Genomic DNA, 57,671 nt, shown 5'->3' on the forward strand with positions numbered 1-57,671 from the left:
TACTCCGTTCAGATGAACGGACAAGCGCTGGTTACAGGTGGTGCTGTGCAAGCAACGGTAGACTCTGCTTTTCTGAACACGGCTTACACTGCGGGTGATCTTACTAATGGTGAAGTCCACGGTATGATTAAGTCCAGAGACACCTTGGTGAGTGATTATCAGAAACAGATGAATGAACTTGCCAACACGCTTGCGAATGGTGATATTGAAATCACGATTCCAGCGGGCTCTGTCTTGCCTGATAACACCGTCCTGGATGGTGTTACATACACAGGTACATCACGTACACTAACTGCGGATCTGAAGGTCACGGTTAAAGGTTTGAACGGTCTTCATCAGCTTGGATACAGCATGGACGGAACCAATTCACCAGGAGTACCGTTCTTTACAGCTGCTGGTGGTGGAACAACGATTACAGCTGGAAATATCTCATTGAATGCCGAAATTTTGGCTGACCCTAACAAGATCGCAACCTCTCTTCGTACTGTTACGGATGCTTCTGGAGCAGAAACTGTGGTTAAAGGGAATAACACCCTAGCACTTTTGCTTGCTAATCTTAAGGATACTCCTATGAAATCCTCGGATGGATTGCGTAATGCAACCATTGGTGCACAATTCAGTGCAATCGTAGGTCAACTGGGGGTTCAGTCTCAAGAAGCTGCACGTCAGACGTCTAACTCTGAGTTTCTTGTGGAGCAAGTAGATACGCGTCGTCAATCTGTAAGTGGTGTATCGTTGGATGAAGAGATGTCAAATATGATCAAGTTCCAGCATGCATATAACGCATCTGCTCGATTTATGACCACATATGATGAATTACTTGATAAGTTGATTAATTCTACTGGGACAGTAGGTAGATAATAGAACGGAGTGACTTAACAGACCATGAGAATAACCAATAATATGCTCAGTTCACAGTTGCTTTTGAACCTGAACCGGAATGCCCAACAGATGAATAACACTCAGACCCAACTAGCGACAGGTCGTAAAATTAACAAGCCTTCTGACGATCCAGTAGGGATAACTTACTCCCTTCGTTATCGCGCAGAGTTGTCATCCAATGAGCAATATCAGAAAAATGTGGATACTGCTATATCCTGGCTTGAATTTAACGACACCGTCATGAACCAAGCTGGGGAAGTCGTTCAGCGTCTACGTGAATTGACGGTGAAGGGTTCAACAGGAACTAACCCTCAGTCAGCACTCGATAGTATTAATGAAGAAGTGAAACAGCTCAAGGAGCAGCTGATTGATATTTCTAACAGTAAGCTCAACGGTAAATATATCTTCAATGGTGAAACCTATGATGTGAAGCCATATGATTTTCCTGCCAATCCAGATGGATCTTTCGATACTTCAAATGCTGCATCCGTTTTAACGGACAAAGGCAAAATCAATTTTATTGTTGGTGAGAGTGTACAACTGCCTATTAACGTCAATGGCAATGAGGTATTTGGCACTGAAACGGAAGAGGATAATTTGTTCGTAACGGTTAACAACATTATGAAGGCTTTAACTGACGGGAACACTGAAGAATTATCGAAGCAATTGGATAACATAGATAGCCGTATGGACAAAATGCTGGCGATCCGTTCCGAACTTGGTGCCAAAACGAATCGTGTTGATCTAATGATGGGGCGTCTCGATGATCTCAATATCAATTTGACAGATTTGCAAGCCAAAGTTGAGGATGCAGACTATGCTGAACTGGCGATGAAATCCAAAATACAGGAAAATATCTATAACGCTTCCTTGTCTGCAGGTGCCAAAATCATTTCTCCATCTTTGGTAGACTTCCTGAGATAAAGAGGAGGAGTAATTAGTGAAGACTCTTCCAGTCGTCCAGATTCGAACAACGCCATCTATCCTCAATATTGATGCTGATCCTGGTCAATACTCTATTCGCCAGCCTAAGGCAGAAGTGCAGCTAAACACCAGACCTGCCAAGCTAACGGTAGAGAGTCATCCGATCACTCTTCATGTAGATCAGAGCAAGGCTTTCTCAGCTTACAATGGCGGGAATATGATTGATATGAACGCGCGAATATATTCGGGAATACAGCAGCAGTTCTTGCAAAACATGGCTGAACGCGTTCAACAGGGTAATCAACTGGCAGCGATTCATAAGCCAGGTAATACGATTGCAAATATAGTAGGTATGAATTGGCAACCACAACCTTTCCCTGAGACGCGCACTCCGGCTTCTTTTGATAATGTTGATACACGTGTTGATACAAGGCCACCGGATATTAACTTTCAACCTGCCGTTTCTGAAATGAACGTCATTGTTAACAAACCGGAGATCGAGTATCAACGGGGTAAGCTTGATATTTATGTGAAGCAATATGCATCAGTTCAATATACTCCACCTGACATAGATGTTGGGTTGTAAGTTATAATGTAGAGCTATAGACGGGTCTCGTATGCAGCCATCTATGGCTCTTTTCGTATAAATTCTTCGCCAAGGAGGCGTTTACCATTCAGATTCAGACAAGTATGTGGGGAGAACTAGAGGTCAAAGAAGAAGATATATATCTATTTCCAAAAGGTTTACCCGGATTTGAAGATGAGACAAAATATGCGTTAATTCCATGGGAGGAGACTCCGTTCAGTTATTTACAGTCGGTACATGAACCAGGTCTATCGTTCTTGTTGGTTAGTCCATTTATGTTTGTACCCAATTATAGTTTTGAATTGGGTGAGGTGGACAAAGAAGAGCTGGGGATTGAAGAGCAGGTTTCGGTTTTCTCTATGGTGACCATTCATTCTGAGACAAATAAATCCACCATGAACTTGTTGGCTCCCGTTGTACTTAATCCAGAGCAACGTCTGGGAAAACAAGTGGTACTCCATCATTCCAGCTATGAGACACGACATCTCATCTGGGCAGAAGACGAAGCAAATTCAGTGAAGGGTGGAGTCTAACATGCTGGTACTCTCACGAAAAAAAGGCGAATCGATTGTGATTCAAGATCATATTGAAGTCACTGTGCTTGCTGTAGAAGGAGATACCGTGCGAATCGGTATTTCTGCACCTAAGCATATTGATATCTTTCGGCAGGAGATCTACGCATCCATTCAGGAAGCGAATCGGGAATCTGCTACACCTCTCGCAGCCAATATTGAAGCGTTTATGGAACGTTTAAGAAAAACAGAAAATAAAAAAGATTAAAAAAATTCCATTTTGCTATAAACAGTTGTTCACCTTCCGTCGATATATAATTTAGACGCTGCTTCGGCAGGGCGGCCGACCTTAATGTCGCGGCGTTTACCACATGGATGTGGAACTAATTTATTTTCAGGGAGGAAATACTCTAATGATTATCAACCATAATATCGCGGCATTGAACACACACCGTCAACTGTCTGCAAACACTGCTAACACTAACAAAAATATCGAAAAATTGTCTTCCGGTCTTCGCATCAACCGTGCTGGTGACGATGCTGCAGGTCTGGCAATTTCCGAAAAAATGCGCGGTCAAATCCGCGGTTTGGACCAAGCTTCCCGTAATGCTCAAGATGGTATCTCTTTGATCCAAACAGCTGAGGGTGCTTTGAACGAAACTCACTCCATCCTGCAACGTCAACGTGAGATTGCTAACCAATCCGCTAACGGAACAAACACAGATTCCGATCGTCAAGCTCTGCAAGACGAAATGAACCAACTGACTTCCGAAATCAACCGTATCGGTAACACTACAGAGTTCAATACTCAAAAATTGTTGCAAGGTGATGGAAAAACTAACCTTACAGGTACTGGCGTTGCTAAAGACGGATTTGTAAGTGGTGGTTCGACTACTCATACACAAGCTACTCAAACGGCAACTATTGCAGCTGATGGCGTTGCTAAAGACAAAACTACAGTTACAATTAATGGGCAAGATATTAGCTATGAACTGACTGCAGATGACGCAGCAGCTATCGCAAAAGCTGAGACTGATGCTGCTGGCGATGGTGTTAAGAAAACGGCTGAACTCGTTTCTGCGGGACTTCAAAAAGCAATTGATGCAAATGCCGCTTTGAAAGGTAACTTTACTGTTACTAGTACTAACGATAAAGTGACAATTTCGGCTGTTGCTGTTACAGATGGCGGAAGCTTGGATGGTTCTTTGGGTAATATGACTGCTTTGCAAATTAACGGAACAGATGCAACTGATGCTGTAGCTTCTGTTGGTACTACAACTTATAAAGCTGCAGAAGGTACACTTGATTTCTCTAAAGTTGACTCTGTAGATAAAGCAAAAGCACTTTTGGGTACTGGCGTTACAGTTAACGGTCAACAAATTGAGTTCTATGATGCAACAAAAGGAGAATACAAGGGAAGCGCACTGGGCGTAAATATCAGTGAGCTTACTAAAACGGGCGCAACAGTTACTGGAAGTGCTGTAGCACAAGCGATCGTAGATACGCTTGCTAACAAAATTGAAGGTGTAACACTTTCCGTAGGAACTGCTACTAACGCTAACAAATTGGTAATCACAGCAAACGCTAAAGGTGAAGCTGGTAACGGAATCACTTTGAAAGATGGCGGAGTTCAAAAGAACTTCGAAACTTCTTTCCAAATTGGTGCTAATACTGGCCAATCGATGAGCCTTTCTATCGGCGACATGCGTTCTTCCGCTCTGGGGATCACTGGTAAAGCAGGCGATGCTGGTTTCACTAAAGAAAACACAGTAACTGATGGAACGAACGATGTTAAAGGTGAAGCTGCCCTGAACATCTCCACTAAAGAAGGCGCAGCTGCTGCAATCGCAGTTCTGGATAAAGCAACTGCGACTGTATCCAGCGAACGTTCTAAACTGGGTGCTGTTCAAAACCGTCTGGAGCACACAATCAACAACTTGGGAACAGCTTCTGAGAACCTGACAGCTGCTGAATCCCGTATCCGTGACGTTGATATGGCGAAAGAAATGATGAGCCAAACGAAAAACAACATCTTGGCTCAAGCAGCTCAAGCAATGTTGGCGCAAGCAAACCAACAGCCACAAGGCGTTCTGCAATTGCTTCGTTAATTTTACCTTGCTTCATCCTAAACCTTGGATCTATGATCCAAGGTTTTTTTATTAGATTTTACATATTTGCTAAAGCTAAATAGTCCATAAGCCGATATATACTATAAATGCGAAATAGTTGGAGGTCGTTCAAGGGTGAACATTCAATTTTCCTTATCTGCTGCCTCATCTGCAAACCCTGCTATAGAATTACAGAACCCGGCAGGCGCTTCTCAAGCGGGAACCGACATAGCAAACATCAGGACAGCGAAAGAAGCCTATAACAAAGAAAAACAGGGTATGAATCTATCTGTGGGAGAAGAACTGCTGATTCGTAACATTGATCGAGCGGTAAAAGCCCTCCAAGGTCCAGAAACGACGCTGGACATCAGCATCCATGAAAAGACACATGATATTATGGTGAAGGTGTTAAATAAAGAAACAGGTGAAGTGCTTCGCGAGATTCCGCCTGAGAAGACACTGGATCTGGTAGCCAAGATGATGGAAATAGCGGGCATCCTGATCGACGAGAAAGTATAAAAGTACAAATTATATTCTAACGAGCGAGGAGTTGAATTTATGCGTATAAATGGGTTCTCCGGTATGGATATTGATAGCATGGTCAAAGAACTAATGACAGCCAAACGAGCTCCGCTGGATAAGTTGAACCAGAAAAAAACATTGCTGGAATGGCAGCGTGATAGTTATCGAGAATTGAACAGCAAGATGTATGAATTCCGAAATACCAAATTACAGCAAACATACAGACAGTCTGCAGCACTTAATACTCAAAAAGCTGTTGTAACTGGTAACACGGATGCCGTTAAAGCAGAAGCGGGTGCAACAGCTAATGGTATTAAGATGGAAGTGTCAATTGAACAATTAGCTACTGCAAAAGCGCAAGAAACTGACGGTAAGGGTCAAGGCTATAGCTCAAGGCAGTCACTTGCCGAACTTGCTAACGGTATAAAATTTGGACAACCAACAACAAGTTTAGGTACTAGTGATTATTCCAAAGAATACAAAATTAAAATTAATGATGTAGAAATGACGTTTACCGGGCAAGATACGGTTTCTTCTATTATTGCGAAAATCAATAGTAAAACGGACTTGAATGTAAAAGCTAGTTTCGATGATCTGACAGGCAAGTTTACCATCGCATCTAAAGATCTAGGTTCTACAGGTAAACTTGACGTTAAGGCACCGGATGCTGGGAATAATTCACTAATGGATGTTTTTGGACAAGGATCGACTGCAGTGGTCACAGACATCGCGGCGAAAGATGCTATTGTTTTAATTAATGGAAAAAAGTTAGATCCTCCACCTACTAGTAATATAATTACCTACAACGGTGTGCAAATGAATCTTTTGGCAGAGACTGTTACAAGAGATTCTAACGGAATTATAACTAGCGACAAGCCTTTTACGATAAATATCCAGAGCGATCCGGACAAAGCACTAGAGACGGTGAAGGCTTTTATAGCGGATTATAATACGATGTTGGACTTATTGAACACCAAGGTTAGTGAAGAAAAGTATCGCAGCTTCCAACCGCTTACCTCAGAACAACGCAGTGCCATGACAGAAAGTGATATTAAGTTATGGGAGGAAAAGGCCAAGAGTGGTCTACTCAAGAACGATGATATTCTCTCAAACCTCTCTTCAACAATGAGAATTATTATGGGCGAGAAAATGGGGGAACTAAGCAACATTGGAATCACGGGTGGTAAGTATTATGAAAATGGGAAAATCTATCTAGATGAAGAGAAGTTCAAAAAAGCTATAATTGGAAATCCACAGCAGGTCTCCGATATATTGCAAGGTACAGGGACAAATACTGATAGCTCCATTTTTGGTAAGTTATACAAAGAGATGGATACAGCAATGACCAAAGTTGCAGAACGTGCGGGTACGACTAAATATAGCGGTGATGTTAACAGCATTTACAAGGAAGAAAGCGTTATGGGTAAAACACTCAAAGGTTACAATACTCAAATCACAGCCTTGGAAAAACGTCTGAGTGATCTTGAAAATCGTTATTATAAGCAATTTACTGCAATGGAAACTGCAATGAATAAATATCAGAGCCAGTCGTCTAGTTTATCCAGCTTCTTTGCTAGTTAAATTTTTACTTGAGAGTGAAAGGGTGTAAATATGATTAAGTCTCCATATGATCAATATCGTCAGTCGTCCGTTCAGACTTCTTCACCGGGTCAGTTGTTGATTATGTTGTATGATGGAGCTATTCGTTTTGTACGGACAGCGATTGATGGATTGGGTGCCAAGGATTATCAGAAGGTTAGTCTAAACCTTGGGAAAGCGCAAACCATTGTAAGTGAACTATCAGTTACTTTGGATCGCTCTGCTGATATTGCAGAGAACCTTAATGCGCTGTACGAATATATTAATTTTCTTCTTATTGATGCCAACACGAAGAAGAATGCTGAACCTGCTGAAGAAGCCTTGGGTTATTTAAAAGAGTTGAAGGAAACCTGGGTCCAGGCAAGTAAAATGGTATCTTCATCTGAACTTGGAGCCGTTCATGGATGATTTGATTACAGAGTTAGAACAATTAACACATGATATTATGCTTACCATTGAAGAAGTGGATTCAGAAACATTGGAGCAATTCGTGGATAAGCGTCAGGTCATTATTGATTCTATGTTACAACAATACTCAGGTGAGGTATCTCTATCTCAACAAGCTCGGCTTAAGAGCATTATGGAGAACGATCATGCAATTCTGATGAAGATGAGTAGCTTAAAGTCTGAAGCCAAAGATTGGCTCGTTCAACGCAAACAGGCTAAGGTACAAAAGAGCGCATATGAGATGTCTTACGCAGTTGACAGCATTATTGTGGATACTAAAAGGTATTAAAATGTGAAAAAAGGATGAAGAAAAGACCCGCCGGGACATTTCTTCATCCTTTTTTCATTTCTAATATTTTCTAATAAATATTCGTAAAATCGATTAAATCGTCCTCTTCCTCATAATTAAACACTAATGTATGTTTCCCCAGTCTGTAGGTCATTTCATAACCGCCGACCGCTTCGTTATAATATTCATTAGAAGGTTTACCCAGCCAGAGCCGCACATTTTGTGGAGCAAGATTTTGTTTCTCGTTGTATAGTTGCAGAATGGCAATGCGTGACTTGGCATTAAGTTCATGCATATATGAATCAAAGCCTAAGCCAAATTGAGGGTAATAATAAAAGGCTCCCCATTCCTCGTTTCCACGAGACTTAGGTTTATTTAGATTGTTTTGCACGGACTTGAGCGTCATTCCAATCTTAATATCAGATCGACCTGGTAACATGCCCTTTGATGCAGCGGCCTTAAGAGTTTCCAGATATGCACGGTCCCCCATTCCGGAGTTTGGCCAAGATGATTGATCCAAATAACGGGTATCGCTGAGACGCAGCTCCAGCTTGTTAACATTTAGCTTGAATGTATCGACTGCATATTTGAACTGCATATTGTTATAATATTTGAATTGTACTCTAGAGCCTGACAAACTGCGGATACCATTATTTCTGGAAGCCCAGTATGTGTCGGAAATCTTTTTGCCTTTATTGTCGGTGAATTTTATTGATTGTAACACACCAGAACGGATTATATAAGTGTGCACCTCATTGAAGTTGGAAGTCCCCCAATCTGTAAGCATTAATAGGTCAGGCGTTCCTGATTCTTTTCCTTGGATTGTATAATTCCAGGTCTGAGGCAAAATAATGGTTTCAATTTGTAACTTAGTCGTTTGAACGGTTCCATACTTAGCTCCTTTTTTTAGAAGCGCTGCACGATACGTTCCAGAATAACTTTTGTCGCCTGTTTTATTGTTTGTCCAGTCATTAGGTTCTGTAAGGGTAGATTTCTTTTCATCGTCCGCGAATAGATAAACGGTATAAGACGTTTGATTTGCATCCCGCAGTGTGAAGGAGAGACGGCTCTTACTTTTGAGTTGTTCGGCAGAGATTTGTTTTTCTTTTGCAGCGGCAGTTGTCGGAAGCATTAGTAATGTGCATAATGTGATACTGGCGAAAATTAGTATTGCTAGTAAGCTCCACTTTCTGTAATACTTTGAATAAATCATCGTTGATTCTCCTCTGGCTATTCTAGTAAAAATATGTAATTTGAAACTTAGTAAATTGTATCATTTTTGCTGTTATCCGCACAGTAGAGGAATTCTAATTAATCTGTAATTAATACATAAAAATAGCCGTATCACTAGTCCAATAACTTGATATATTAACAATCCCCCATCGTTCAACACAATTCCCAATTAATCTACAAAAAATTCCAAGAAAACATTTACTTTACCAATTGACAATGGATAACTTTGGATGGTATTATCTGAGTTGTGGGCAAGGGTCTTTGACACAACCTCACTTCATTTGATGACGAAGGGAATGTTAGTGCATGCAAGGTAAAGTAAAATGGTTCAACGCAGAAAAAGGTTACGGTTTCATTGAAACTGAAGACGGCGGCGACGTATTCGTACATTTCTCCGCAATTCAATCCGAAGGATTCAAAACTTTGGAAGAAGGTCAATCCGTAGAATTCGACATCGTCGAAGGCGCGCGTGGACCGCAAGCAGCTAACGTAATCAAATTATAATCATCCGGACAATCCGACCTACATATATGGTTAGATGGTTACCAATTGAATTATCGCTAGCATCAGACTCCGGTTTTTTCCGGGGTCTTTTTTTGTTTTAATAGATTCGAAATTTTAGAATCAGCCATAAAACATTATTCATATGAATTTGATAGATTCAAGACACAGTTTGTATTCATTTTACATAATAGATTGAAGGAGCTCGGAAACGGTTAATTACATCATCAAGCGCCTAATAAGACCATCCATGTTAATTAACGATTATGCCTCAAAATGGTGAAATATCGCGAAATATGGCGGCAAGCCTATGTTGGCTGATGTGGCCTGAACAGATGTCATTATTCGGTCACAGGGAGTTTTTACATGGCGCTTACATTCGTGTTATAATGAAGTGGCAAAGGAAAAGGAGGAGTGCCCTATGAATTTAAGTATTCGAGGTCAACAAATCGAGGTTACCGATGCTTTGAAGGATTATGTCGACAAAAAGTTGAGTAGACTCGAGAAGTATTTCGATGCACCCCTTAACTCTGACGGTGCTGTTACCCTGAGCACGACGAGAGGCTTGCATACAGTAGAGGTGACGATCCCTTTGAAAGGCATTGTGCTCCGCGCCGAGGATGAGAGCGACGATATGTACGCATCCATTGACTCCGTGGTGGACAAGCTGGAACGTCAGATCCGTAAACACAAAACGAAAATTAACCGTAAGTTCCGCCAGGAAGGCAGCCTGAAAACGCTCTTCGTCGAAGATCCGACAGGTACAGTGGCTACCGCTGAACTGGATGCGGAGACCGAAGATGATGACCTGGAAGTGGTACGGACGAAACGGTTTATGTTGAAACCGATGGACGTGGAAGAGGCTATCCTCCAAATGAACATGGTTGGCCACAATTTCTTCGTATTCTCCAACATTGAGAACGAAGAAGTCAGCGTTGTGTACAAACGGAACGATGGTAAATACGGTTTGATTGAACAAGGTTAACGGATTGAGTGAAACCTAACTTAGTTCTGTAACTGAACCAATGAACTGAAATGAAAAATGATTCCTTAATAATAACGAATGAAGACAGGGATACTTTGGATTCCTGTAATGGATTAAACTAACAAGAGCCTCCATCCTTTATGGGATGGGGCTCTTTTGTGCGTACTGGGGCTGGAAAAAAGTCGCTAAAGTAAGTTTGTGAAACTATTTCCCATGCTACTGCGTCTAATAGTATAGTAGGAATGAGACAAATCTATGCAAAGTGAATGCAAAATTATAAGTACTCACGGAGAAGTCATTAAAACATATTCTTTTTCTCTATATTGATATTTTCATCCAAATTTACCATCAAAATTCGTTAACATGCCTTATCTAACTGGAAAATGAAACGATAGAATCCAGGGCTTCCGCTAACGACTATGATTTTTTGCACTTAAACTCCATCGGAGAGGCTTCAGAAGTTCAAAGAAGTGTGCCGTGGCGTGTTGCGGCGACCCTTACAAACTGTTACAATTTATGCAAGAGAATCATTGTCCTGATGGGGAATTGTCAACGAATGATCGCTAATCATAATCAATGACAGGCACAGCACCATGAACATGATTCATAAGGCTCGGTATTCGGCTTATTTCTAATAACCGGATCCGGTTGAATACCGAATCAGCTTCATGAGGGAACCTTGGCAAGCCTGGAGTTGATTCATTTATATTATTTTTTATATCGTTTGTCACCCCCGGGCAAGTGGATACATATCCATCCGATGGTGTCGCGCGGCGGCAGCAGGGGGTCTATTCTGTTTTGCACGAAAGGGGTATACCATGCTAGGACTTGTCAAAAAGATCTTCGGCGACATGAACGAACGTGATGTTAAACGTCTGATGAAGACAGTCGATGTAATCAATAAACTGGAACCACAATTTCAGGCTCTGTCTGATGAACAACTGAAATCCAAAACGGATGAATTCCGTGCCCGCATTGAAAAGGGAGAAACAACAGATGAACTTCTTCCTGAAGCATTTGCAACCGTACGTGAGGCATCTCGCCGTGTACTGGGCAAACGTCACTATGACGTACAGATGCTCGGAGGCATTGCCCTGCATGAAGGCCGGATTTCAGAGATGAAGACGGGTGAAGGTAAGACACTGGTAGGAACACTCCCGGTATACCTGAATGCATTGACGTCCAAAGGTGTACACGTGGTAACAGTCAATGATTATTTGGCTCAACGGGATAGCCAGGAAATGGGACAAATTTATGAATTCATGGGCATGACGGTAGGGGTTAACCTGAGCGGTATGGACCATGCTTTGAAACAACATGCTTATGCATGTGATATTACGTACGGAACGAATAATGAATTTGGCTTTGACTATCTGCGTGACAACATGGTGTTGTACAAAGAGCAGATGGTACAACGTCCTTTGTTCTTCTGTATCATTGATGAAGTGGACTCCATTCTGGTCGATGAGGCACGTACACCTCTGATCATTTCCGGACAAGCTCAGAAATCGACAGATCTGTACTATGCAGCTGACCGTTTCGTGAAACGTCTGGTTCCAGAAGAAGACTTTACGGTGGACATCAAGGTGAAATCCGTAGCTTTGACTGAAGCTGGTGTGGCGAAGGCGGAGAAAGCATTTGGTATCGAAAACTTGTATGATCATGCCAATGTTACGCTCAACCATCACATCGTACAGGGATTGAAAGCTAACGTAATCATGCGTCGTGACGTTGACTATGTGGTGAGTGATGAAGAAGTACTGATCGTCGATGAGTTCACAGGCCGTCTGATGGCAGGACGTCGTTATAGCGATGGATTGCACCAAGCGATCGAAGCCAAAGAAGGCATTGAAGTACAGAACGAGAGCATGACTCTTGCTACGATTACCTTCCAGAACTATTTCCGGATGTACCGCAAGCTCGCGGGAATGACGGGTACAGCGAAGACCGAGGAAGAAGAGTTCAAAAAAATCTACGGTCTCGAAGTATTGCAGATTCCAACCAACCGTCCAAACAAACGGGATGATATGGCTGATGTGGTGTACAAGAGCATCGATGGCAAGTTCAACGCGGTTGTGGAAGAAATCGTGGCACGTCACAGCAAGAACCAACCGGTTTTGGTTGGTACGGTCTCCATCGAAAACTCCGAGCGTATTTCTGATATGCTGAAACGCCGTGGTGTCCGTCACCAAGTATTGAACGCCAAATATCACGCGGAAGAAGCGGAGATCATCACAGGAGCTGGACAAGCCGGTGCAGTAACGATTGCAACCAACATGGCTGGACGGGGTACAGATATTATCCTGGGCGAAGGTGTAGCTGAAGTGGGCGGCCTTCATATCATCGGTACAGAGCGTCACGAATCTCGCCGGATTGATAACCAGCTGCGTGGACGTGCAGGACGTCAAGGTGACCCAGGTTCTACACAGTTCTACCTGTCACTGGGTGATGAACTGATGAGACGTTTCGGTGCAGACAATGTACTGAACATGATGGAGCGTCTTGGTTTTGAAGAAGACCAACCGATTGAGAGCCGGATGATTACCCGTGCGGTCGAGTCGGCACAAAAACGGGTTGAAGGTAATAACTTTGACGTACGTAAAGTCGTTCTCCAATATGATGATGTTATGAACCAACAACGTGAGATTATATATAAACAACGCCGTGAGGTGCTTGAGTCCGAGAACATCAAACAGATCGTTATGGATATGATCAAACCTTCCATTGAACGTATTGTGGAAGCTCATTGCAGTGATGATATTCCGGAAAACTGGGAACTGCAGGAAGTTGCCGACTACATGAACAGCAAACTGCTGGATGAAGGTTCAGTAACGAAAGATGATCTGTGGGGCAAAGAAGCAGAAGAAATTATCGACTACCTGTTTGAGAAAGTTCAGAACAAGTACAATGCACGTGAAGAGCGAATCGGTGAAGAGATGGTTCGTGAATTCGAGAAAGTGGTTGTGCTCCGTGCAGTAGATAGCAAATGGATGGATCATATTGATGCGATGGATCAATTGCGTCAAGGTATCCACCTTCGTGCCTACGGCGGTACAGATCCACTGCGTGAGTACCAATTCGAAGGCTTCGAAATGTTCCATCAGATGATTGCTTCGATTCAGGAAGAAGTGGCAACCTATGTGATGAGAGCACAAATCGAGAGCAACCAGGAGCGTCAAGCGGTTGTTGACGAAAGTCAGATCTCGACAAGCGGCGAACCTACGGAGAAACGTCCGGTAAAAGTGTCTGACCAAATCGGACGTAACGATGCTTGTCCATGTGGCAGCGGCAAAAAGTTTAAACACTGCCACGGTCAAGAGTAGACTCTCTTTTATTACCCTGTGTATAATTTGGATCTAAATTTTTTACACCATAACGGAGAGTGCGGAAGCAATCTGGAGAAGCTACGCGTTCGCCTTTATCACCGGATTTTTCCCTTGTGAGAGGAAATCGAGAAAATCTGGGGATAAGAGCGATCGGAAGATGCTACTGCAATCGGAGTGGTAAGGTGTAACGAATGTTTGATCAACTTAAATAGAATGACATGAACGGCTCCTTGCAGCCGGGTATTCCAAATGATCAAGTGAAGGATGCATAACCTGTAATTGGTGCATAGTTATAACTATGTGACCATGATCAAGGAGAAGAGGATTGCCGATATAAAGGTAACCTAGACTCCAAGGTGAAGCATCGGATACTTGATCTGGAGGAATGCCCTGGATGCGGGGAGCTTATCTTAATGAAAAGAGGAATTGCACATGATCGATCCAAGCGTGAAGCAGGACCTGCGTGAAATAGGCAAGAAACTAACAAATCTTAGGGGGTCTCTTTGACTTAGATCTTAAGCAAGAGATGATTGAGAACTTCGAGGTGAAGATGTCCGCCCCGGATTTCTGGGATGATAATGACAAGGCACAATCCTTAATCGCCGAGCTGAACGCGGTGAAGGGATCTGTGGATCAATACACCAAGCTGCAGCAGGATTATGATGATGCGGTCATGATGGCAGAACTGGCTGACGAAGAAGGCGATGATGATCTGGCTGTGGAGATCGGCAACAGCGTGACAGCCATCGTGAGCAAGGTAGAAGCGTTCGAGCTACAACTTCTCCTGAATCAGCCGTATGACAAGATGAATGCGATTCTGGAGCTTCACCCGGGTGCTGGTGGTACCGAGTCACAGGACTGGGGACAGATGCTGATGCGAATGTATACACGCTGGGCCGAGAAACGTGGTTTCAAGGTTGAGGTGCTGGATTATCTGGCAGGAGATGAAGCAGGAATCAAGAGTGTCACGCTATCCATCAAGGGGCACAATGCTTATGGGTATCTGAAAGCCGAAAAGGGTGTCCACCGATTGGTACGGATCTCACCTTTTGACTCATCAGGACGCAGACATACTTCCTTCGTATCCTGTGATGTGGTTCCTGAGATTGATGACACCATTGAATTGGACATTCGGACAGAAGATCTCAAGATCGATACGTACCGTGCGAGTGGCGCGGGTGGACAGCATATCAATACCACCGACTCAGCCGTACGGATTACTCACCTTCCAACAGGTGTGGTTGTAACGTGCCAGAATGAACGGTCACAGATCAAGAACCGTGAGCGGGCGATGACGATGCTTCGTTCCAAATTGTATGAGCGTAAAATTGAAGAACAAAAACAACATCTGGACGAAATCCGAGGAGAACAGTCGGATATTGCGTGGGGTAGCCAAATTCGGTCCTATGTGTTCCATCCCTATAGTATGGTAAAGGATCACCGTACGAGCGTGGAGACTGGAAACACAGGAGCAGTAATGGATGGCGACCTCGATGGATTCATCGATGGTTATTTGCGTAGCCAGATTAAAGTAGATACCGATTAATCAAAAGTTCCTGTATAGACCCGATACGTGTAGGCGTATGCTGGGTGTATACAGGGGCTTTTTTTGAGCATATATACAAAAAAGGAGAGCAAGATGACATGCAACAGCAACAGCAGTTACACAATAACCGCAAGAAGAGGCTAACCACGCTCATTCCCCTGAACGGCCCATGGAGAAATGTTGTAGATACCGTATCCATTATTTTAGGTTCGTTTTTGATTGCCGTGGCCTTTAATTTATTTTTACTTCCGAACCAGATTGCTTCAGGTGGGGTATCCGGGTTATCGATATTAGGCAAACATTGGCTGGGACTTGAGCCGGCATACACCCAGTGGGCTATTAATATTCCACTTCTGATCGCGGGTTTTCTCCTGATTGGCAAGCAGTATGGTATACGTTCTGTACTCGGCAGCGTTGTACTGCCACTGTTTGTATATCTTACGAAAGACTGGGCCATTCCAACAACGAATCCACTGCTCGGTTCTCTCTATGGAGGAATTGGGGTTGGTCTCGGGATTGGAATTGTATACCGAGGTAGAGGTTCAACAGGCGGCATGAGTATTCTGGCCAGAATCGTTCAGAAATACAGCGGACTGAGTTACTCTCTTTGCGTTGTGATGATGGATGCTACGGTCATTATTATGGCAGCCTTTGTATTGTCATTGGAGCAGTCACTCTTTGCTCTGATCGGGTTATACGTTACCGGAAAAGTCATTGATGCCGTCGAGATGGGGCTTGGTAACTCCAAGGTAGCTTATATTATTTCCAACCAGACCGAACCGATTACGAAGGTGATTCTGGATGATCTGGATCGCGGACTGACGAAGCTGGAGGCAAAAGGTGGTTACACCGATGATCAGCGAACCGTACTGATGGTGGTCGTTGGACAGAATGAGGTGCCGAGACTAAAAGCTTTAATTCGGTCAGTGGACCCTGGGGCTTTTGTCATTATTAGCAATGCGCATGAAGTACTGGGCGAAGGCTTTAAGCGTGGGGAATTGTAAGGTACAGCGAGTAGGGCACTCTATAAATCAAACTTAACACATTCACATGATAACGGAGAGCACTCTAGAGGACATTCGTTTAACTTATAAGAAAGTAAATATATAATCTAAAAAAGCAGGTACTCCTCCACCAGAAATAGCTGGAAAGGAAGTACCTGCTTTTTGTTTTGTCTTTTGGAACGGAAATCACTGTACTACTTACTGTATCTGCTATAACTACTGTATTTACAGAATCGGAGACAGCAGACGAGAAATCGCTTCTTTAAATTTGATCTTCACACTGCGTTTATTGTATTCATCAAGCGTCATCTCACGGGATACAAGAAGATCATGCTCAAACGTCTGCACAAGAGTAGTCGCAATCGCCTCGTCATACATAAATGCATTTACCTCAAAGTTCAATCGGAAGCTGCGGTAATCAATATTAGCGGTTCCCACAGATGCGACCATACTGTCGATAATGAGCGTTTTGGCATGAATAAAGCCGTTATCGTAGATGAACACGGTTGCTCCCACTTTTAACAACTCACCGATATAAGATAGCGTAGCCCAATATACAAAGGCGTGATCCGGTTTATTTGGAATCATAATGCGAACATCGATTCCTGACAGGCACGCAAGACGAATGGCTTCGAATACACTGGCATCTGGAATAAAATAAGGTGTTTGGATCAGAATCGAATGTTTGGCTCCATTAATCATTTTCAGATAACTGTTCTTAATATGCTCTGTCTCTGCATCCGGTCCGCTGGATACAATCTGCATAGCAGTTGTTCCTGTGCCCTCAATATGAGGGAAATGCGCCGGAACATATGGTGTATCGTGCTGCTTGGACGCTTCATTCCAATCCAGGAGAAAACGAGTCTGAAGAGCATGAACAGCATTACCCTGAATACGCAAATGAGTATCGCGCCAGTAACCGAACTTGGAATTCAACCCGAGATATTCATCCCCTACATTAAACCCGCCTGTATATCCAAGGTTGCCATCAATGATGACGATTTTACGGTGATTTCGGTAGTTCATACGTAGGTTGATCAAACTGAATTTGGATGGGAAAAAGACCTCAACTAAACCGCCTGCTTCGCGTAATTCTTTGAAAAAACGTTTGGATACCCGCCGCGATCCCAGCGCGTCATACAGCAGACGAACTTTGACACCTTCTCGCGCTTTACGAATAAGTGCATCCCGGATTCTTTTACCGAGTCGGTCGCCTCTATAAATGTAATATTGCACGTGAACATGATCTTTTGCTGCCTCGATATCATCGAGCAACCGCTGAAATTTGTCTGTTCCGTCGGTAATAATCTCGACCGCGTTGTCTTCCGTCAACAGAGCATCGTTTTGCTTCAGGTTCATATATATCATGTCCTGACTACTCTCTGTCGCTTGATTACGGAAAGGTGTTCTATTGTCTTGCAGCTGTGCAAGCTGGGCAGCAATACGTTCTTCAAGCCCAAGCTTCTTGCGCTCTTTCCACTGGAAAAGTCGGTAGCGCGTCAGGTTTTGCCCTGTTAATAAGTAGAGTACAAACCCGAACACCGGAATAAAGTTCAAGACGAGCAGCCAAGCCCAGGATGCACTGGCATCCTTTCGTTCGAAGAAAACGACCGCTGCAGCGAAAATAATATTCAGGCCCAGGAGTACAACAAGTAAAATGGATTCGATATGCACTGTAGTCCCCCATGTCTCATAATGACCATCATGAATCCATTCATAAACCCTTTATCGTGTAGATTGATTATGAATTAGATCCTGATTGTAATGTTTCCTATAATACGTATTTTAGCAGAAGTATACGGGTTCGTCCGCAGATGTTGGAAAGATATGTTCGGAAGCGATGAGAATCCATGTAAAATTGATGATAGAGTGTTGTATTTATATAACTAGAGTCGTATAATAATACACAAATATGCATAGAAGCGACGGAATTGCTGTATGAAAGCTCATTGGGAGCAGGAGAACAGTATAAGTAGCGCATACGACAAGATTGGGGGAGCGAGAGTGAATAACAAATTAAAAGTGGCAATCGTCGGTTCCACCGGCTACGGCGGGGTGGAGCTGATTCGTTTTTTCCAGAACCATCCGCAGGTTGAAATTACTTCGGTAATCTCTTCATCCAGCAGTGGTGAGTCCATCGCAGATGGATTCCCGCATTTGACGGACGTGATTCAGAGGCCACTCGACGGCGTAGACCCGGCTGAGATCGCAAGTCGTGCAGATCTGGTGTTCACAGCAACCCCGTCTGGTGTAAGCGCAAAGCTCGTTCCGAGTCTGCTTGAAGCGGGTCTTAAGGTCATTGATCTGTCTGGAGACTTCAGACTCAAGGATGGAACGGTGTATGAAGAGTGGTATAAACATCCGGCACCATCTGCTTCATTGCTGGAACAGGCGGTATACGGCATGGCAGAGGTGTATGGCGACGAAGTGAAGGGCAAAAACTTTATTTCCAACCCAGGCTGTTACCCAACGGCTACGTTACTCGGATTGATTCCAGCTGTTGAAGCAGGATGGATTGATCCTTCCAGTATTATTATTGATGCCAAATCTGGAGTGTCGGGTGCGGGACGGGGAACAAGTTTGACGAATCATTATGCAGAAATGAATGAGAACTTCAAAGCATATAAACTGAACAAACATCAGCATATTCCTGAAATTGAGCAAGTGCTGGGGAATATCACTGGAACTCCAGTCACTGTAACATTCACAACTCAACTGGTACCGATGACGCGTGGAATTATGAGTACGATGTATGCCAATCTAACTGGTGAACACAGTGACCGTGAAATCGTTGATCTGTACCGCAAATATTATGAGAATCGGCCGTTCGTGCGTGTACGTGAGCCGGGGATCTGGCCTTCAACGAAGGAAGTGTACGGATCGAACTATTGTGATATCGGATTTGCAGCTGACCCTCGTACAGGTCGTTTGACGATTATTTCGGTCATCGACAACCTGGTAAAAGGTGCATCCGGGCAAGCCATTCAAAATATGAACCTGATGATGGGATGGGAGGAGAACCTCGGGCTGAACATGACGCCGGTATATCCATAAGGGTTGAATCATTGGGAGAGTGTCTAGACGCAATTCCGAAACCACGTGGGGAAGACGGATCAGGCAAAGCAAGCGGACAATCGGCATGCAGCCGAACGCATAACGGGGGATAACATATGGGAACAAATGTGGAGCAAAAGGCTTTTACTATAGTTGAGAACGGAACGATTGTAACCCCGCACGGGTTCACTGCTGGTGGACTGCACTGCGGATTGAAAAAAACGTCTCGTAACGATATCGGAGCGATCCGCTGTGACGTGCCGGCAACTGCAGCTGCGGTGTATACAACGAACGTGTTCCAGGCTGCACCTTTGAAAGTCACACGTGAGAGCTTGAGCAATGGACGCCTTCAGGCAGTCATCGTGAACAGCGGGAATGCCAATGCGTGTACTGGACAACAAGGTGAAGAGGATGCCTACGCCATGCGTACGGCGGCTGCACGTGAATTGGGAGTAGCAGAAGAGGATGTTGCTGTCGCTTCTACAGGTGTCATTGGTGAATTGCTGAAGATGGACGCTGTACACTCGGGGATTAGCGGACTTCCGGCACGTTTGGGCAAAGAAGCAGAAGAAGCGGAGCATTTTTCCCAAGCTATTCTGACAACCGATTTGGTGAAAAAAGAAGCCTGCGTCTCTGTTGAGGTGAACGGCAAAACGATTACGATTGCTGGTGCTGCCAAGGGATCGGGGATGATTCATCCGAATATGGCGACCATGCTGGCCTTTATGACCTCTGATGCGGTCATTGGTGCAGAAGCGTTGCAGCGGCTGTTACGCCAGGCGACCAATCATACATTTAACATGATTACAGTGGATGGAGATACAAGTACGAACGACATGCTTGTAGCAATGTCCAGCGGTCTGGCAGGGAACGAAGAACTGACCGTGGAACATCCGGATTGGGATGCTTTTGCTGCCGGATTCACTTATGTGTGCGAAGTGCTTGCCAAAGCTATTGCTCGCGATGGCGAAGGAGCAACCAAGCTGGTTGAAGTACAGGTAACGGGTGCGGTAAGTGATGAATCCGCGCAAGCTATTGCAAAGACCGTCATTGGGTCCAGCCTGGTGAAATCCGCGATGTTTGGCGCTGATGCCAACTGGGGACGGATTATTGCAGCCGTAGGGCGCGCTGGACAGCCAGTGAACCCGGAGACGGTGGATATCCGTCTGGGAGACATCTCTGTACTTGAACAATCCCGTCCAGTCGTATTCGACGAAGAAGCGGCGCTGGCCTACTTGCAGACCGATACCGTACGCATTGTGGTCGATCTGCACCACGGCGAGGGAACATCCATCGCTTGGGGCTGTGACCTGACGTATGACTATGTACGAATTAACGCGGCATACCGCACGTAATATTTTGTGGTTAGTTTTAGTTAATCTAGCAGCTTCATTATTGAAAAGCTGCTTTACAAAAATATGTCGAACAACTATAAGGATTAAACTTTTTGAGTTTGATCATTGACGGGGATAGTGAAAAAGTCGGAATCGATTCTGTAGAAGCGAAGCGTGCGCCTTTGTCTCCGGGTTTTCCCGTTAAAAAGGGAATCAAAAAACCTGGAGACAACAGCGATCAAAAGAACGATCCGAATTTGTAACGGCTAGACCCGTCTAATATAGATTTATTAAGTGTTAGGCATTTTAGAATATTTGAGTTGAAAGGAGTGTCCTCATGAATTCAACATTGCAAAATGAGAGTACCGGAACTGAAGCAGGTGCCGAGAAGCAGACGTTTGTAATGAAATGCGGAGGCAGCACGCTGGCGGCGTTGCCTGAATCCTTTTTTGCAGATCTGCGTGACTTGCAGTCCCAGGGAACTCAGCCTGTCATCGTACATGGCGGCGGCCCTGCGATCTCGGATAACTTGGCGAAGCTGGGCATTGAGACCGAGTTTGTGAACGGATTGCGCAAAACAACGGAACCCGTGCTGGACGTCGTGGAGATGGTTCTTGCGGGGAGTATTAACAAACAGATCGTACGTTTAATCCAACGTGTTGGTGGACGTGCGCTGGGATTGTCGGGTGTGGACGGTGGTTTGATTCAAGCGAAACCGGTTAGCAACCACGCAGAGATCGGTTGGGTAGGTGACGTGACGGGCGTTAACGCGGAGATTATTCAAGGTATTGTGGGAATGGGCTATATGCCAGTTATTGCGCCAGTTGGTGTGGATGCATCCGGGCAGCGCTATAACATCAATGCGGATACAGCCGCAGGTGCGGTAGCTTCCCATCTCGGAGTGAGTCGGATGATCGTAGTAACCGATGTCCCTGGCATCATGAAGAATGTAGGCGGCGAGAAAAAAGTACTGCCATCCGTCTCTGTACAGGAAATTGAGGATATGATCCAAACCGGAGAAATCTATGGCGGCATGATTCCAAAGGTACGTGCAGCCATCGCTTGTATTCACGGCAAAGTGCGTGAGGTCATCATCGTAGATGGCAGCGAACCACAGATCCTGAGCCGTGTGCTCGGCGGAGAAACGATCGGAACCCGAATTATCCGTATGCAGTAAGGTGAAGTTGTGATAACCAGAGGAATCAACATTATGTACACGGCATTTTTTATATAAGATGAACTGGACATGACACGAGAACGGAGAGTGCAGTACCAATCTGAAGAAACAAAAACGCGAGAACGGAGAGGACAGAAATAACCTGAAGAAGCGGAGCGTGCGCCTTTATCACTGGATTTCCACCTTTAAACAATTAATCAAAGAAATCTGGGGATAACAGCGATCGGAAGGTTGTTCTGTCATCGAAGTGGGAGTATGCATATGTTCGGAAGGTGGACTGCAATCGGAGTGGCCTTGTGGAAAGCAGGTTTAGCTTATATGGTTTGCCTAGTGTACTCATACCAACAAATAAGGAGTGATAGGTGATGGCAAAAGGCAATGAACAGCCAGGTTCTGGCACAGCAGTAGCGGGCGTAGCAGCGACAGGTGCAACAGCACAGACGGAAAGCTCTCTTTTCCAAACGTATGCGCGCTATCCAATCAGTCTGGTCAAAGGAAAAGGTAGCTGGCTGTGGGATGATCAGGGCAATCGTTATCTTGATTTCATGTGCGGGTTGGCTGTAACGAGTCTGGGCCATGCACCGGAGAAAGTCGGAGCCAAGCTGAAAGCTCAGATTGATGAGCTGTGGCATGTATCCAACCTGTTCCAGATTCCAGGTCAGGAAAAAGCAGCGGCTTTGTTGACAGCAAATACGTGCGCAGACGCCGTATTCTTCTGTAACAGTGGTGCAGAAGCGAATGAAGCGGCAATCAAACTGGCTCGTCGCTATCACCAGAAGGTAAAAGGCACAGGTCGGTACGAAGTCATTACATTTGCCCAATCCTTCCACGGACGGACACTCGCAACTTTGACAGCAACTGGGCAGGATAAGGTGAAAGAAGGATTTTTGCCATTGCCAGCCGGATTCGTAACTGTACCATTGCATGACACAGCGGCTCTCGAAGCGGCAATCGGACCCAATACAGCAGCAATCATGCTGGAGATGGTGCAAGCCGAGGGTGGCGTGCATCCGGTCAAACCAGATTTTGTCCACCACGTTCGCAAACTGTGTGAAGAGCACGGACTGCTGTTGATTGTGGACGAAGTACAGACCGGAATGGGACGTACAGGCAAACTGTTCGCGCATGAGCATTATGGCATTGAGCCGGACATTTTCACGGTAGCCAAAGGTATTGGTAGTGGATTCCCTGTAGGTGCGATGCTAGGTAAAGGTTATCTGAAGGATGCGTTTACTGCAGGCAGTCATGCAACAACATTTGGCGGTACACCGCTTGCTTCCTCCGTTGTCATTGCAACGATTGAAACCATGCTCGAAGATCACCTGCCAGAACGTGCCGCTGAAATGGGTGAATACCTGATGAACTCTCTGCGGGAGCGTTTGGCTGATAATTCGTTTGTAAAAGAAGTTCGGGGTTTGGGTCTGCTTGTTGGAATCGAATGTGCTGAAGCGGTAGGCGACATCGTGCTTGCTGGTCAGAAACGAGGCATTCTCTTTGTTTCCGCAGGACCGAATGTCATTCGTCTGCTTCCAAACTTGTATGTGAGCAAGGAAGAGATCGATGAGGCGGTATCCTTGGTTGCTACGTTGATTGAAGAGCATGTTGCGGCGAAGAACGCTTAATAAGGCTTTATACAACCTTTCTGACTCGGGGCCTTCATGGGCCTCGAAGCGGAACTAAATGATGAATCATGAATCCCTGTAGCCGCGCGGTAAACTAGCGGAAGATGAAAGTGAGTAGTCGGATGGCAAGATATCAACCTTCTACACTTTTCTGCCCATGCGGGTGCAGGGAACCGGAAATAAGGAGGACAACACTAACATGACACAAGCGCAACAGACGGAAAAGGTACAGAAGGTCGATCTTAGAGGCCGAGATTTCATTGAATTTACAGATTATACAGCGGAGGAAATCCGCTATTTGCTGGACCTTGCGATTGAGATTAAAGGCAAACAAAAAAACGGTGTGCCGTATCAGCCACTCCAAGGCAAAACGATCGGACTCATTTTTGAAAAATCATCTACACGTACGCGTGTATCTTTTGAAGTCGGTATGTTCCAACTGGGCGGACACGCGCTCTTCCTGAGCAAAAATGATATCCAACTCGGTCGCGGGGAAACGACACATGATACAGCCAAAGTCCTGTCACGTTACCTGGACGGCATCATGATTCGTACCTTTGGACACCATAATGTGACTGAACTGGCACAACATGCGGATATTCCGGTTATTAATGGACTGAGCGATGCAGCACATCCGTGCCAAGTACTCGCAGACTTCCAAACTGTGCTGGAGCACAAAGGCAAGCTGGAAGGTCTGAAAATGGCTTATGTCGGAGACGGCAATAACATGGCTCATTCCCTTATGCTTGGTGCAGCGAAGATGGGTATGCATGTTGCGGTAGCGACTCCGGAAGGATATGAGCCTGACAGCGCAGTTGTAGAGCAGGCGCGCAGCATTGCACAGGAGAGCGGCTCACAGGTGACTGTAACGTACAGTGCTCAGGAAGCTGTGAAAGATGCGGATATCGTGTATACGGATGTATGGGCGAGCATGGGTTTTGAAGAGGAACAGAAGATTCGTGAACAAGCATTCGCTGCGTATCAGGTCGATGAGGAACTGATGAAAGGCGCGAAGCCGGATTATATGTTCCTGCACTGCCTGCCAGCTCACCGCGGAGAAGAAGTGAGTGCTGGGGTAATTGACGGACCTAACTCCCTGATCTTTGATCAGGCGGAGAACCGACTGCATGCGCAGAAAGCATTGATGGCTGCGTTAATGAGCGAATAGATGCTGTTTGCCTGAATGGGTTGATTTTAGGCGCAGATTTCGCGATGATAGATAAAAGTTTATAGCAACTGATCTTGGGGAGGACCATTGAACATGGCTAAAGAAAAAATTGTACTCGCGTATTCAGGCGGGTTGGACACATCTGTAATTTTGAAATGGTTGAAAGAAACATATGATGCGGAGATTATCGCATTTACGGCGGATATCGGACAAAAGGATGAATTGGACGGCCTTGAGGAAAAAGCTCTCGCTACAGGCGCTTCCAAAGTGTACATCGACGATCTGCGCGACGAGTTCGCCAAAGATTTCATCTATCCAATGTTCCAGGCAGGCGCCCTTTATGAAGGACAGTATCTGCTTGGCACAAGTATCGCACGTCCACTGATCGCTAAACGTATGGTGGATATCGCTCGTGCAGAAGGCGCTACTGCGATTGCTCACGGCGCTACGGGTAAAGGGAATGATCAGGTTCGTTTTGAGTTGAACGCAGCTGCGTTGACACCAGACATCCAAGTCATCGCGCCTTGGCGTCTGGAAGAGTTCCGCAATCAGTTCCCTGGACGTGCCGAGATGATCGCTTACGCAGAAAAACACGGCATTCCGGTAACCGCATCGGCGGCTAAACCATACTCCACAGACCGTAACCTGCTGCATATCAGCTATGAGAGTGGCGTGCTCGAAGATCCTTGGTTCGATCCAAGTGCGGACGAGAACAAAGACATGTTCCTGCTTAGCAGTGCACCTGAAGATGCGCCGGATCAAGCGGAATATGTTGAACTTGAATTCGAACAAGGTGACTGTGTTGCACTGAATGGTGAGCGCCTGAGCCCACTGCAAGTGATGGAGCAACTGAATGAGCTGGGTGGCAAACATGGTATCGGTCGTGTGGACATGGTAGAGAACCGCTTCGTCGGCATGAAGAGCCGTGGTGTATACGAGACACCAGGTGGAACAATTCTGTTCACGGCGCACCGCAAAATGGAATCCATCACGATGGACCGTGAAGTCATGAACCTGCGTGATAGCCTAATCACACGTTACAGCACACTCGTTTACAACGGCTTCTGGTTCGCACCGGAACGTCTGGCACTGCAAGCGCTGGTGACCGAAAGCCAGAAAAATGTAACAGGTACCGTTCGAGTGAAACTGTATAAAGGCAACATCATCGGCGCAGGTGTGAAAAGCCCTGTCAGCCTGTACAACCCTGACATTGCCACGATGGAAGCTGATCCAACACAAGCCTACGATCAAGGAGATGCAACGGGCTTTATCCGCCTGAATGCATTACGTTTGAAAGTAAATTCCGGTGTGGAACAAAACAAAAACTAATTTTTCATTATGCATATAAAGCATCACGATAATAACTGACAAGGCGGGCCGTTCTTGCACATCTGGCAGGAGCGGCTTTGTCCATGAGCGAAAGGGGAGTACTCACTGTGAGCAAGCTGTGGGGAGGACGTTTTACCAAACAAACCAATCACCTGGTTGAGGAATATACAGCGTCAATCAACTTTGATAAAGCGTTGGCCGAGGAAGATATTCAAGGAAGTCTGGCTCATGTCACGATGTTGGGCAAATGTGGAATTCTGCCAGCAGAGGATGTAGAGACGATCAAGGAAGGTTTGATCACTGTTCTGCATAAAATCCGTGCAGGCGAAGTGGAATTCTCCGTATCGGATGAAGACATCCACATGAACATTGAGAAAAACCTGATTGATACCATCGGCCCTGTGGGTGGCAAATTACATACGGGACGCAGCCGGAATGACCAAGTGGCAACGGATATGCACTTGTATTTGCGTGAGCGTGTAGTTGGATTTGTTGGCATGCTGCACTCGTTGCAGGAAGCGCTGATCGGACAAGCCAAAGATAATCTCGATACAATCGTACCGGGGTATACGCATCTTCAACGTGCACAACCGATTCTGTTCGCTCATCACCTGATGGCGTATGTATCGATGTTCCAACGGGATGCAGAGCGTCTTATGGACAGCTACAAACGCATTAACGTGCTGCCGCTGGGTGCAGGTGCGCTTGCAGGCACAACGTTCCCAATTGACCGTCATTTTGTGGCGGAACAACTGGGCTTCGATGGTGTATATGAGAACAGTCTGGACGCGGTCAGTGACCGTGACTTTATCGTAGAGTTCCTGGCAGCCGCTTCGCTGATCATGACTCACTTGTCCCGTTTGAGCGAAGAGTTGGTACTTTGGAGCAGCACGGAGTTTGGTTTTGTTGAACTGGATGATGCATTCTGCACGGGCAGCAGCATTATGCCACAGAAGAAAAATCCAGACGTTCCGGAACTCGTTCGTGGTAAAACAGGACGTGTGTACGGCAACCTGATCGGTTTGCTGACAGTGTTGAAATCTCTGCCGCTTGCTTACAACAAAGACATGCAGGAAGACAAGGAAGGCATGTTTGACACGGTAGCGACGCTGGAAGGTGCACTTCAATTGTTCGCTCCGATGATTGCTACGATGACGGTCAACAAGGGTCGGATGCGTCAAGCAGTCAATCAGGATTTCTCCAACGCTACAGATATTGCGGACTTCCTCGTGGGCGAAGGTTTGCCATTCCGCCAAGCGCATGAAGTTATCGGTAAGACGGTATTGTACTGTATCCAGAACGGCAAGTATCTGCTGGATCTGACCATCGATGAATTCCGCCAGTTCTCCCCGTTGTTCGATGAGCGTATTTACGATGTGCTGCAACCAGAAGCGGTTGTAAATGCTCGTAACGTATACGGCGGAACAGCTTCGAACCAGGTGGCTGAGGCGATTGGACGTAGTGAAAAGGTGCTGGAAATTACAGAGCAATGGATCACCAATCGAGGATAATGACGCTTTTACTACAATGAAATAATATACAACGCAAAAGCAGGCCGAGAATCTCTTCTCAAGGGCCTGCTTTTTTGTGTGTTACAACGATCTAGATATGTTCAACTCCACATTTACACGATAACAGCGATTGGAAGGTTGTTCTGTCATTGGAGTGCCGGTGTTCGCTATTCACGTTCACGCAAAGGTAACCATTTCAGCACATTCTGGATCTTCTCGTCCCAATATCCCCAGTCATGTCCACCGGGTTCTTCCTCGTACGTCAGTTGGAAATCGGTCTGTGCACAAGCTTGACGGAAAGATTGATTCTCTTCATACAGGAAATCTTCTGTCCCACAGCATTGGTAGAGCAAAGGTTTTGGACCCTGAATTGCTTTGCTTTCTTCGAGCAGATGCAGCAAGTCATTCTCCGAACCTTTAATCTCTGCTCCGAAAATCCGCTTGAACTCAGCATCACTTAATGCCTTAACAATTCGGTTATCCATATGCGCTACCATGTCGAGCGCTCCGGATAAACTTGCCGCAGCGGCGTACTGCTCCGGTTTGTGAAGTGCCAGCTTGAATGCCCCGTAGCCACCCATGGATAATCCGGCAACAAAGTTATCCTCACGTTTGTGTGATAACGGGAAGAAGGAACGCGCAAGTGCAGGCAGTTCTTCACTGATGAATGTCCAGTAGCGTCCACCTTCCGCCATATCCGTATAGAAGCTGCGATGGACCTGAGGCATTACAACAGCAATACCAAGGTCCGCAACATATCGTTCGATGGATGTTCGGCGCAGCCAGATGGAGTCATCATCTGATAGCCCGTGCAGCAAATACAGCGTGGGATGTAACCCCTGGCCGGATATGTTCTCCATGCCAATCTGATTGTGGGTCTGTTGTGGAAGAATAACATGCATACTGGTGCTTAGACCAAGCGTGTCAGAGTAAAAGTCACATTTAATAAGTGCCATATATATGAGAAACCCCTTTCATAATTCCATTAACGATGTGTTCTGACCCAATTCAAATAGGATGGGATCTGAATCCATAATGGTTCCATAGTGTCTATAATAAACAGGTTATACGCAAAGTCTTTTCATTGCAATCATAAGAAATTCACCACTAGTTATTCACCTTCTTTACAGCGTAACATTGTTATGTTACACTCGTTTCAACACAAAGGGGGACCATATATGACGGATGATTTGATCTCCAAAAAAGAATTGCTGGACCTGACGGGTATCTCCTACGGCCAGTTGTACCGCTGGAAGCGGAAGAATCTCATTCCGGAGGAATGGTTTATTCGGAAGTCGTCCTATACGGGACAAGAAACTTTTTTTCCAAAACAACAGATTTTACTGCGGATTGACAAGATTCTTAATATGAAAGACGGATTGTCACTGGATGAACTGGCAGACGTGTTTTCACCAACGTTGGGTGAAGTGGAAATGTCCGCTCACCAGCTGTTAGAGCGAAACATTGTTTCGAGTATTTCGCTTGAGCTGTTGAAAGAAGCGGGTCGGGAGCGGTCGCTATATGCTTTGGAGCACATCATGATGCTTTATGTACTCGATAAGCTGCTAATGAGCGGAGATATTACCCGGCAGGAGGGTACGCTGCTGATCGATGTCATGTCCGAGCATTATTATCGTTTCACAGGCAAACCAAGCGAGCTGGTGCTTATTCGCAAGATGGGTGTCCCTTCATTCATGCTGGTAACAGCAGGAACAGAGCTTTATTTTGATAATGGTGTGAAGGTCGTTCTCAGGCAGTCGATGGGGACGTTCATGGAAGAGTTAAAACTCAAATTGGGATAAGGAGAGGATCATATATGGAGGAACGTAATTTGCGCAATGATCTGAACGTAGCGGGCATGAGCCAAACGGCAGGCGGGAATTTTCACCGGGTATCTATCGATGGCATGGCTAAAGTAAACGGTAACCTGGACTGTACCTCCATGAATGTGAATGGAACATTGAAGATGCACGGTGCTTTGAGCTCAGAGAGCACAACGATCAACGGTATGTGCACGCTGAACGGCCCCGTGATCAGTTCTCGTGTTCGTGTGGATGGCTTAACAACCATTAACGGAGACCTCCGAAGCCCTGAGCTCGAAGTCAACGGGAAGTGTACTGTTCGCGGACGGGTTGATGGGGAACGGATTGATATTGGTGGCGTGATCGATATTGAAGGCGACGTACAATGTGAGTCTTTGAATGTACAGGGCAATATTAAAATTAGTGGCTTTCTGAATGCGGGAACGGTAGAGATCAGGCTGCATACATCTTCTTCGGCGAGAGAGATTGGCGGGGAACGCATTGATATTCGGCGTAAGGAACAGACTGGTTTTTGGAAAAGTATTGGCCTTGGCGGTACTCCGTCCTTCAAGTCATCCTTGATTGAGGGGGATGAAATCGTGCTGGAAGATACCGAGGCTGATATTGTTCGTGGTAGCAAGGTTCATATCGGTCGTGGCTGTAACATCAGGTTGGTCGAATATTCGGGTGAACTAGAGGTTGATCCAGATGCCAAGGTGGGCAGCAGTCAGCGGATTTAAATTTTGATATGAAAAGAAAGGGATGTGATGGATTTGAATAACCATTTTGCTGGTTCATTGGCTAAAAAACATGACATTAGCATCATCGGCGACGGCAGTTCTTCTGGCGGTGTGTACGGCAAGGTCAAGGTAGTGGGGGATTCCTCATTTAATGATAATCTGATCTGTGATCAATTCAAATGCACCGGCACATCCGTCATATACGGATCTCTGGAATCAACGGATATCAAAATTACAGGAACCCTTACCCTGAAAGAGCGGGCTGCTGCCGGCGACGAAGATCAGGAAGGCAATTATGCTTCTAACCTGTATGCAAAAGCTGAACATATGAAAGTGGTAGGCGAGCTTCATGTATCAGGCGATTGTCAGGTGGAGAATATGAAGTTGAATGGCCGTTTTACGATAACGGGTATGCTCAGTGCCGAAAGTATGACACTTAAAATTATGGGTCCATCTGAGGTCAAGGAAATGGGCGGTTCCATCATATCAGTAAAGAATTCGCGGGGAAAACTGCTGGAGGGTTTGTTCACTGGTAACAAGTCTATTCTCAAGGCCAATCTAATCGAAGGCGACGAAATTGAACTTGAGAACACGGAGGCCGAGGTTGTACGAGGAGATAAAATAAAAATTGGCCCTGGGTGCCGAATTGGTACTGTGGAATACCGCTCTTCTCTGCAAATTCATCCGCAATCGGAAGTTTTGGTGCAAAGCAATCGGTCCTTGGACTGATTATCCGCCGAAACTTTTCGGATATACTAATTCAGTCATATGAATCGGATGTGAATGGGAGAGATTGAGTAGAATGGCTACACGTAAAAATAATATTGGATTGGTGCTGGCAGGGTTACTGCTAAGCATACTGATGGCTTCGATGGACAATACCATCGTGGCAACAGCTATGGGCGACATTGTCGGGAAGCTGGGTGGGCTCGACAAGTTCGTATGGGTGACCTCCGCTTACATGGTGGCCGAGATGGCGGGTATGCCAATCTTCGGTAAGTTATCCGACATGTACGGACGGAAGAAGTTTTTTGTTTTCGGAATACTGGTATTTATGCTCGGATCCGCGTTATGTGGAACGGCAACATCAATCGTTGAGCTGACGATGTACAGAGCTATTCAGGGTATCGGTGCAGGTGCATTGGTGCCGATTGCCTTTACAATCATGTTTGATGTGGTCGCACCGGAATCACGGGGTAAATTGGGTGGTTTGTTCGGAGCTGTGTTTGGTTTATCCAGCGTATTTGGTCCGCTGCTGGGTGCTTACATCACGCAGTATGCGACATGGGAATGGGTATTTTATATCAACCTGCCGCTTGGTTTGATTGCGTTTGTGTTTATTGCATTTTTCTACAAGGAATCTCATCAGCATCAATCCCAACAGATTGACTGGCTGGGTGCTATCACACTGATTGGTGCGGTAGTCTGTCTCATCTTCGGGCTTGAACTGGGTGGCAAAACGTATGCCTGGGGCTCATGGCAGATCCTTGGTTTGTTTGCCGGATTCGTGGTGCTAGCGCTGCTCTTCCTGTTTGCAGAAACGAGAGCCAAGGAGCCCATTATCTCCTTCGGCATGTTCCGCAATCGGGTGTACTGGTCCAGTAACGTTATTGGCATGTTCAGTGGTGCGGCGTTTATTACCGCATCCGTGTACATTCCCATCTTCATCCAGGGGGTACTCGGTGGCAAAGCGACCAACTCTGGTCTCGTGTTATTGCCCATGATGTTGGGGTCCGTTGTGACGGCTTCCATGGGTGGGGTACTGATGACCAAAATCAAGTATCGCAACATTATGATTCCTACACTGGCCTTGCTTGTGGTTGGTCTTGGATTGCTGACGACACTGGATGAAACTTCATCTCTATGGACGATACGTATATTCATGGTGATGATTGGTCTCGGTGTAGGGGCGTCGTTCTCGGTACTCAGCAATGCAGCCATGAACGCGTTTGAACCGCAACGACGCGGAGCGGCAAGCTCCACACTTAACTTCCTGCGTTCACTTGGGATGACGATGGGCATTACGATCTTTGGTATCGTGCAGAGCCAGGTATTTACGCGCAAAATGAATGATGCCCTCGCCGGATCAGCGGCGGAAGCAGGGGGCGCTGGTGCTCCTGCAGGCGGCGTGCCTCAGGGAGTGGATCTAAGTGATCCACATGCGCTGCTATCGCCAGAGCTGAGAAAAGCGATTCCGCCTCAGGTGCTGGATACCATTACGCATGCGTTGTCTTCATCCATCGTGCAGCTCTTTGCCTGGGCTGCGATCCCGGCTGCACTCGCGTTGATTGCTGCTTTCTTCATGGGTAATGAGAAGATGGTTATCGGTGAGGAGCAGAAAGAGTACACAGGCGGACATTAAAAGGTTTCAGTCTAATCAATACACAATATGTATCTGTAAAACAAACTAAAGACACATCTCTCGAAGGACCCCGAATGGGGAACAGGAGATGTGTCTTTTTCTATTTGTTATTACTTTTGCTAAATTGAGCGTATCTATTTGCAGGCATGTGAAATAAAGATTAAGGCTGCTTCGTGTCGCTGATGCCATCCTCTACAACTGATGGCTCTTTGGGATCAGGCAGGTTAGTATGACCAGAGCGGGCAATCAGGCGATTCTGGGCTTTGTATGTGTCACGTGTAATGGTTTTGGATTCGACAATTTTACCATTTACCTTTTTGGTGCGCAGCGTCTCCACAATATATCCGGGTTGACCGTTTTGGAGCACCTGTTGAGCGCCGTCAGGCAGCACATTGCTCGATACATATTTGACGGGAGCACTTAATGTCTCAATTGTACGGGATTCCAGGGCATAACTGACGTTCTCCGGGAAGGTCCCGAAAAATTTGACCGTTAAGCTTCCACCTTCCACTTTGGCATGAATGAGCAGAGACTTGCCGGTATTGTTTTTGAACCGAAAATTGATGGAACCTGAGGCGAACGTAGCATCCAGCCCCTTCGGCAAATATTTGACGGGCAGGGAGTGATTGCGGCGTTCTACGATGTCCAGTCCGGTCAACAGGGCTGCGTTGTAAACGGTGCTCGATACCTGGCAGATGCCGCCTCCAATGCCGGGGGTCAGCTGTCCATTCACGATAACCGGGGCTTCCCGGAAACCATAGTCTTCCTCGGCCTTCCTAATGACCTTCTCATAATCAAAAGTACCATTTGGCGGCAAAATCATGCCGTTAACGGCTTGCGCTGCTGCGCTGACGTTATGTATCCGGCCTGCACTACTGTTTCCAAGGCCAGTGGAGAACTGGATGATCTTCCGGTCAATTCCCTCTTGGCGCAGCGAATCGAGAGTCACTTCCGGTTGCAGTGTATACAACGGCAGCTGAATCAACAGCGGGTTGGGCTTCGCATCATGGTCCAGTGGAGCGAAATCCCGGTGCAGCTTAGCCTGCATCTGGCTCGCGAGTTCATCCCAGGCGATCCGGCGGACGCCTTTTTCCGGGATGTACTGGACCTTGTCACTTGCGGTAATGCGGCGAACAGCGTTCGCGGGTGTACCGAAGGTTTCCTTTTCCCAGGCAGGGGTAAGCTGCTCTTTCAACGATTTTGAATTATACGTCAGCTTCAGGGACCACTCCTTGATGAAATGATATCGGGCGTAAGCGCGCTCCCACAGATTGCCTTCATCCAATTGCTGCACAGCTGTCCGGAAGTCATCAGCACTGTAGCTTGCGCCTGTCTGGGCGGTGGTGAACATCATTGTTTTTGGTGTAGGATCGTCAACCTCCAGGGTGATCGGCCATGCTTCCATTTGTTTTAATCGTTCATCCAGTGCCGGTAGAACTTCCTTGCGATTCACCCCCTCAACCGACCACTCCGCAACACGTACCCCTTCCGGTAGGGCGGGTTGGTTCACGTACATATACAGCAATCCATAGGACGCGGAACCGATTAATAGGATGGAGAACAGTGCAATGACCATCAAATGTATTTTTTTCATATGCGTACGCTCCTTTGTACTTCTGTTGTTCCGCATTTCGTAACACTTTCCATATATATGATCCAATGATGGAAAACTTTCGGGTACTCAATAGGTAACAAATTTGTTACAATAAAATTCATATGAATCCATGCTTCACCATCGAAAAAGGGACGAAGTGGATTTTCCCTGATGAAATTCAGGTCTTTTTAAAGGAAATGCCAAGATTGTGTCGAAATGATAATGGCTAACTATGCAACGGGAAGTGATGATGTGATAGAAATGCAGGACGTGTGGAAGACCTACGCCAATGGTACCCACGCATTACAAGGGGTGTCGGTGAAGATCGACCGCAATGAATTTGTCTATATCGTCGGTCCGTCCGGCGCAGGCAAATCGACATTTATGAAATTGATGTACAGGGAAGAAGTTCCGACCAAAGGACAAATATCCATTAACGGATTTAATATCGGAAAGTTAAAGCCACGCAAAATTCCTTATGTACGCCGGAATATCGGCGTTGTGTTTCAGGATTTCCGACTTCTGCCACGCATGACGGCATTTGAGAATGTGGCATTTGCCATGGAAGTTATTGAGGCACCGAAGCGTCACATTAAGAAACGAGTGATGGAAGTGCTTGATCTGGTTGGATTGCGCAGCAAGGCGAATCGTGAACCTTCACAGTTGTCGGGTGGGGAACAGCAGCGTATTGCCATCGCACGTGCCATCGTGAACAATCCGTCTGTTATTATTGCGGACGAGCCTACGGGGAACCTTGATCCGGAGACGTCATGGGGCATTATGCAGCTGCTGGATGAAATTAATTTTCGCGGGACAACCATTGTCATGGCAACCCACAACAAGGATATCGTTAATACGATGCGTAAACGGGTTATTGCGATTGAACGGGGACAGATTGTACGGGATCAGATGAGAGGGGAATACGGTTATGAATTTTAGTACTCTCTTGCGCCATTTACGGGAGGGATTCAAAAACGTATTCCGCAACGGCTGGATGTCCGTGGCCTCCATCATGTCCATTATCGTGTCTCTGCTCATTCTGGGCGTGTTCATGCTGCTGGTGCTCAATGTGAATTCCATGGCCAACCAGGTGGACAGTCAGGTCGAGATCAGTACGTTTCTTGAGCTGAACGTGGATGAGAACCTGCGTAACACGCTGGAGCAGGAAATCAGTGCGATGCCTGAAGTCAGTGAAATTCGTTTTGTCTCCAAAGAAGAGGGACTCAAAGAGTTCCGTGAACGTCTCGGAGAAAGTGCAGACAATGTGCTAAGCGGTTTCGATGTGGATAACAATCCATTGCCGGAGACCATTGAAGTAGAGGTTATTGAACCGGAAACCGTCACTTTTGTGGCGCAAAAAATTGAAGCATTGAACGATAAACACCCGGAGAAGCCTATCATGAAAGTGAACTACGGCAAGGAAACAGTGGAAGTGTTGTTCAAATTTACGAAGCTTGTCCGGAATATCGGATTTATTTTTGTTGGGGGACTGGGATTAATGTCCATGTTCCTGATCTCGAATACGATTCGCGTAACGATTCTGGCCCGGCGCCGGGAGATCGGTATTATGAAACTGGTTGGAGCAACCAACACGTTCATTCGCTGGCCTTTCTTTGTCGAAGGGGCATTGATTGGATTGATCGGTTCGGCGATTACGGTAGCGGTACTGTTCTTCGGTTACAGCCGCCTGATGGCCACAATCGGTCAGGATGTATTCATGCAGATGCTTAATTTGATTCCACTCGGTGATATTTGGCTGCTGTTTGGAACATTGTTGATCGGACTGGGTGTGCTGGTTGGTATTTTGGGAAGTACATTGTCCATCCGTAAGTCTCTTAACGTTTAATCGAAAAAGAATGGCAAAGCAGGTTCATATATGAACGCTGTTTGACGATATGTAGTAAAGACGGAGTCTTTAGTGTAAAGAAAGCAAAGAACATGCTGTTCACCACCTGTGCAGGTTGCTTTCTTGTGAATTCATAGGATGGGGGATCACATTTTGAAAAAAACAGCTTCGCTACTGGCTCTAACGTTATTGGCCAGTTTGACGCTTCAACCTTCTGACGGATATGCCAAGAGTAGCATTAGCGACATTGATCAGCAGATTCAGCAACTGGAGAGCAAGGCGGCTTCGGCCAAAAAGGAGCAGCAAAAGGCTGCCAGCAACAAAAAGGAAGCCCAGCATTACAAGAACAAGACCAATGCTTACTTGAAAGTCGTCATGGAGCAGATCAATGTGGTTAGTGATGAGCTGGCAAACGTATCCTTGCAGATTGAAAATACGGAAGAGGATCTCCGGACAACGAAAAAAGATCTGCAAGCTGCAGAAGAACGTATCGTTGCAAGAGAGAAATTACTTGAATCACGTGTACGGCTGATGTATACAGATGGTGCCGTTTCTTATCTCGATGTGCTGTTAACTTCCACAAGCTTCACTGATTTCCTGACTCGTGCCGATTCACTGAAAACGATTGTGGATCAGGATCAGCATCTGCTGGATGAACACAAAAAGGACAAGCAGCTCGTCGTGGACAAAAAAGCAGAACTCGATGTGCAATATGCAGAAGCCAAGAGTCTGTATGCGCAGAAGAAACAGCGTAAGTCCCAATTGAATGAGAAGGAACAGGAGAAGCAAGTGCTTCTCGCTTCCTATGATGCTAAAATTGAAGAGTCTGAAGAGCTGACGCAAGAACAGGAAGATGTATTGATGCAGATTGCCAGCAAGCGTTCGGCCCTTCTGCAAGAGAAAAATAAATTGCGTGAGCAGCAAGCGGCGGCGGCCGCCAAAGCAAAAGCAGCAGCAGCTGCACGTGCCGCGGCTGCTGCGAAGGCGCCGACCAAGGTCAGCTCCAACAGCAGTAGCAGCACATACTCCAGTGGTAACGGCATCTTTGGGATGCCAGTATCAGGTGCGCGTGTATCTTCCGGTTTTGGGCCTCGTATTCACCCGATCACGGGCGAAGTAGGTAAAATGCATGCAGGTGTAGACTTTGCTGTTGCTCAAGGAACGTCCGTTCATGCCGCTTCAGGCGGGATCGTCATCATGGCTGAATGGTATAGTGGATATGGTTACACCGTCATTGTTGACCACGGAGGCGGATTATGGACGCTATACGGTCATTTACGTGAAGGCGGATTTAAGGTTAGCAAGGGTGACACGGTAAGCCGTGGCGATATAATTGCTGAATCAGGCAGTACAGGCAACTCCACTGGACCGCATTTGCATTTTGAAGTACGTGATAATGGAACAGCAGTGAATCCATTTAACTATTTGTAGTTTTTAGCCAACAGTTGGAATGGAACAAACATATTCCGTACAAGCTAGGCATATACTAAGCTGGCATGTTCAGGGAATGATTCACGGAACAATTGAATTTGACACGCTTCAATACTAAAGGCGGTGACAAACGGATGATGAAGAAAAGATCGGCCCTGCTGCTTGTCATTGTAGCCCTTCTCGGAGGCAGCCTGCTTACGCTGGTGCTGATGAGCTCTCCTGGCCTGGCACAGACGACACCTGGGGAAGGATTGCTCGCAAGCGTTACTGGCAGTTCGCAGCAGAAGAACGATTTGAAGAAGATTGAAACCGCGATGGATTTGATCTCAAGCAACTACTATAAAGACGTGGATCAAACCAAACTGATTGATGGTGCGATCAACGGCATGATGGAATCCCTTGGTGATCCGTACTCCAACTATATGGGGCAGGAAACAGCAGCCCAGTTCGAGGAGTCGATTGAAGGTTCATTTACCGGAATCGGCGCAGAGGTATCCTCACAGGACGGGAATGTCGTAGTGGTATCACCGATCAAAGGATCACCTGCCGAGAAAGCGGGTATTCGCGCGAAAGACATGATCATGTCCGTGAATGGTGAATCTCTGCAAGGTTTGGAACTGAACAAAGCCGTTAACAAAATCAGAGGTCCAAAAGGCAGTGAAGCGAAGGTACAGGTTAAACGTGCCGGATCTTCCGAACTGATTGACTTTGTCATTGTACGTGATGACATTGATCTGGAGACGGTGTACGCCCACATGGAGGATAACGGTGTTGGTGTTATTACGATCACCCAATTCTCGCTGAACACAGGAGATCGCTTCAAAGAAGAACTGGCGAAGCTGGAGAAGCAGAACATGAAGGGCCTGATCATTGATGTTCGTAATGACCCGGGTGGTGTTTTGCAGGTCGTTATTGATATTGCAGAGCAATTTGTTCCGAAAGGCAAAGTTATTGTTCAAGTCGAAGACAAGAACGGTAAAAAGGAACAAAGCAAATCGAACGGATCAGGTAAATCGTACCCAATTACGGTATTGATGAACAAAGGAAGCGCGAGTGCGTCGGAAATTTTGGCTGGTGCATTGCAACAGTCGGCAGGCGCAACGCTGGTTGGAGAAAACTCCTTTGGTAAAGGAACCGTACAAACGAGTTATGACAAGCAGATGGGTGATGGCAGTCTGCTGAAAATCACCATCGCGAAATGGCTGACTCCGAACGGAGACTGGATTCACGAAAAAGGGATCAAACCGGATATTGCGGTGAACCAGCCGGATTACTTCTCGGTGGCACCAATCAACAAAGAAAAATTACCTTTGAAATACGACAGCAATAGCACGGATGTGAAAAGTGCGCAGACGATGCTGAGAGGACTTGACTTTAAGCCGGATCGTGTAGATGGATACTATGACCAGAAGACAGAAGAAGCGGTCAAAGCATTCCAGAAACAAAAAGGCATTCAGGCAACTGGCCAGATTGACGAGAAAACCGCGGAATCACTGGAAGCGGCTCTGATTGAACGCATTGCCAATCCTCAATATGATGCACAGCTGAAGCGCGCGATCGAAAATGTCTCAAAGGATATTTCGTCCGCAGTGTCGAAGCCATAAAGAAGGCTGATTTTCAGCCTTCTTTTTTTCTGAACCGGCTGAAGGAGAGGGGTGACCGTCCACAATGGAATGGGCTTGGCCATGGTTGACCACATTAGGAGAAGCATTGTTGCAGTTGTTTATTCAGCCGTTTTATTATATTGCGGTAATCTTGATTGCTCTCGTTTATCATCGTCAACTCTTACAGGAACGTAAATTGTTCCACGTTCGTCTGCAAAGCTCGATAACACAGACCATTCGTGCAATACTTGGAGGTATTGTGATTGGTGCAATGGTCTCAATCGTGTCGTTGTTTCTTGGGGCACATCTTACACTGAGCAGCCTGATCTGTATATGGGCAGCTACGTTATTTCTGGCATTATTCCGTATCCGATACTTATGTTTTGCTTATGCTGCAGGTTTGCTTGGCGTGTTGCAGTTTGGTTTAAATCTGGCTTCGGGCTGGCAGCCGGCAGGATGGATGGGAAGTGTCACTGAAGCATTACGTGCGCTGGATATGCCTGCACTTCTTGTGCTCGCAGCAGTATTACATATCGGTGAAGCACTGATGGTACGCATGCAAGGGGTATCCATGGCATCGCCTTTGCTCTTCGAGGGTAAACGGGGCAAGCTCGTTGGAGGATACCAGTTGCAGCATTTCTGGCCGATTCCGTTACTGATTCTTGTTCCAGTTACGGGCGGGGCCGAATTGCCATGGACCGCCCTGATCAGCGGAGGGAATGGCTACATGTTGGTTGCGCTGCCGATTATGCTGGGATTCGGAGAAGTTACGCAAAGTATGCTCCCCGGGAGAAAAGTCCAGATTTCCGCAAAACGATTGCTGCTATATGGGACAGGGCTACTTGTGCTCAGTCTCCTGGCTGCATGGTGGTCTCCACTCATGGTTATTGCAGCCTTGGCTGCTTTCATTGGGCATGAGTTCCTGGTGTGGTACAGTGGCTTCGAAGAACAAAACCGCAGCCCGCTGTTTGTACACCCTGAGCACGGCCTGAAGGTGCTGGGTGTCATTCCTGATAGTCCCGCAGAAGAACTGGGAATTGAAGCTGGGGAGACCTTGTACAAGGTGAATGGCGTATTGGTGCATTCGCCTGAGCAACTACATCGCGCTTTGCGTATGAATCCGGCCTTTTGTAAGCTGGAGGTACGCAATCATCAGGGTGAGAGCAAGTTCATGCAACGGGCGATCTATGAAGGTGAGCATCATCAGCTTGGGGTGCTCATGGCCCCGGACAATCATGAAGCCTGGGCGCTCCGCTTGCGTCCGCTAACTCTATTTCATATCGTAAGTCTCAAGTTGTTCGCACGACGTCGGAAAGATCAGCTTGATGTTGAGGCTCCACTAGCATTGCCACCCGCCCCGGCGGGGGAGCAAAGATCTGTAGAGATGTAATGAAGAAAGGGTATTTCCTCCGCCATATCAGGCGAGGGAAATACCCTTTTTGCTACTTTTTCAACATGAAAATGGCGATTTGAGTCCGGTCTCGCAAACTAAGCTTGCCGAGAATATCCGTAACATAGTTTTTGACCGTGCCTTCACTCAAGAATAGCTTCGCAGCAATTTCTTTATTGGACAGCCCTTCTGATATAGCCTCTGCAACAGCCAGTTCCATACGGGTTAGCCCGTAAGAGTCAATGGGTTCATGTGTCTGAGGCGCTGCAGCAGGACGGAGTAGACTCGCGAGCTTACGAGCAATATCAGGATGAATCAACATATCCCCGTTATGTACAGTCTTGATGCCCTGAATGATCCGGTCAGGTGGCACATTTTTGAGCAAATAACCGCTGGCTCCGTTTTGCAAAGCCTGGATAATATACTCATCATCGTCAAACGTGGTAAGCATCAGTACACGCACGTCAGGGAAACGTGTTTTAATGATTCGGGTACCTTCAACTCCGTCACAATCTGGCATGCGAATATCCATAAGTACAACGTCGGCAGGTGTTCCTGACTCCAACAGTTCCAAAGCTTCTCGTCCGTTTGAAGCTGTACCTGTAACGTTAATACCGGGATCGAGTCCAAGCAGGACTTTGAGACTTTCACGGATAAAGGAATCATCATCCGCAAGCATCAGCCGAATGGACTCAGGGTGAACAGAATGGCTCGAGTTATTTAATTCATTCAGGTCTGACATGAGCAAATCACTTCCTTTTTTAGATCAGTTCAGCTTTGTTTGCCATGGGCAGGCGTGTAATCACCGTATAGGGATAGTCCGACTTGATCTCCAGTTTCCCACCAACCAACTGTGTGCGTAGGCGCATTCCTTCAAGCCCCATGCCGAGGCCTGTAGACTCTGACTTTACGCCCGGGTTAGCACGAGATCTTTCATGTCTTGCTTTCGTTTGTTCCTTGGTGGAAAGGGTATGGATCTTCCCATCGTTGCTGATAGACATACAGATTTCTCTTTCTCCAAATTCCAGTTCCACTGTAATCGTAGTGGCATTTCCATGACGGAGGGCATTGGTCAGGGCCTCTTTTGCATTTTTGTACAAAACGATTTGCATACTGGGATAGAGTACATGTGAATGACCACGCACTTCGTAACGCGTTTTAACACCCGTTTCCCTTCCAACGTCTTCAAGCAGACGATCTAGTGCGTAGGCATCGGATATATATGAGTCAGGCCGCAATTTGTGAAGCGTGGTTCGCATGTCATCCATACTGGCGGCCAATTGATCCCGAATCTGTCTCACCATTTCCGTGCCCTGTTCTGGGTGTATAGGGAGGGTGAGGAGGGCTGCCTCAGACATCATTTTGGTGCGAATTAGGCGATGACCAATATCATCATGAAGCTGTCTGGATATCCGGGTACGTTCCTCAACCTGTGCCGCTCCTTCAAGTTGCTTTGTGAATTGCAGCAATTGTTCGCGTGCCTCCTGAAGCTCGTAATGTTTACTGCGCAGCTCATCGTACACCTGTTCAAGCTGCCCACGGCTGCTCGCGCTTCTAGAACCCTGCCAAGAGAGTGTTGCGGTGATGAGCAGGAGCAAGTTACCTGCAACCCGAGCCATTGTCTCTTGGGTGAAGCTAAAAGGAATGGCCGTGTTATTGTGAAGTGTAAGCCATGCATGAAGCTCCTGTGGTGGGGCGTAATACCAATGTAACGCGGTATTGCTGGCGATAAGCTGAATGGCGAGCATTAACCACCGTTGGGTCCTATCCAGTCTGTACATGTACACATAAAGCGCAGATAAGGAGAGGAAAAACATAAATGGGCCATATAGAGCGATCAGCCAGCAGCTGAAGAGGATTTCGGCCGCAAGCAGCAGACGTTGCATACCTGAACGGGAGAAGTCTTTCCACACCGCGAGTCCTAGCGCAATGATAATATACAGAGTATAGCTATCTTCTTTTTCCAGGGGTAGCACCAGAATGTACAGAACCGCAGGAACTATGAGTAAACCGTATTGTAGCAACCGCATCGGCATATGTCAGAGACATCCTTTATTTTAGAAGTGAAGGTATACCTTCCGGTTATGTATGTCGATTATATCATAGGCAGTTTTCCCATCCGAAGATGACTTAAGTCACCTTTGTTTCATGACCTTTCGTACCTTCGCAGAAGATCACAATTCGTTACAATACAGATATGAAAATCCAGTCGCAGGAAGCTGGACGGAAGAGGAGTGTATAATCTATGGCTATGCTTGAAGTGGATCACGTCGTGAAACGATACGGTAGCAAGCTGTCAGTGGATCATTTAAATCTGAGTGTCGGTAAAGGTGAAATTTTTGGATTGCTTGGACCCAATGGAGCAGGGAAAAGTACCACCATTAGCATGATTGCCGGTCTTTTAAATATGGATCAGGGTGAAATTCGGTTGGATGGCATATCGGTCAAGGAACGGCCGCTTGAAGTGAAACGCAAAATCGGACTGGTACCACAGGATCTGGCTCTATATGAAACGATGACTGCTGCGGAGAATGTAACTTTTTTTGCCCGACTATATGGACTCCGTGGAAAAATGCTTAAAGAAAGAGTGCAGGAATCCCTCGAATTTGTAGGTTTGCAGGACAAAGCGAAGGATGCCCCTTCCACTTTCTCTGGCGGTATGAAACGCAGGCTGAACATTGCGTGTGCCATTATGCATCGACCGGATTTAATCATTATGGATGAACCAACAGTGGGCATTGACCCGCAATCACGGAATCATATTTTGGAGTCCGTCCGTACGCTTAATCAGATGGGGTCAACCATTATTTATACAAGTCATTACATGGAGGAAGTTGCTGCAATCAGTCACCGGGTAGCGATTATGGATCAGGGGCATATCATTGCCTGCGGCACCGAAGCAGAACTGAGAGAACGGGTTGCATCTGAGGAAAAAATAGTGCTCACCACTTCGGGCATTGGTCACGACGTTGTGGAGGAGTTAAAACTTCACCCCCGTGTGCGGGCGGTAGAAGTATCAGACGATACATTGACCATTACGCTGCCTTCTGCACAGCAGGACCTACAGGATATGCTCTTCATTTGCAGCAAACATGAAATCTCCATTCAATCGCTCAAGGTTGAAGAGCCTGATTTGGAAACGCTCTTCCTCAATCTGACCGGACGTACGCTTCGGGACTAGGAGGATGTCAGATGAACATATGGCATATTTGCATTTTTGAATTGAGACGGATTCTGAGAATTCGTTCCGTTCTGCTGAATCTGTTTATTCTGCCGCTGCTGCTCATCTTTATATTGGGTACTGCACTCTCCAGTACAATGGGGACGGCAAAAGAAGCCATTCCTGACCCGGTGAGAGTAGGGATCATTCAAACAGAAGAGGATTCCGGTTCTGGAGCGATCAGCGAAGCTTTAAATACATTTGTGACATCTTTGGCAGTAAGCGAAATGATGAAGGTACAGAACATACCTACGGAAAAAGAGGCTGTAAGTGCACTGCGACGTGGTGATCTGGATTTTGCCGTAATTGTCCCATCAGATCTGGAGGAGCAGATCATGAAAGGGGAAGAGGCAAGGTTGCAATGGATATTGGGGAAAGATGGCACGCTCAATGTTGTAGGTGAGACTTTGTTTACGCGGTTCACGGATGAACTGAACAGACAGGTCGCTGCGGCGAAAGTGTTAGGTCCTGACGCAGTAGCTGCAATGTCTGAGCATTCACAGACCAATAGAACGAGCTCTTCATATATAGCCGTCAGCAGTCCCGGAGAAGTGGGTACCTCTTATAGTGCTTCACAATATTATGCAGCTTCCATGCTCGCCATGTTCATGCTTTACTCAGGTATGACAACCAGCAACAGTCTGTTTGGTGAAAGAGATAAAAAAACGCTAACTCGCTTACAAGCAGCTCCAATCGGCAATGGGGTCATTTTTGCAGGGAAAATTGCAGGCAATAGCCTAATTGCTTTCTTGCAGGCCATCATCATCGTACTGGCGACACATTGGTTATATGGTGTGAACTGGGGCACACATCCCTGGCTAATTGTTCTAATCTGTGTGCTGATTACGCTGGCTTCCATGACTCTCGGCGTGATTGTTGCCCTGCTTTTCAAGAATTCCGCATCCGCAAGCGCCGCTCTTCAAGGCATCATTATTGCCATGACATTTATTAGCGGTGGATTTACACCCATTGCCGTTGGTTTTGTACAGCGAATAAGCGAATTTACGGTAAACCACTGGGCTTTGCAAAGTTTTCTGCGGATGATGCTGAACGCTCCCTTAAGTGAGATTATGTACAGCATCATGATGCTTGGTTCGGTATGTGCGGTAATGGTGGCGGCAGCGGGACTGATCTATAGAAAGGCGGGATATCGCTATGAATAGCCTGAATATTGCCTGGCTGATGATCCGGCGCACGATATTGCGAAAACGGGGTTTCATCACATTCTTTCTTCTTCCTTGCCTTGTCGTCACAGGAACAATTGCGTTGTTTGGGAGCGAGGAGGGAACACGTGCAGTCATTCCTTATGTAAACGAGGATCAGGGTGCAGCAGGCAGATGGATCTTGGATGAGCTTGGCCGCAAAGAGGAATATTTGCTCAAACCCATGAAAACCGTTGGGGAAGTTAATGAAGCCATCGCGCAGCAAAGGGGGAGTTCAGGACTCGTCATCCCGGCGCATTACACGGACAATTTACTGCAAGACAAACAGCCTGAAATCCAGCTGGTAGAACTTCGTGTCAGTGAAAGCTCTTATACGCTTAGAGCTGCTGTTGAAGGTTTGGCGGCGGGATTGAATCAATCTGCTTCGGCAGTATTGGCAGCAACAGATGCGGCATCGGGTGAGACTTCTGATCCAGCTCTGGCCCAAGCAAAATTTAAAGAGCTGTTAATTGAACTTGGTAAACATCAAATTTCGGGTGAAGCAACTGAGCTGAAGATTTATCCAAAACCGGGTTTGAACAACGTAACCGGATTTACAATTATGTTCATGATGGGTCTGCTGACCAGTACAGTTGCTGTTATTATGGAAGACCGCAGGCAGCGGACGATGGCAAGAGTTTACACGGCGCCGGTCCGCGCCTATGAAATCGCACTGGGCAATTTTCTGGGAAGTTTTGCGATCGGATTAATCCAAATTGTTTTGGTACTGGGGATTAGCAGATGGGTGCTTCATTATGATGCGGGGATTCCATTTGGCATCCATCTGCTTATTTTGGCCGCATTTATGCTGGTCTCCATGGGGATTGCGAGTACGGTTGCCGGTTTGATTCGTGAATCCAAAAATGCAACCATGCTGAATTCACTGATTATCACACCGACGTGTATGATTGGTGGCTGTTTCTGGCCACTGTCGATCATGCCGGATTACATGCAAAAACTTGCTAATTTTGTTCCGCAGAAATGGGCGATTCAAGCGGTGGAAACAGTCTCTGCTGGTGGTACGTTGTCGGATATCACAATGCCGCTGCTGATACTGTTTGGCATGGCAGCCATTTTGCTGACGGTGGGTTCTGCGATTCTTCGTCCCAGCCAGCCAGGCGTAGATGCGTAATGTGTGAATCGTTTGTATGATGAAGGTAATCACATCGTGTGCCATTGCTGTACAACGAAGAAAATAAGGGATCTGTCGTTTAGCAATAAGAGATAGAAGTATAAACAAAAAGCACGTTCTGCTGAATCGAATTCAGTAAGAACGTGCTTTTTATAATAGAGCAAGGGTGCTCCATACGAAATGTTTGAGTTTAAGGTTGGAGTTGACGCAAGACGGTGATTTCCACCCGTCTATTTTTTTGCCGCCCTGCGGCGGTAGTATTATCCCCAGTTGGGCGCGTATCCGCGTATCCGGCATATTGAAAGCCGTCAGGGTCAAGCTTTTCTTTATCGAGAAAAAATCGTAATACAGACAGTGCGCGTTCACCGGAAAGCTCCCAATTGTCTTTATAGGTAGCGTTCGCCCCGACAGGAACGTTATCCGTATGCCCTTCAATGCTAACAACGGTGCTCAGATCACGGAACAGGCTTGCCAATTTGCTCAGTGTGGGTGCAGCATCACTTTTGAGTGCAGCTTTTCCCTGATCAAACAGGAAGCGGTCACTGAGTGTGATAGAGATGCCTTGCGGCTTGTCCGCAACAAAAATCTGATTTTCCAGTTTATTGTCCTCGATATACTGGGTAATCACATTGAACAAATTTTGCAGCTCCTGCTCCTGTGATCTGAATTGCTCTTCACGCTCCGTAAGTGGCTGATCGTCATCATCTGGCTTACTTGTCTCGGAGCCGGAAGAGGGTCCTTTGCCTTCTCCGGGGTCTTCGCCCTGAATCTGGGAAGGCGGATTCTTGGTAATAGCTTGTCCAGCTGTACCACCAATACCTTCACCTTGATCGAGCAGGGAGTTGGATTGGTTGAAAGTATTTTGCAACGATTGAGTAACCACATCGTATTTACCAGAATCCAGATGGCTCATGGCATACATGATCACAAAAAAGATCAGCAGCAGAGTAATGAGATCGGCATAGGTAATCATCCAGCGATCTCGATGATCTCCAGGTTCACGTTTTCCGCGCCGTTTACTGCGCCGACTCATCCAATCCCTCCTTCACTACAGGACGTGTAATCTGGCGGTGAGTAAGTGTGAAGGACTCCAGCCGTTTACGCACAAGCTGAGGGTTTTCCCCGTTCTGGATGGATAATACGCCTTCGAGCAGCATTTCCATCGTCTGAATTTCGTCTGCTCCACGGGATTTAATTTTGGAAGCAATGGGTAAAAAGATAAGATTGGCACTGGCGACCCCGTAGAGGGTTGCGGTAAAGGCAACAGCAATCGCTGGGCCGAGTCCAGTAGGATCGGTCAGGCTGCCGAGTACCTGAATAAGTCCCATCACGGTACCAATGATACCCATCGTTGGAGCATAACCGCCTGCTGATTCAAAAATTTTGGCATAACCTTCATATTTTTGTTCGACGGAATCAATCTCCATCTCCATGATCTGGCGAACAACATCCTGATCTGTGCCATCGACAACCATCTGAATACCATCTTGCAAAAATGGATGCGGATGGTCCATTACTTTTCGTTCCAGTGCAAGCACGCCTGAGCGGCGAGCGATTGAAGACATATCTACAAGTTCTTCAACCCACTGGCTTGTGTCATTGTTGTTACGCCCAAAGGCCATGCGGAGGGCAGCAGGAATCGTACGCAGCCGATGTGCAGGGAAACTGGCAACAACTGCGGCAATCGTTCCACCAAATACAATTAGAGCAGCCGTCTTTTGCATCAGACCGGATAATTGGCCACCTTCCCATAAAAAACCACTAATGACTGCGGCAATCCCGGCAATAATGCCGATAAGTGTCGCAATATCCATAAATTAACCCACTCCTATCTTTAGTTCGCGATTGCATCACTTGCACAGACGAGGTATAATTATACGGGAACAAATATTCCTATTACTATAAGTTTTCCCATATGTAAATTCGGGGAACTTCGACAATATATAGTGACTATTATTTTAGACGATAGGGTGAGATACGGCAATGAGCGATATTATAATGAGCGACAAAACGTTCGAGATCGAATCAGAGTTTTCTCCCCAAGGTGATCAGCCTGCAGCCATTGAAGAATTGGTGAAGGGCGTTCAGGAGGGGAAGAGATATCAGACATTGCTGGGTGCAACCGGTACGGGTAAGACGTTCACCATTGCACAGACGATTGCCAAGCTGCAACGTCCCACACTGATTATTGCCCACAATAAAACGCTGGCAGCTCAGCTTGCAAGTGAGTTCAAAGACTTTTTTCCAAATAACATGGTTGAGTATTTTGTCAGTTACTACGATTACTTTCAGCCAGAGGCCTATATTCCTTCCTCGGATACGTACATCGAGAAGGATTCAAGTATCAATGAAGAGATCGATAAGTTGCGCCATGCGGCTACGAGTTCATTGTTTGAACGCAGAGATGTCATTATTGTAGCGAGTGTATCCTGCATCTATGGTTTGGGTTCGCCGCACTCCTATTCCAGCATGCTTCTGTCCCTGCGGGTAGGCATGGAGAAACCGCGCAATCAGATTTTGTCCCGTCTGGTGGAGATTCAGTATCAGCGAAATGACATTAACTTTGTGCGTGGTACGTTCCGCGTTCGCGGTGACGTTATCGAGATTTTCCCGGCATCGAAGGGTGAACATGCGATTCGGGTGGAGTTGTTCGGTGATGAGATTGAGAAAATTACGGAGATTGATGTGTTAACCGGAGAACTGGTTGGGGAACGTGAGCACATTGCGATATTCCCGGCATCTCACTTCGTAACCCAGGAAGAGACGATGAAGGTTGCGCTAGTGAATATTGAGCGTGAACTGGAAGAGCGTCTTGAAGTATTGCGTGAACAGGGGAAATTGTTGGAGGCTCAGCGACTGGAGCAACGTACCCGGTACGATATCGAGATGATGAAAGAAGTCGGTTTTTGTTCAGGGATTGAAAACTATTCCGGCCCACTGACATTCCGCGAACGAGGCGATACACCTTACACGCTGATGGACTATTTTCCGGATGATATGTTGATTGTGGTCGATGAGTCCCACGTGACTCTTCCACAGATCCGTGCGATGTATAACGGTGACCAAGCACGGAAGACTGTACTGGTTGATCACGGATTCCGTCTGCCATCTGCGCTGGATAACCGCCCTCTCAAGTTCGATGAGTTTGAAGGGAAGATGGATCAGATTATCTATGTATCTGCGACACCAGGTCCTTACGAGATTGAGCATACGGATACGATGGTGCAACAGATCATTCGTCCAACCGGTCTGCTTGATCCAATTATTGAACTGCGTCCAACGAAGGGGCAGATCGATGACCTGATCGGTGAGATTAATGACCGGATTGCGAAAGACGAGCGGGTCCTGATCACAACATTAACGAAGAAGATGTCCGAGGATTTAACAGATTATCTGAAGGAGATCGGAATCAAGGTACGTTATTTGCACTCCGAGATCAAGACATTGGAGCGTATGGCGATTCTACGTGATCTAAGGCTGGGGGTTTTCCATGTCCTTATCGGAATCAACTTGCTCCGGGAAGGTCTGGATCTTCCTGAAGTTTCTCTGGTAGCCATTTTGGATGCCGATAAAGAAGGCTTCTTACGTTCGGAACGCTCACTGATTCAAACGATTGGCCGGGCGGCGCGGAACAGTGAAGGTCGAGTTATCCTGTACGGTGACAAAGTGACAGATTCGATGGAAAAAGCGATGAAGGAAACGGAACGCCGTCGTGCGATCCAAATTGCGTATAACGAGGAGCATGGCATTACACCACAGACGATTCGCAAAAAAGTGCGTGATGTGATTGAAGCAACCAAAGTTGCCGAATCCAAGAAAGACTATCTTACAGGCGCTGCCGAGAAGATGTCGAAGAAGGAACGTCAGTCGCTTATTCAGCGCCTAGAGGCAGAGATGAAAGACGCAGCCAAAAACTTGCAGTTTGAGCGTGCTGCTGAACTTCGTGATGCATTGCTGGAACTGCGCGCAGAATAGCTTATTAAGGCAGACAGCATAAGTTTAAGATAGAGGCACAGTAGAATGTGTCGCAGCATGGATAGATCTGCAACAAGAGAACGGCCGGGTGGCCGTTCTCTTGTTGAGTCAGGAAATCATTGATATCTACCGATAATTAGACATGTTGAAAACGTAAAATCAGGTCTATACTGATAGAAAAGTTGAAATTGGTTAAAAGGTTTATAGGAAAACATTTGGAAGTCGTGTACCCAGGAGCCGAGCCAAAGGCAATGGCGACCTATCGCGAACGAGGCGAAGCCGTGAGCGCCCTCTCGTGGTAGAGCGGCCTTCCAAGAGACCGGCGATCGGCCGGGATCTTGGACGAAGCTGCGGGCACACGACAACCTTCACATAGCAAGACCCAACCTCTCACCATTGCACCGCCTGTTTCGGGTGTCCAGAGGGCTGCGCCCTCTGGGGCCCTCCCTTGGAAGGGAGGGTTTGGGAGGGATTGAAAAGCCTTTAAAAAAGGTTGGAATTTCAACATTGAAAGGATGAATACCATTGGCGAGCGAGAACATTGTCATCAAAGGCGCGCGAGCGCATAACCTCAAAAACATTGATATCACCATCCCGCGTGACCGTTTTGTTGTATTGACCGGTCTGAGTGGCTCAGGCAAGTCCTCGCTGGCTTTTGATACGATATATGCCGAAGGACAGCGACGTTACGTTGAATCATTATCGGCTTATGCACGGCAGTTTCTGGGGCAGATGGAGAAACCGGACGTTGATTCCATTGAAGGATTGTCACCGGCTATTTCCATAGATCAGAAAACGACAAGCCGTAACCCGCGTTCCACCGTCGGAACCGTTACGGAAATCTATGACTACCTGCGTCTGTTATTTGCACGTGTGGGACATCCTCATTGTCCGGATCATGGCGTCGAAATTAGTTCCCAGACCGTAGAACAGATGGTTGACCGCATAATGCAATATCCTGAGCGGACCCGGTTGCAGATTCTGGCACCGATTGTCTCTGGACGCAAGGGTGAACACAAAAGTATATTTGCCGATGTGTCCAAGCAGGGCTTCGTTCGTGTACGGGTGAACGGGGAATTACGTGATTTGTCGGAAGATATTCAATTGGAGAAGAACAAAAAGCATACGATTGAAGTCGTCGTTGACCGGATCGTAATTAAGGAAGATGTGCAATCACGTTTGGCCGATTCTATTGAGACTGCACTTAATCTGTCCGGTGGACAGCTGCTGGTAGATATTATGGGTGAGGAAGAACTGCGCTTCAGTTCCAACTTTGCCTGCCCGGTGTGCGGGTTCAGTATTGAAGAGCTGGCGCCGCGCATGTTTTCGTTCAACAGCCCATTTGGAGCCTGCCCGGATTGTGATGGATTAGGTGTCAAAATGATTGTTGACCCGGACCTGTTGGTACCGGATCGCAGCAAAACAATTGAAGAGGGTGCGTTTGATGCCTGGACAGGTGGTACATCCACCTATTATCCGCAGTTCCTCAAATCGGTATGCGAACACTTTAACATTCCGCAAAACGTACCTGTAGAAGATCTGCCTGCTGAACAAATGAACAAGCTGTTGCAGGGTACAGGTACGGAGAAAATTCGTTTCCGGTACGAGAATGATTTTGGACAACGGAAAGAAGCATTGGTTACCTTTGAAGGTATTGTGAATAATTTGGAGCGTCGTTACCGTGAGACAGCATCCGAAGGTATCCGTGAATTCATTGAAGGTTATATGAGTGCCAAGCCTTGTGGAACATGTAAAGGACAGCGACTGAAACGTGAAAGCCTTGCTGTTACGATTAACGATCACAACATGGCATATGTGACAAGTTTGTCCATTGGAGAAGCTGGCCGTTTCTTCGATTCGCTACAATTGAGTGAGAAAGAAGAAATAATCGCCAAACTTATTTTAAAAGAAATCAACAGCCGTCTCGGCTTCCTAGTAAACGTAGGACTAGATTATCTGACCCTGAGCCGTGCTGCAGGAACGTTGTCCGGTGGTGAAGCCCAGCGGATCAGACTGGCGACACAGATTGGTTCCAGCCTGATGGGTGTACTGTATATTCTGGATGAGCCGAGTATCGGTCTGCATCAACGGGATAACGATCGTCTGATCTCAACTCTCGCTCATATGCGGGATATCGGTAACACACTGATCGTGGTTGAACATGATGAGGATACGATGATGGCCGCCGATTATATTATCGATATTGGTCCTGGGGCAGGTATCCACGGTGGTACCATCATGTCGCAGGGTACACCGGAAGAAATCATGAATGACGAGAACTCGCTAACGGGTCAATATCTGAGTGGGCGCAAGTTTATTCCGGTACGTACGGAACGCCGTAGTGTCGGGGACCGCTGGTTGGAAGTGCGTGGAGCGAAGGAAAATAACCTGAAAAACCTCAATGTAAAAATTCCAGTGGGTGTATTTACCGCAGTAACGGGTGTATCCGGCTCGGGTAAATCAACGCTAATTAATGAGATTTTGTATAAAACGCTGGCGCGTGACCTGAACCGCGCACGAGTACGCCCAGGTCAGCACAAAGAGATTCGCGGTCTGGAACATATCGATAAAGTCATTGATATTGACCAGTCTCCAATCGGACGGACACCACGCTCCAACCCGGCTACTTATACAGGCGTCTTTGATGACATCCGTGATCTGTTTGCACAGACCAATGAAGCCAAAGTGCGCGGATACAAAAAAGGTCGGTTCAGTTTCAATATTAAAGGTGGACGTTGTGAAGCATGCCGCGGGGACGGCATTATCAAAATTGAGATGCACTTCCTGCCAGATGTCTACGTGCCTTGTGAGGTCTGCAAAGGCAAACGGTATAATCGCGAAACACTTGAAGTCAAATACAAAAATAGAAATATTGCAGATGTGTTGGAAATGACGGTAGAGGATGCAACGCAGTTCTTCGAGAACATTCCGAAAATTCATCGCAAAATGCAAACCTTGCTCGACGTGGGTTTGGGCTACATTAATTTGGGCCAGCCTGCAACAACGTTGTCCGGTGGTGAAGCACAACGCGTGAAGCTCGCTTCCGAGCTGTATCGTCGTAGTACGGGTAAAACGATCTATATTCTGGATGAGCCAACGACCGGTCTTCATGTCGATGATATTGATCGTCTGCTGAACGTCCTGCACCGTCTGGTGGATTCCGGTGAATCGGTACTCGTTATCGAGCATAACCTGGATGTTATCAAAACAGCCGATTATATCGTTGATCTGGGTCCGGAAGGTGGAAGCGGTGGCGGAACCATTGTTGCGACAGGTACGCCTGAGGATATTATTAAAGTGGAAGCTTCCTATACCGGTAAGTACTTGAAGCCAGTATTGGATCGGGATACGGAACGAAGCAAGACGTTACAATTGACGGAGTAAATGCTCCGGTTTACAGGTTGTTTGTGAATATCTAACCCTTCTTTTCATGAAGTAGGTGGCATAGGTGTATGATCTGATGTCCTCTTCTTTCGAGGAGAAGGGTTTTCTGATATTTTACCGTTGTGCCAATCTTAATATGACATCGGTGAAAGTGTTTACATATGTGGTAGAGCAAGCATTCCATCAATCTACTGCCAAACTGGATTTTTTTCATTTTTCTGGATGATAGGGCTTGCATTACAAGCAGGGTACAGATAACATAGAGGAAGATATTAGGGTATGCGTTTAGCTGTTCAACTATGGTGAGGAGGTCTGTCTATCCATGCTGTTTGCAGAAGCTGCCGCGGCGAGTACTTCGAATTTTAATGCGTTTGATATTTTTGTCATCTTATTTACGATCCTGATTTTCATTGGAGTTGTCCGACTGGTTCGCGCACCGAAGAAGAATTTGTTTGCTATCGGATTTGCAGTGGTTAGTCTGCTGGTATTCCTTTTGACGGACTATGCCATGATTACCGGTTGGTTTGGTTCGTAGAGACACCGCTGAACTTATTTGAAAACAGCAAGTAGAAGAACAGACAAACACTTTCCAGAGAATTAAGGAGGGTGTTTTTTTGTGTTTTGCAGAGTGGTTCGGATAATACGGTCTTCTCTATCGAAATTAGGTCTTAAAGAGATTGTACAGGAATAATTTGTATGTTAAATTTGAGGATACCGGTATTGCAGATAATAGAGAAAGAGATTCAGTAATGGATCATATGGTTCGGTTGCATAACGGAGGATATATAGAGAGGGTTAGGTGAGAGAATGAGAGTGTTGGGGAAAAAGGGCGTAGCCATACTGATGGCTGCTGTACTCTCGATCAGTGTTGCAGCAACGGCTGGGGCAGCGGAGTCTTCATCAAGTATGCAAGCCAAAATGGTAGATGGACAAGTATATGTTAGTTCAAAGGATTTGGTCAAAGCGCTCGGAGGAAGTGGGCAATATGACGCCAAGTCTGGAACGTTTCAGTATAAGGGCAGTGAAGCAGTCCCGAAAGTAATTGAAAAAGTATCTCCTTCTGTTGTAGGCATTATCGGCAAATCTACTGAATTACAGGATGGCGTCACATCGGATCGCTATAACCTAGCTCATGGCACTGGCGTGATCATCCGCTCCAACGGCTGGATTGTGACGAATGCCCATGTGGTTGATGGATTAATCAATCCGTTGGTCGTGACGACTGATGGCAATACATATAAAATCACCAAAACATACAGTGACCCGTTAAGCGATATCGCTCTAATCAAAATTAATGCCAAATCTCTTAAACCGGCGACCTTCGCCAAAGCCTCCCAAACAACCGTTGGAGAAACCGTCATTGCCATCGGCACACCGATTTCCTTCTCTTTGCGTAACTCGGCGACAGTGGGCGTAATCAGTGGTCTTAATCGGGGAGTGGAGGCCACCTATCGGTTGATTCAAACAGATACAGCCATTAACCCTGGCAACAGCGGCGGACCGCTAGTCAACCTCAAAGGTGAAGTTGTTGGTATTAACTCTATGAAATTTTCAGCAGTAGGTATCGAGAGCATGGGATTTTCAATTCCAGTAGATACCGTTCAATATATTATCAATCAGTTCTTTGAATACGGGAAAATCAAGCGTGCAAGCCTCGGCTTGCAACTGGAAGAGAGCTGGTCAGCGATTGTGGGCCTGCCTACAGATGATCCTTTGACGATTACGGGTGTGCTGTCAGCTCAAGCGAAGAAAGCCAAAATTAAAGAGGGGGATGTGTTATACAGTGTGGCAGGCACACGTGTGTCCTCTGTGGTGGATATCAATGAGTTGCTCAAAACGTATGTGCCAGGACAGAAAGTCAAACTGTTAATGCAAACGGACGGCGATATTGTCACTCGTACGGTGGTCCTTGCTGATCGAGCGGATATCCAAGACGATGAAGATGAGCAGTTCACTGTAGATGAAGATCAATAAAGCCCGGCGAGCAATCCGGATCCAGAGAGGACGAATGAACGGAATGAAAAAATCATTTTTACGTGTGCTAAGCACAGGTATGTTAGCCGGGATGCTGAGCATTGGAGCGGCATTGCCTGCGTGGGCATCCGATCTTATAACAAGTGAGCTGCGGATCACAGCGGGTAGTACGAGCGTTTATATCAACGGCAGCAAGCAGGCAATCGCCAAACCATATATGTTCAAAGGGGTTACGATGGTTCCTGTCGGTGTATTCAAGAAGGCTTTTGGCAGCGAGATCCGACTGGAGAAGAATGATGTGGTCAAAGTTAAGGAAGGTCCGCATACTGTCACCTTAACCATTGGCAGTTCGATTGCCTGGGTGGATGGAGTCAAAAAAGAGATGGGCGCAGCCCCAAAAATGGTAAATGGCGTGCTTATGGTACCACTCCGCCCGGTAGCTGCGGGGATTGGCGCTACACTTGCTCCAAGCAGTTCAGGAGAAATGGTCATTCGATTATTGCAAACGGACGAATCGGAGGATGAGGACGAGGGCGGCATTAATCTGGACGAAGGCAAAACGAGAATTGGTAACAGTTATTACGGCTGGTCCATTAATTACCCATCCGACCTCATGATTCTGCAAACGGGTGAGCAGGAGCGCATGATGACATTTGGCGCGGAGGACAGCAGTTATTATCTTGAAGTGTATGTGAGTGACCAGGATGTGAATTTGGATTCGGATGATTTGTTACAGCAGCTTGTTCAGGAAGCAAAAGAGAGCGGAGATACGGTGCTCGATCGGGAATCGATTGCCAAAGGGAAAACACCTTATGCCCGGATTGTGGTTAAGGATGCGGACGGGGTGTTATGGGAAATGCGCCAATATATCCATGATGGTCGCCAATATGACGTATACCTCGCGGATTATGGAGCACTGAATTACAAGGATCTGGGCAAACGTGCAGCGCTACTCAATTCATTCCAGCCTACTTATGCTCAGTCCGATCGTACAATTAAGGATCTTTCAACCGTGGATGAGGGTATGCGCTCTACCTGGAATGATGATTATGGCATTGAACTGAAGATTCCAGCAGGCTGGTCCATGGACAACACCCAGATGATATACGAAGCCAAGGATGGTGCATATCTGCAACTACGTGTTACATCTGCACCGAAAGGTGCGACGGTCAAAGAGTGGAGTGGCCAACTGGACAAGTGGATGCGTGAGACATTCACGCCGGAAAGTTATGAGCCGATAGGTTCGTATACGATGGATGTATCAGGCGAGACTGCCGAAGTGAATGAGTTCCGTTATAACTTTGGCGATGGATGGCAGACGGAGTTCGATGTTCTTTTGCAAAAAAATGGCTATCGCTATTATGCAGAGTATACGTTCCCTGAGGAGCAGACGAAGGATCGGGAATGGTTTAAGAGTATCATGAAGAGTGTTGAGATTGATTTTGATACCGTATCTGATAATTTCGGACAGCTGGATGAAGACCCATATTTGACGGATAAAACAAAATCTGTGACACGAACGTCCAAACGTTATCATTACAGTGTAGATATTCCACGTTACTGGACGCCGTACAATGATCGGTTTGAGTATTCTCCTGTGGTTTATACCTTCACAGGTGGTCAATTCTCCATTGCCGCGAGTGAGGACAAATCCATTGAAATGACTGTCAGTCAACTTAGAGAGGCGTATGCGGAAGCAACCAAAACTCGTAAAAACTTCAAATTGATTAGCAGTGAGGAGTTGACGTTTGCGGGTGTACCTGCGTTTTCCTTTATCTATCATGAAGTGGACAATGGTGTGCCGTATACCGGACGTCAGATCGTGTTTGAACAGAACGGAACGACGTATACCATTACGAGCGGGCTGAATGACGCCAACAAGACGGAAGTCCAGGCAGCAGCGCTGGAAAAAGCCGTGAACTCATTTACTTTTATCAAATAATACGAAATACTGAAATAAGATGTATGTTGCCGGAGGGTCGAGAGACCTTCCGGTTTTTAGTATATGCATGTTGAGTGAGATGGAAATGAAAATGATAAACGGTTTTTTCAGGAAAGCGTAGAAGACTCGTTGCAGAAGTGGTACACTATACTAGTTCAGGAGTTATGACTGCTGTTCTGAAAAATAAGAATGACTGTAGGCTTGGGAATCAGGCAATACAGACATAATGTATAGATATAGCGATACAGTGACAATGCAGGCGTATGGAATCAAGGAACAGGATTAGCGTACAGGGTATTAGGGATGAAATCCGGCTATGCCGGTTATGGGGAGGATACACATGAAAACAGCAACAATACGAAGAGAAGACGTTGAGCTTCTGGCACCCGCAGGTGACTGGGACTGTATGCGTTC

Annotated in this window: 49 protein-coding genes (2 of these 49 cut by a window edge); 41 read left to right on the forward strand and 8 right to left on the reverse strand. The window is 46.4% G+C overall.

Annotated features, from left to right (window positions below; all coding sequences use genetic code 11):
• The 10 genes from flgK to CRO25_RS15850 all read left to right on the forward strand — a co-directional run.
• Positions 1-861 carry the 3' portion of a flagellar hook-associated protein FlgK gene (gene flgK / locus CRO25_RS15805; RefSeq protein ID WP_079695653.1) on the forward strand. 696 nt of this gene lie to the left of the window's left edge, so the window shows 861 of its 1,557 coding nt (coding positions 697-1,557); its start codon lies off the left edge, out of view; its stop codon occupies positions 859-861.
• Positions 862-885: 24 nt separating this feature from the next.
• Positions 886-1,806, forward strand: a complete 921-nt coding sequence (gene flgL / locus CRO25_RS15810; protein WP_053779529.1) for a flagellar hook-associated protein FlgL — start codon at positions 886-888, stop codon at positions 1,804-1,806.
• 16 nt (positions 1,807-1,822) lie between these two features.
• Positions 1,823-2,392: a DUF6470 family protein gene (locus CRO25_RS15815; protein ID WP_053779530.1), complete on the forward strand. Its 570-nt coding sequence runs from the start codon at positions 1,823-1,825 to the stop codon at positions 2,390-2,392.
• Positions 2,393-2,496: 104 nt separating this feature from the next.
• On the forward strand, positions 2,497-2,925 hold the full coding sequence (gene fliW / locus CRO25_RS15820; RefSeq protein WP_256863657.1) for a flagellar assembly protein FliW: 429 nt from the start codon (positions 2,497-2,499) through the stop codon (positions 2,923-2,925).
• Between the two features lies 1 nt (position 2,926).
• Complete coding sequence (gene csrA, locus CRO25_RS15825) at positions 2,927-3,172, forward strand: carbon storage regulator CsrA (RefSeq protein WP_074096614.1); 246 nt, start codon at positions 2,927-2,929, stop codon at positions 3,170-3,172.
• Positions 3,173-3,317: 145 nt separating this feature from the next.
• On the forward strand, positions 3,318-5,012 hold the full coding sequence (locus tag CRO25_RS34160) for a flagellin (RefSeq protein ID WP_079695655.1): 1,695 nt from the start codon (positions 3,318-3,320) through the stop codon (positions 5,010-5,012).
• Between the two features lie 135 nt (positions 5,013-5,147).
• Entirely contained in the window at positions 5,148-5,531 is a 384-nt protein-coding gene (locus CRO25_RS15835; RefSeq protein WP_079695656.1) for a flagellar protein FlaG, read from the forward strand.
• A gap of 39 nt (positions 5,532-5,570) precedes the next feature.
• Entirely contained in the window at positions 5,571-7,115 is a 1,545-nt protein-coding gene (gene fliD / locus CRO25_RS15840; RefSeq protein WP_079695657.1) for a flagellar filament capping protein FliD, read from the forward strand.
• Positions 7,116-7,145: 30 nt separating this feature from the next.
• A complete protein-coding gene (gene fliS / locus CRO25_RS15845; protein WP_079695658.1) occupies positions 7,146-7,541 on the forward strand; it encodes a flagellar export chaperone FliS in 396 nt (131 codons plus the stop codon).
• Positions 7,534-7,869: a hypothetical protein gene (locus CRO25_RS15850; RefSeq protein ID WP_079695659.1), complete on the forward strand. Its 336-nt coding sequence runs from the start codon at positions 7,534-7,536 to the stop codon at positions 7,867-7,869. Before fliS ends, CRO25_RS15850 begins: the two co-directional genes overlap by 8 nt.
• 70 nt (positions 7,870-7,939) lie before the next feature.
• Here CRO25_RS15850 and CRO25_RS15855 read toward each other — a convergent pair whose 3' ends face one another.
• Positions 7,940-9,082, reverse strand: a complete 1,143-nt coding sequence (locus CRO25_RS15855) for a DUF4309 domain-containing protein (protein ID WP_079695660.1) — start codon at positions 9,080-9,082, stop codon at positions 7,940-7,942.
• A 326-nt stretch (positions 9,083-9,408) separates the two neighbouring features.
• On the opposite strand from CRO25_RS15855, the gene CRO25_RS15860 reads away from it, so the two are divergent.
• From CRO25_RS15860 to CRO25_RS15880, 5 genes are all read left to right on the forward strand, one after another.
• Positions 9,409-9,606: a cold shock domain-containing protein gene (locus tag CRO25_RS15860; RefSeq protein ID WP_024631599.1), complete on the forward strand. Its 198-nt coding sequence runs from the start codon at positions 9,409-9,411 to the stop codon at positions 9,604-9,606.
• A gap of 418 nt (positions 9,607-10,024) precedes the next feature.
• Positions 10,025-10,588, forward strand: a complete 564-nt coding sequence (gene hpf / locus CRO25_RS15865; protein ID WP_053779540.1) for a ribosome hibernation-promoting factor, HPF/YfiA family — start codon at positions 10,025-10,027, stop codon at positions 10,586-10,588.
• A gap of 818 nt (positions 10,589-11,406) precedes the next feature.
• Positions 11,407-13,911, forward strand: coding sequence for a preprotein translocase subunit SecA (secA, locus tag CRO25_RS15870; RefSeq protein WP_063567525.1), 2,505 nt, complete (start codon positions 11,407-11,409; stop codon positions 13,909-13,911).
• 435 nt (positions 13,912-14,346) lie between these two features.
• Positions 14,347-15,460 (forward strand): peptide chain release factor 2 gene (gene prfB / locus CRO25_RS15875; RefSeq protein WP_097115779.1). Its coding sequence is split into 2 segments (ribosomal slippage): positions 14,347-14,418 and positions 14,420-15,460, totalling 1,113 coding nucleotides; the frame shifts between segments, so codons are not numbered across the junction.
• Between the two features lie 98 nt (positions 15,461-15,558).
• Positions 15,559-16,464, forward strand: coding sequence for a YitT family protein (locus CRO25_RS15880; RefSeq protein WP_063567523.1), 906 nt, complete (start codon positions 15,559-15,561; stop codon positions 16,462-16,464).
• A gap of 225 nt (positions 16,465-16,689) precedes the next feature.
• On the opposite strand, the gene cls is transcribed toward CRO25_RS15880, so the two are convergent.
• Complete coding sequence (cls, locus tag CRO25_RS15885; RefSeq protein WP_079695661.1) at positions 16,690-18,138, reverse strand: cardiolipin synthase; 1,449 nt, start codon at positions 18,136-18,138, stop codon at positions 16,690-16,692.
• Between the two features lie 330 nt (positions 18,139-18,468).
• Between cls and argC the strand changes: the two genes are divergently transcribed.
• From argC to argH, 8 genes are all read left to right on the forward strand, one after another.
• The gene (gene argC / locus CRO25_RS15890) at positions 18,469-19,518 is read left to right on the forward strand and encodes an N-acetyl-gamma-glutamyl-phosphate reductase (protein WP_072733584.1); all 1,050 of its coding nucleotides are present in this window, start codon (positions 18,469-18,471) and stop codon (positions 19,516-19,518) included.
• A gap of 116 nt (positions 19,519-19,634) precedes the next feature.
• Positions 19,635-20,873 carry a bifunctional glutamate N-acetyltransferase/amino-acid acetyltransferase ArgJ gene (gene argJ, locus CRO25_RS15895; protein ID WP_079695662.1) on the forward strand — a complete coding sequence of 413 codons (1,239 nt, stop codon included), beginning with the start codon at positions 19,635-19,637 and terminating at the stop codon, positions 20,871-20,873.
• Between the two features lie 92 nt (positions 20,874-20,965).
• Positions 20,966-21,115 (forward strand): hypothetical protein, encoded by a 150-nt coding sequence (locus CRO25_RS33395; RefSeq protein ID WP_179132192.1) that lies wholly within the window; start codon positions 20,966-20,968, stop codon positions 21,113-21,115.
• Between the two features lie 74 nt (positions 21,116-21,189).
• The gene (argB, locus tag CRO25_RS15900) at positions 21,190-22,029 is read left to right on the forward strand and encodes an acetylglutamate kinase (protein ID WP_079695663.1); all 840 of its coding nucleotides are present in this window, start codon (positions 21,190-21,192) and stop codon (positions 22,027-22,029) included.
• Positions 22,030-22,394: 365 nt separating this feature from the next.
• The gene (locus tag CRO25_RS15905; protein ID WP_079695664.1) at positions 22,395-23,651 is read left to right on the forward strand and encodes an acetylornithine transaminase; all 1,257 of its coding nucleotides are present in this window, start codon (positions 22,395-22,397) and stop codon (positions 23,649-23,651) included.
• Positions 23,652-23,850: 199 nt separating this feature from the next.
• The gene (gene argF / locus CRO25_RS15910; RefSeq protein ID WP_072733580.1) at positions 23,851-24,819 is read left to right on the forward strand and encodes an ornithine carbamoyltransferase; all 969 of its coding nucleotides are present in this window, start codon (positions 23,851-23,853) and stop codon (positions 24,817-24,819) included.
• A 93-nt stretch (positions 24,820-24,912) separates the two neighbouring features.
• Complete coding sequence (locus CRO25_RS15915) at positions 24,913-26,148, forward strand: argininosuccinate synthase (protein ID WP_063567516.1); 1,236 nt, start codon at positions 24,913-24,915, stop codon at positions 26,146-26,148.
• A 107-nt stretch (positions 26,149-26,255) separates the two neighbouring features.
• Complete coding sequence (gene argH, locus CRO25_RS15920) at positions 26,256-27,659, forward strand: argininosuccinate lyase (protein ID WP_053779582.1); 1,404 nt, start codon at positions 26,256-26,258, stop codon at positions 27,657-27,659.
• 167 nt (positions 27,660-27,826) lie between these two features.
• Here argH and CRO25_RS15925 read toward each other — a convergent pair whose 3' ends face one another.
• Entirely contained in the window at positions 27,827-28,615 is a 789-nt protein-coding gene (locus CRO25_RS15925; protein ID WP_079695665.1) for an alpha/beta hydrolase family protein, read from the reverse strand.
• A gap of 222 nt (positions 28,616-28,837) precedes the next feature.
• On the opposite strand from CRO25_RS15925, the gene CRO25_RS15930 reads away from it, so the two are divergent.
• The 4 genes from CRO25_RS15930 (at position 28,838) to CRO25_RS15945 (ending at position 32,563) form a co-directional block, all read left to right on the forward strand.
• A complete protein-coding gene (locus CRO25_RS15930; protein WP_079695666.1) occupies positions 28,838-29,461 on the forward strand; it encodes a YhbD family protein in 624 nt (207 codons plus the stop codon).
• Between the two features lie 14 nt (positions 29,462-29,475).
• Positions 29,476-30,201, forward strand: coding sequence for a polymer-forming cytoskeletal protein (locus tag CRO25_RS15935; protein WP_079695667.1), 726 nt, complete (start codon positions 29,476-29,478; stop codon positions 30,199-30,201).
• Between the two features lie 57 nt (positions 30,202-30,258).
• Positions 30,259-30,930, forward strand: a complete 672-nt coding sequence (locus CRO25_RS15940; protein ID WP_143813190.1) for a hypothetical protein — start codon at positions 30,259-30,261, stop codon at positions 30,928-30,930.
• Positions 30,931-31,003: 73 nt separating this feature from the next.
• Positions 31,004-32,563 carry an MDR family MFS transporter gene (locus CRO25_RS15945; protein WP_063567511.1) on the forward strand — a complete coding sequence of 520 codons (1,560 nt, stop codon included), beginning with the start codon at positions 31,004-31,006 and terminating at the stop codon, positions 32,561-32,563.
• A 160-nt stretch (positions 32,564-32,723) separates the two neighbouring features.
• Here the strand turns inward: CRO25_RS15945 and CRO25_RS15950 are convergent, their stop codons facing one another.
• Positions 32,724-34,157 carry a VanW family protein gene (locus tag CRO25_RS15950; protein ID WP_079695669.1) on the reverse strand — a complete coding sequence of 478 codons (1,434 nt, stop codon included), beginning with the start codon at positions 34,155-34,157 and terminating at the stop codon, positions 32,724-32,726.
• 252 nt (positions 34,158-34,409) lie between these two features.
• On the opposite strand from CRO25_RS15950, the gene ftsE reads away from it, so the two are divergent.
• The 5 genes from ftsE (at position 34,410) to CRO25_RS15975 (ending at position 40,428) form a co-directional block, all read left to right on the forward strand.
• Entirely contained in the window at positions 34,410-35,096 is a 687-nt protein-coding gene (gene ftsE, locus CRO25_RS15955; RefSeq protein ID WP_024631580.1) for a cell division ATP-binding protein FtsE, read from the forward strand.
• On the forward strand, positions 35,086-36,003 hold the full coding sequence (ftsX, locus tag CRO25_RS15960) for a permease-like cell division protein FtsX (RefSeq protein ID WP_063567509.1): 918 nt from the start codon (positions 35,086-35,088) through the stop codon (positions 36,001-36,003). The genes ftsE and ftsX overlap by 11 nt, the downstream gene beginning before the upstream one ends.
• A 153-nt stretch (positions 36,004-36,156) precedes the next feature.
• The gene (locus CRO25_RS15965; protein ID WP_063567508.1) at positions 36,157-37,434 is read left to right on the forward strand and encodes a murein hydrolase activator EnvC; all 1,278 of its coding nucleotides are present in this window, start codon (positions 36,157-36,159) and stop codon (positions 37,432-37,434) included.
• Positions 37,435-37,568: 134 nt separating this feature from the next.
• Positions 37,569-39,038 (forward strand): S41 family peptidase, encoded by a 1,470-nt coding sequence (locus CRO25_RS15970; RefSeq protein ID WP_063567507.1) that lies wholly within the window; start codon positions 37,569-37,571, stop codon positions 39,036-39,038.
• A 64-nt stretch (positions 39,039-39,102) separates the two neighbouring features.
• The gene (locus tag CRO25_RS15975) at positions 39,103-40,428 is read left to right on the forward strand and encodes a PDZ domain-containing protein (protein ID WP_079695670.1); all 1,326 of its coding nucleotides are present in this window, start codon (positions 39,103-39,105) and stop codon (positions 40,426-40,428) included.
• Positions 40,429-40,480: 52 nt separating this feature from the next.
• On the opposite strand, the gene CRO25_RS15980 is transcribed toward CRO25_RS15975, so the two are convergent.
• Entirely contained in the window at positions 40,481-41,170 is a 690-nt protein-coding gene (locus tag CRO25_RS15980; protein WP_079695671.1) for a response regulator transcription factor, read from the reverse strand.
• Between the two features lie 19 nt (positions 41,171-41,189).
• Positions 41,190-42,464 carry a sensor histidine kinase gene (locus CRO25_RS15985; RefSeq protein ID WP_079695672.1) on the reverse strand — a complete coding sequence of 425 codons (1,275 nt, stop codon included), beginning with the start codon at positions 42,462-42,464 and terminating at the stop codon, positions 41,190-41,192.
• A gap of 209 nt (positions 42,465-42,673) precedes the next feature.
• On the opposite strand from CRO25_RS15985, the gene CRO25_RS15990 reads away from it, so the two are divergent.
• The 3 genes from CRO25_RS15990 to CRO25_RS16000 are packed head-to-tail and all read left to right on the forward strand — an operon-like array spanning position 42,674 to position 45,982.
• Positions 42,674-43,609 carry an ABC transporter ATP-binding protein gene (locus CRO25_RS15990; protein ID WP_079695673.1) on the forward strand — a complete coding sequence of 312 codons (936 nt, stop codon included), beginning with the start codon at positions 42,674-42,676 and terminating at the stop codon, positions 43,607-43,609.
• A gap of 11 nt (positions 43,610-43,620) precedes the next feature.
• Positions 43,621-44,811, forward strand: a complete 1,191-nt coding sequence (locus CRO25_RS15995) for an ABC transporter permease (RefSeq protein ID WP_079695674.1) — start codon at positions 43,621-43,623, stop codon at positions 44,809-44,811.
• Positions 44,804-45,982: an ABC transporter permease gene (locus CRO25_RS16000; protein WP_079695675.1), complete on the forward strand. Its 1,179-nt coding sequence runs from the start codon at positions 44,804-44,806 to the stop codon at positions 45,980-45,982. The genes CRO25_RS15995 and CRO25_RS16000 overlap by 8 nt, the downstream gene beginning before the upstream one ends.
• A 190-nt stretch (positions 45,983-46,172) precedes the next feature.
• On the opposite strand, the gene CRO25_RS16005 is transcribed toward CRO25_RS16000, so the two are convergent.
• A complete protein-coding gene (locus CRO25_RS16005) occupies positions 46,173-47,015 on the reverse strand; it encodes a flagellar motor protein MotB (RefSeq protein ID WP_079695676.1) in 843 nt (280 codons plus the stop codon).
• The gene (locus tag CRO25_RS16010; RefSeq protein ID WP_063567500.1) at positions 46,999-47,796 is read right to left on the reverse strand and encodes a flagellar motor protein; all 798 of its coding nucleotides are present in this window, start codon (positions 47,794-47,796) and stop codon (positions 46,999-47,001) included. The genes CRO25_RS16005 and CRO25_RS16010 overlap by 17 nt, the downstream gene beginning before the upstream one ends.
• A 169-nt stretch (positions 47,797-47,965) precedes the next feature.
• Here CRO25_RS16010 and uvrB point away from each other — a divergent pair, with 169 nt between their 5' ends.
• The 6 genes from uvrB to CRO25_RS16040 form a co-directional block, all read left to right on the forward strand.
• Positions 47,966-49,957, forward strand: a complete 1,992-nt coding sequence (gene uvrB, locus CRO25_RS16015) for an excinuclease ABC subunit UvrB (RefSeq protein ID WP_063567499.1) — start codon at positions 47,966-47,968, stop codon at positions 49,955-49,957.
• Between the two features lie 525 nt (positions 49,958-50,482).
• Positions 50,483-53,341: an excinuclease ABC subunit UvrA gene (uvrA, locus tag CRO25_RS16020; RefSeq protein ID WP_079695677.1), complete on the forward strand. Its 2,859-nt coding sequence runs from the start codon at positions 50,483-50,485 to the stop codon at positions 53,339-53,341.
• A 322-nt stretch (positions 53,342-53,663) separates the two neighbouring features.
• A complete protein-coding gene (locus tag CRO25_RS16025) occupies positions 53,664-53,876 on the forward strand; it encodes a hypothetical protein (RefSeq protein WP_063567497.1) in 213 nt (70 codons plus the stop codon).
• A gap of 272 nt (positions 53,877-54,148) precedes the next feature.
• Positions 54,149-55,315, forward strand: a complete 1,167-nt coding sequence (locus tag CRO25_RS16030) for a S1C family serine protease (RefSeq protein WP_256336402.1) — start codon at positions 54,149-54,151, stop codon at positions 55,313-55,315.
• 43 nt (positions 55,316-55,358) lie between these two features.
• A complete protein-coding gene (locus tag CRO25_RS16035; RefSeq protein ID WP_257018613.1) occupies positions 55,359-57,257 on the forward strand; it encodes a stalk domain-containing protein in 1,899 nt (632 codons plus the stop codon).
• A 340-nt stretch (positions 57,258-57,597) separates the two neighbouring features.
• A protein-coding gene (locus CRO25_RS16040; protein ID WP_072733564.1) for a U32 family peptidase crosses the window boundary here: on the forward strand, positions 57,598-57,671 show its 5' portion. Its footprint extends 2,440 nt past the window's final position; 74 of the gene's 2,514 nt are visible here — the first part of the coding sequence; the start codon lies at positions 57,598-57,600; the stop codon falls past the right edge of the window.

The organism is Paenibacillus sp. RU5M (assembly GCF_900221055.1).
GTDB lineage: Bacteria > Bacillota > Bacilli > Paenibacillales > Paenibacillaceae > Paenibacillus > Paenibacillus marchantiae.

Bases quoted from the DNA above. Each gene is read 5' to 3' on its own strand.
- flgL (WP_053779529.1), top strand. From the start codon at position 886: ATGAGAATAACCAATAATATGCTCAGTTCACAGTTGCTTTTGAACCTG.
- fliW (WP_256863657.1), top strand. From the start codon at position 2,497: ATGTGGGGAGAACTAGAGGTCAAAGAAGAAGATATATATCTATTTCCA.
- csrA (WP_074096614.1), top strand. From the start codon at position 2,927: ATGCTGGTACTCTCACGAAAAAAAGGCGAATCGATTGTGATTCAAGAT.
- CRO25_RS34160 (WP_079695655.1), top strand. From the start codon at position 3,318: ATGATTATCAACCATAATATCGCGGCATTGAACACACACCGTCAACTG.
- fliD (WP_079695657.1), top strand. From the start codon at position 5,571: ATGCGTATAAATGGGTTCTCCGGTATGGATATTGATAGCATGGTCAAA.
- fliS (WP_079695658.1), top strand. From the start codon at position 7,146: ATGATTAAGTCTCCATATGATCAATATCGTCAGTCGTCCGTTCAGACT.
- CRO25_RS15850 (WP_079695659.1), top strand. From the start codon at position 7,534: ATGGATGATTTGATTACAGAGTTAGAACAATTAACACATGATATTATG.
- CRO25_RS15855 (WP_079695660.1), bottom strand. From the start codon at position 9,082: ATGATTTATTCAAAGTATTACAGAAAGTGGAGCTTACTAGCAATACTA.
- CRO25_RS15860 (WP_024631599.1), top strand. From the start codon at position 9,409: ATGCAAGGTAAAGTAAAATGGTTCAACGCAGAAAAAGGTTACGGTTTC.
- hpf (WP_053779540.1), top strand. From the start codon at position 10,025: ATGAATTTAAGTATTCGAGGTCAACAAATCGAGGTTACCGATGCTTTG.
- secA (WP_063567525.1), top strand. From the start codon at position 11,407: ATGCTAGGACTTGTCAAAAAGATCTTCGGCGACATGAACGAACGTGAT.
- CRO25_RS15880 (WP_063567523.1), top strand. From the start codon at position 15,559: ATGCAACAGCAACAGCAGTTACACAATAACCGCAAGAAGAGGCTAACC.
- argJ (WP_079695662.1), top strand. From the start codon at position 19,635: ATGGGAACAAATGTGGAGCAAAAGGCTTTTACTATAGTTGAGAACGGA.
- argB (WP_079695663.1), top strand. From the start codon at position 21,190: ATGAATTCAACATTGCAAAATGAGAGTACCGGAACTGAAGCAGGTGCC.
- CRO25_RS15905 (WP_079695664.1), top strand. From the start codon at position 22,395: ATGGCAAAAGGCAATGAACAGCCAGGTTCTGGCACAGCAGTAGCGGGC.
- argF (WP_072733580.1), top strand. From the start codon at position 23,851: ATGACACAAGCGCAACAGACGGAAAAGGTACAGAAGGTCGATCTTAGA.
- CRO25_RS15915 (WP_063567516.1), top strand. From the start codon at position 24,913: ATGGCTAAAGAAAAAATTGTACTCGCGTATTCAGGCGGGTTGGACACA.
- CRO25_RS15925 (WP_079695665.1), bottom strand. From the start codon at position 28,615: ATGGCACTTATTAAATGTGACTTTTACTCTGACACGCTTGGTCTAAGC.
- CRO25_RS15930 (WP_079695666.1), top strand. From the start codon at position 28,838: ATGACGGATGATTTGATCTCCAAAAAAGAATTGCTGGACCTGACGGGT.
- CRO25_RS15935 (WP_079695667.1), top strand. From the start codon at position 29,476: ATGGAGGAACGTAATTTGCGCAATGATCTGAACGTAGCGGGCATGAGC.
- CRO25_RS15945 (WP_063567511.1), top strand. From the start codon at position 31,004: ATGGCTACACGTAAAAATAATATTGGATTGGTGCTGGCAGGGTTACTG.
- CRO25_RS15950 (WP_079695669.1), bottom strand. From the start codon at position 34,157: ATGAAAAAAATACATTTGATGGTCATTGCACTGTTCTCCATCCTATTA.
- ftsX (WP_063567509.1), top strand. From the start codon at position 35,086: ATGAATTTTAGTACTCTCTTGCGCCATTTACGGGAGGGATTCAAAAAC.
- CRO25_RS15970 (WP_063567507.1), top strand. From the start codon at position 37,569: ATGATGAAGAAAAGATCGGCCCTGCTGCTTGTCATTGTAGCCCTTCTC.
- CRO25_RS15975 (WP_079695670.1), top strand. From the start codon at position 39,103: ATGGAATGGGCTTGGCCATGGTTGACCACATTAGGAGAAGCATTGTTG.
- CRO25_RS15980 (WP_079695671.1), bottom strand. From the start codon at position 41,170: ATGTCAGACCTGAATGAATTAAATAACTCGAGCCATTCTGTTCACCCT.
- CRO25_RS15985 (WP_079695672.1), bottom strand. From the start codon at position 42,464: ATGCCGATGCGGTTGCTACAATACGGTTTACTCATAGTTCCTGCGGTT.
- CRO25_RS15990 (WP_079695673.1), top strand. From the start codon at position 42,674: ATGGCTATGCTTGAAGTGGATCACGTCGTGAAACGATACGGTAGCAAG.
- CRO25_RS15995 (WP_079695674.1), top strand. From the start codon at position 43,621: ATGAACATATGGCATATTTGCATTTTTGAATTGAGACGGATTCTGAGA.
- CRO25_RS16000 (WP_079695675.1), top strand. From the start codon at position 44,804: ATGAATAGCCTGAATATTGCCTGGCTGATGATCCGGCGCACGATATTG.
- CRO25_RS16005 (WP_079695676.1), bottom strand. From the start codon at position 47,015: ATGAGTCGGCGCAGTAAACGGCGCGGAAAACGTGAACCTGGAGATCAT.
- CRO25_RS16010 (WP_063567500.1), bottom strand. From the start codon at position 47,796: ATGGATATTGCGACACTTATCGGCATTATTGCCGGGATTGCCGCAGTC.
- uvrB (WP_063567499.1), top strand. From the start codon at position 47,966: ATGAGCGATATTATAATGAGCGACAAAACGTTCGAGATCGAATCAGAG.
- CRO25_RS16025 (WP_063567497.1), top strand. From the start codon at position 53,664: ATGCTGTTTGCAGAAGCTGCCGCGGCGAGTACTTCGAATTTTAATGCG.
- CRO25_RS16030 (WP_256336402.1), top strand. From the start codon at position 54,149: ATGAGAGTGTTGGGGAAAAAGGGCGTAGCCATACTGATGGCTGCTGTA.
- CRO25_RS16035 (WP_257018613.1), top strand. From the start codon at position 55,359: ATGAAAAAATCATTTTTACGTGTGCTAAGCACAGGTATGTTAGCCGGG.